This is a genomic window from Flavobacterium davisii (assembly GCF_042182265.1).
In the GTDB taxonomy this organism is placed as follows: Bacteria; Bacteroidota; Bacteroidia; order Flavobacteriales; family Flavobacteriaceae; genus Flavobacterium; species Flavobacterium davisii.
Map to the genome: position 1 here is coordinate 1,099,387 of NZ_CP097869.1, position 57,671 is coordinate 1,157,057.

The 57,671-nt window shown below is 31.1% G+C and carries 47 protein-coding genes and 1 riboswitch (2 of these 48 only partly in view); of the genes, 19 read left to right on the forward strand and 28 right to left on the reverse strand.

Annotated elements, in window-relative coordinates:
- The 3 genes from NAB20_RS04530 to NAB20_RS04540 form a co-directional block, all read left to right on the forward strand.
- Positions 1 to 80, forward strand: partial view of a hypothetical protein gene (locus NAB20_RS04530; protein WP_375605598.1) — the 3' portion only. 163 nt of this gene lie to the left of the window's left edge; only the last 80 of its 243 coding nucleotides appear in the window; the start codon falls outside the window, past its left edge; the stop codon is at positions 78 to 80.
- 455 nt (positions 81 to 535) lie between these two features.
- Complete coding sequence (locus NAB20_RS04535; protein WP_088393623.1) at positions 536 to 2,080, forward strand: glycine--tRNA ligase; 1,545 nt, start codon at positions 536 to 538, stop codon at positions 2,078 to 2,080.
- A 322-nt stretch (positions 2,081 to 2,402) separates the two neighbouring features.
- A complete protein-coding gene (locus NAB20_RS04540; RefSeq protein ID WP_105195940.1) occupies positions 2,403 to 3,515 on the forward strand; it encodes an acyltransferase in 1,113 nt (370 codons plus the stop codon).
- A gap of 251 nt (positions 3,516 to 3,766) precedes the next feature.
- On the opposite strand, the gene thiL is transcribed toward NAB20_RS04540, so the two are convergent.
- A complete protein-coding gene (gene thiL / locus NAB20_RS04545; protein WP_375605599.1) occupies positions 3,767 to 4,813 on the reverse strand; it encodes a thiamine-phosphate kinase in 1,047 nt (348 codons plus the stop codon).
- A 544-nt stretch (positions 4,814 to 5,357) separates the two neighbouring features.
- Here thiL and NAB20_RS04550 point away from each other — a divergent pair.
- Complete coding sequence (locus NAB20_RS04550; RefSeq protein WP_127823170.1) at positions 5,358 to 6,683, forward strand: IS110 family transposase; 1,326 nt, start codon at positions 5,358 to 5,360, stop codon at positions 6,681 to 6,683.
- Positions 6,684 to 6,982: 299 nt separating this feature from the next.
- Here NAB20_RS04550 and odhB read toward each other — a convergent pair whose 3' ends face one another.
- Both odhB and NAB20_RS04560 read right to left on the reverse strand, forming a co-directional pair.
- Positions 6,983 to 8,194: a 2-oxoglutarate dehydrogenase complex dihydrolipoyllysine-residue succinyltransferase gene (odhB, locus tag NAB20_RS04555; RefSeq protein WP_105195941.1), complete on the reverse strand. Its 1,212-nt coding sequence runs from the start codon at positions 8,192 to 8,194 to the stop codon at positions 6,983 to 6,985.
- Between the two features lie 57 nt (positions 8,195 to 8,251).
- Positions 8,252 to 11,011 (reverse strand): 2-oxoglutarate dehydrogenase E1 component, encoded by a 2,760-nt coding sequence (locus NAB20_RS04560; protein ID WP_375605774.1) that lies wholly within the window; start codon positions 11,009 to 11,011, stop codon positions 8,252 to 8,254.
- A 137-nt stretch (positions 11,012 to 11,148) separates the two neighbouring features.
- Between NAB20_RS04560 and NAB20_RS04565 the strand changes: the two genes are divergently transcribed.
- Positions 11,149 to 11,670 (forward strand): hypothetical protein, encoded by a 522-nt coding sequence (locus tag NAB20_RS04565; RefSeq protein ID WP_235819774.1) that lies wholly within the window; start codon positions 11,149 to 11,151, stop codon positions 11,668 to 11,670.
- A 683-nt stretch (positions 11,671 to 12,353) separates the two neighbouring features.
- On the opposite strand, the gene NAB20_RS04570 is transcribed toward NAB20_RS04565, so the two are convergent.
- Together NAB20_RS04570 and NAB20_RS04575 are read right to left on the reverse strand one after the other, a co-directional pair.
- Complete coding sequence (locus tag NAB20_RS04570) at positions 12,354 to 13,250, reverse strand: hypothetical protein (RefSeq protein ID WP_088393648.1); 897 nt, start codon at positions 13,248 to 13,250, stop codon at positions 12,354 to 12,356.
- Positions 13,247 to 14,488 (reverse strand): MDR family MFS transporter, encoded by a 1,242-nt coding sequence (locus NAB20_RS04575; protein WP_375605600.1) that lies wholly within the window; start codon positions 14,486 to 14,488, stop codon positions 13,247 to 13,249. The genes NAB20_RS04570 and NAB20_RS04575 overlap by 4 nt, the downstream gene beginning before the upstream one ends.
- 247 nt (positions 14,489 to 14,735) lie before the next feature.
- Here NAB20_RS04575 and NAB20_RS04580 point away from each other — a divergent pair, with 247 nt between their 5' ends.
- On the forward strand, positions 14,736 to 16,064 hold the full coding sequence (locus NAB20_RS04580) for an alkaline phosphatase (RefSeq protein WP_105195944.1): 1,329 nt from the start codon (positions 14,736 to 14,738) through the stop codon (positions 16,062 to 16,064).
- Here the strand turns inward: NAB20_RS04580 and NAB20_RS04585 are convergent.
- Both NAB20_RS04585 and NAB20_RS04590 read right to left on the reverse strand, forming a co-directional pair.
- Positions 16,061 to 16,417: a hypothetical protein gene (locus tag NAB20_RS04585; protein ID WP_088392985.1), complete on the reverse strand. Its 357-nt coding sequence runs from the start codon at positions 16,415 to 16,417 to the stop codon at positions 16,061 to 16,063. The two genes, NAB20_RS04580 and NAB20_RS04585, sit on opposite strands and share 4 nt — an antisense overlap.
- Before the next feature lie 221 nt (positions 16,418 to 16,638).
- Positions 16,639 to 17,613 carry a polyprenyl synthetase family protein gene (locus NAB20_RS04590; protein ID WP_105195945.1) on the reverse strand — a complete coding sequence of 325 codons (975 nt, stop codon included), beginning with the start codon at positions 17,611 to 17,613 and terminating at the stop codon, positions 16,639 to 16,641.
- A 189-nt stretch (positions 17,614 to 17,802) separates the two neighbouring features.
- Here NAB20_RS04590 and NAB20_RS04595 point away from each other — a divergent pair, with 189 nt between their 5' ends.
- The 7 genes from NAB20_RS04595 (at position 17,803) to NAB20_RS04625 (ending at position 27,842) form a co-directional block, all read left to right on the forward strand.
- Positions 17,803 to 18,582, forward strand: coding sequence for an SDR family oxidoreductase (locus NAB20_RS04595; protein ID WP_105195946.1), 780 nt, complete (start codon positions 17,803 to 17,805; stop codon positions 18,580 to 18,582).
- 97 nt (positions 18,583 to 18,679) lie between these two features.
- The gene (locus NAB20_RS04600; protein ID WP_088392991.1) at positions 18,680 to 19,276 is read left to right on the forward strand and encodes a TetR/AcrR family transcriptional regulator; all 597 of its coding nucleotides are present in this window, start codon (positions 18,680 to 18,682) and stop codon (positions 19,274 to 19,276) included.
- Entirely contained in the window at positions 19,277 to 20,599 is a 1,323-nt protein-coding gene (locus tag NAB20_RS04605; protein WP_105195947.1) for a TolC family protein, read from the forward strand.
- 18 nt (positions 20,600 to 20,617) lie between these two features.
- Positions 20,618 to 21,757: an efflux RND transporter periplasmic adaptor subunit gene (locus NAB20_RS04610; protein ID WP_088392995.1), complete on the forward strand. Its 1,140-nt coding sequence runs from the start codon at positions 20,618 to 20,620 to the stop codon at positions 21,755 to 21,757.
- A 97-nt stretch (positions 21,758 to 21,854) separates the two neighbouring features.
- A complete protein-coding gene (locus tag NAB20_RS04615; RefSeq protein ID WP_105195948.1) occupies positions 21,855 to 25,316 on the forward strand; it encodes an efflux RND transporter permease subunit in 3,462 nt (1,153 codons plus the stop codon).
- Positions 25,317 to 25,829: 513 nt separating this feature from the next.
- On the forward strand, positions 25,830 to 27,044 hold the full coding sequence (locus NAB20_RS04620) for a TCR/Tet family MFS transporter (protein WP_088392999.1): 1,215 nt from the start codon (positions 25,830 to 25,832) through the stop codon (positions 27,042 to 27,044).
- Positions 27,045 to 27,071: 27 nt separating this feature from the next.
- Positions 27,072 to 27,842: a UDP-2,3-diacylglucosamine diphosphatase gene (locus NAB20_RS04625; RefSeq protein WP_127823464.1), complete on the forward strand. Its 771-nt coding sequence runs from the start codon at positions 27,072 to 27,074 to the stop codon at positions 27,840 to 27,842.
- A 225-nt stretch (positions 27,843 to 28,067) separates the two neighbouring features.
- Here the strand turns inward: NAB20_RS04625 and NAB20_RS04630 are convergent, their stop codons facing one another.
- Positions 28,068 to 29,042, reverse strand: a complete 975-nt coding sequence (locus NAB20_RS04630) for a phosphatidylinositol-specific phospholipase C domain-containing protein (protein WP_375605601.1) — start codon at positions 29,040 to 29,042, stop codon at positions 28,068 to 28,070.
- Positions 29,043 to 29,201: 159 nt separating this feature from the next.
- A riboswitch (TPP riboswitch) is annotated at positions 29,202 to 29,306 on the forward strand.
- Between the two features lie 76 nt (positions 29,307 to 29,382).
- Here NAB20_RS04630 and NAB20_RS04635 point away from each other — a divergent pair.
- Entirely contained in the window at positions 29,383 to 31,662 is a 2,280-nt protein-coding gene (locus NAB20_RS04635; RefSeq protein WP_375605602.1) for a TonB-dependent receptor, read from the forward strand.
- A 220-nt stretch (positions 31,663 to 31,882) separates the two neighbouring features.
- Here NAB20_RS04635 and NAB20_RS04640 read toward each other — a convergent pair whose 3' ends face one another.
- From NAB20_RS04640 to hemA, 19 genes are all read right to left on the reverse strand, one after another.
- Positions 31,883 to 32,848 (reverse strand): 2-hydroxyacid dehydrogenase, encoded by a 966-nt coding sequence (locus NAB20_RS04640; protein WP_088393889.1) that lies wholly within the window; start codon positions 32,846 to 32,848, stop codon positions 31,883 to 31,885.
- Positions 32,849 to 32,878: 30 nt separating this feature from the next.
- Complete coding sequence (gene mgtE / locus NAB20_RS04645; protein ID WP_105195953.1) at positions 32,879 to 34,231, reverse strand: magnesium transporter; 1,353 nt, start codon at positions 34,229 to 34,231, stop codon at positions 32,879 to 32,881.
- Positions 34,221 to 35,000 (reverse strand): 16S rRNA (adenine(1518)-N(6)/adenine(1519)-N(6))-dimethyltransferase RsmA, encoded by a 780-nt coding sequence (rsmA, locus tag NAB20_RS04650; RefSeq protein ID WP_088393893.1) that lies wholly within the window; start codon positions 34,998 to 35,000, stop codon positions 34,221 to 34,223. Before rsmA ends, mgtE begins: the two co-directional genes overlap by 11 nt.
- A 372-nt stretch (positions 35,001 to 35,372) precedes the next feature.
- On the reverse strand, positions 35,373 to 35,684 hold the full coding sequence (locus NAB20_RS04655) for a DUF4286 family protein (protein WP_088393895.1): 312 nt from the start codon (positions 35,682 to 35,684) through the stop codon (positions 35,373 to 35,375).
- 90 nt (positions 35,685 to 35,774) lie between these two features.
- The gene (locus NAB20_RS04660) at positions 35,775 to 37,616 is read right to left on the reverse strand and encodes a tetratricopeptide repeat protein (protein WP_375605603.1); all 1,842 of its coding nucleotides are present in this window, start codon (positions 37,614 to 37,616) and stop codon (positions 35,775 to 35,777) included.
- Between the two features lie 76 nt (positions 37,617 to 37,692).
- Positions 37,693 to 38,964: a serine--tRNA ligase gene (serS, locus tag NAB20_RS04665; RefSeq protein WP_088393899.1), complete on the reverse strand. Its 1,272-nt coding sequence runs from the start codon at positions 38,962 to 38,964 to the stop codon at positions 37,693 to 37,695.
- Between the two features lie 546 nt (positions 38,965 to 39,510).
- Positions 39,511 to 40,950, reverse strand: coding sequence for a nucleoside recognition domain-containing protein (locus NAB20_RS04670; RefSeq protein ID WP_105195956.1), 1,440 nt, complete (start codon positions 40,948 to 40,950; stop codon positions 39,511 to 39,513).
- Positions 40,951 to 41,005: 55 nt separating this feature from the next.
- Entirely contained in the window at positions 41,006 to 41,614 is a 609-nt protein-coding gene (locus NAB20_RS04675) for a hypothetical protein (protein WP_105195957.1), read from the reverse strand.
- A 17-nt stretch (positions 41,615 to 41,631) separates the two neighbouring features.
- Positions 41,632 to 42,345, reverse strand: coding sequence for a 3'-5' exonuclease (locus tag NAB20_RS04680; protein ID WP_105195958.1), 714 nt, complete (start codon positions 42,343 to 42,345; stop codon positions 41,632 to 41,634).
- 66 nt (positions 42,346 to 42,411) lie between these two features.
- Entirely contained in the window at positions 42,412 to 42,882 is a 471-nt protein-coding gene (locus NAB20_RS04685) for a methylated-DNA--[protein]-cysteine S-methyltransferase (protein WP_088392319.1), read from the reverse strand.
- 165 nt (positions 42,883 to 43,047) lie between these two features.
- Positions 43,048 to 43,419, reverse strand: coding sequence for a c-type cytochrome (locus NAB20_RS04690; protein WP_088392344.1), 372 nt, complete (start codon positions 43,417 to 43,419; stop codon positions 43,048 to 43,050).
- A gap of 95 nt (positions 43,420 to 43,514) precedes the next feature.
- Positions 43,515 to 44,510: a porphobilinogen synthase gene (hemB, locus tag NAB20_RS04695; protein WP_105195959.1), complete on the reverse strand. Its 996-nt coding sequence runs from the start codon at positions 44,508 to 44,510 to the stop codon at positions 43,515 to 43,517.
- Between the two features lie 16 nt (positions 44,511 to 44,526).
- Entirely contained in the window at positions 44,527 to 45,561 is a 1,035-nt protein-coding gene (locus NAB20_RS04700) for a DUF4421 family protein (RefSeq protein WP_105195960.1), read from the reverse strand.
- Positions 45,562 to 45,563: 2 nt separating this feature from the next.
- Positions 45,564 to 46,469, reverse strand: coding sequence for an oxygen-dependent coproporphyrinogen oxidase (gene hemF, locus NAB20_RS04705; RefSeq protein ID WP_105195961.1), 906 nt, complete (start codon positions 46,467 to 46,469; stop codon positions 45,564 to 45,566).
- A gap of 66 nt (positions 46,470 to 46,535) precedes the next feature.
- Positions 46,536 to 47,120 (reverse strand): DUF3575 domain-containing protein, encoded by a 585-nt coding sequence (locus NAB20_RS04710; RefSeq protein WP_375605604.1) that lies wholly within the window; start codon positions 47,118 to 47,120, stop codon positions 46,536 to 46,538.
- Between the two features lie 284 nt (positions 47,121 to 47,404).
- Positions 47,405 to 48,466, reverse strand: coding sequence for a uroporphyrinogen decarboxylase (gene hemE, locus NAB20_RS04715; protein ID WP_375605605.1), 1,062 nt, complete (start codon positions 48,464 to 48,466; stop codon positions 47,405 to 47,407).
- Between the two features lie 42 nt (positions 48,467 to 48,508).
- Complete coding sequence (locus NAB20_RS04720; protein WP_375605606.1) at positions 48,509 to 49,207, reverse strand: uroporphyrinogen-III synthase; 699 nt, start codon at positions 49,205 to 49,207, stop codon at positions 48,509 to 48,511.
- Positions 49,208 to 49,294: 87 nt separating this feature from the next.
- A complete protein-coding gene (gene hemC, locus NAB20_RS04725) occupies positions 49,295 to 50,260 on the reverse strand; it encodes a hydroxymethylbilane synthase (protein WP_088392332.1) in 966 nt (321 codons plus the stop codon).
- 31 nt (positions 50,261 to 50,291) lie between these two features.
- The gene (hemA, locus tag NAB20_RS04730; RefSeq protein ID WP_088392334.1) at positions 50,292 to 51,602 is read right to left on the reverse strand and encodes a glutamyl-tRNA reductase; all 1,311 of its coding nucleotides are present in this window, start codon (positions 51,600 to 51,602) and stop codon (positions 50,292 to 50,294) included.
- Between the two features lie 231 nt (positions 51,603 to 51,833).
- Between hemA and NAB20_RS04735 the strand changes: the two genes are divergently transcribed.
- From NAB20_RS04735 to NAB20_RS04755, 5 genes are all read left to right on the forward strand, one after another.
- Positions 51,834 to 52,700: a helix-turn-helix transcriptional regulator gene (locus NAB20_RS04735; RefSeq protein WP_105195966.1), complete on the forward strand. Its 867-nt coding sequence runs from the start codon at positions 51,834 to 51,836 to the stop codon at positions 52,698 to 52,700.
- A gap of 89 nt (positions 52,701 to 52,789) precedes the next feature.
- Positions 52,790 to 53,800 carry a ferrochelatase gene (gene hemH, locus NAB20_RS04740; protein ID WP_105195967.1) on the forward strand — a complete coding sequence of 337 codons (1,011 nt, stop codon included), beginning with the start codon at positions 52,790 to 52,792 and terminating at the stop codon, positions 53,798 to 53,800.
- Positions 53,800 to 54,348 (forward strand): CopD family protein, encoded by a 549-nt coding sequence (locus NAB20_RS04745; RefSeq protein WP_088392346.1) that lies wholly within the window; start codon positions 53,800 to 53,802, stop codon positions 54,346 to 54,348. Before hemH ends, NAB20_RS04745 begins: the two co-directional genes overlap by 1 nt.
- A gap of 2 nt (positions 54,349 to 54,350) precedes the next feature.
- Positions 54,351 to 55,826 carry a HAMP domain-containing sensor histidine kinase gene (locus tag NAB20_RS04750; protein ID WP_105196002.1) on the forward strand — a complete coding sequence of 492 codons (1,476 nt, stop codon included), beginning with the start codon at positions 54,351 to 54,353 and terminating at the stop codon, positions 55,824 to 55,826.
- A gap of 4 nt (positions 55,827 to 55,830) precedes the next feature.
- On the forward strand, positions 55,831 to 56,613 hold the full coding sequence (locus tag NAB20_RS04755) for an enoyl-CoA hydratase/isomerase family protein (RefSeq protein ID WP_375605607.1): 783 nt from the start codon (positions 55,831 to 55,833) through the stop codon (positions 56,611 to 56,613).
- A 424-nt stretch (positions 56,614 to 57,037) separates the two neighbouring features.
- On the opposite strand, the gene NAB20_RS04760 is transcribed toward NAB20_RS04755, so the two are convergent.
- Positions 57,038 to 57,671: the 3' portion of an HD domain-containing protein gene (locus NAB20_RS04760; protein ID WP_375605608.1), read on the reverse strand. It continues 11 nt past the right edge of the window; the window shows 634 of its 645 coding nt (coding positions 12-645); the start codon falls outside the window, past its right edge — the gene reads right to left on this strand; the stop codon is at positions 57,038 to 57,040.

Consider the following 57,671-nt stretch of genomic DNA (forward strand, 5'->3'; position numbering starts at 1 on the left):
AAAATAAAGAATTAGTTGATAAGCAAACAGAGCTTCAAAATGAACTGGTGAAAATAAAAAAGAAATCATCTTCATTTTAATAATTACTAATTGTAAATCAATTATTTGATTGTATTTAAAGATGATTTTGTTCTAAAAAATCAGATGAAAGTGAGATTCGATTGTAATTGTGCTGAAAATGCGAAATTATTGACACAACTTCTTAGGAAAAGATATACATAAAAAGTAATGATGAGATAAAAATTGTCTAGTAGAAAATTTATAAGTTAAAGAAAAAGAAGGGTAAGTCTTTTTTTACTTTTTAAAAGCAAAAATGATTAAAAATATTTAGTTAGATAACTAAGTTAGATAGCAAAGGTTAGATAAGTTTATATCTCTAGTAGAACCGAGATAAATATTAATAATAGAATATTTCTTAAGATATTGATCTGATAGGGGATATAGGATTTATACTTAAATAACTTTTTTAAAATTGTTGATTATATAAGGGAAGAAAACGGATTTTTTAAATCCGTTTTTTTATTTTTGCAATACTATGGCAAAACAAGACGATTTATTTAAGAATGTTATTTCGCACGCAAAAGAATACGGATTTATATTTCCGTCAAGCGAAATTTATGATGGTTTGAGCGCTGTATACGATTATGCTCAAAACGGGGTAGAGTTAAAAAAGAATATTCGTGACTATTGGTGGAAATCAATGGTGCAAATGCACGAGAATATTGTAGGGATAGATGCGGCTATTTTTATGCATCCTACTACTTGGAAAGCTTCAGGTCACGTAGATGCTTTTAATGATCCATTAATAGATAATAAAGATTCTAAAAAAAGATATCGTGCAGATGTTTTAATTGAAGATTACTGTGAGAAATTAAATCAAAAAGCACAAAAAGAAATTGAAAAAGCCAAATCCCGTTTTGGAGAAACGTTTGATGAAGCCCAGTTTGTTGCTACTAACTCTAGAGTAATTGAATATTTGTCTAAGAAAAAAGAAATCTTAGAACGTATGGCTCGTGGTTTGGATACAGGTGATTTGGCAGATGTTAAAGCCTTGATAGAAGAATTAGGTATTGCATGTCCAGAGTCAGGCTCAAAGAATTGGACAGAAGTACGCCAGTTTAACTTGATGTTTGGCACTAAATTAGGAGCCTCTGCTGATACCGCTATGGATTTGTATTTACGTCCAGAAACAGCACAAGGTATATTTGTAAACTTTTTAAACGTTCAGAAAACAGGACGAATGAAAGTCCCTTTTGGTATTGCTCAAACAGGTAAAGCATTTCGTAATGAAATTGTAGCGCGCCAGTTTATTTTCCGTATGCGTGAATTTGAACAAATGGAAATGCAGTTTTTTGTAAAACCAGGTGAAGAAATGAAATGGTATGAATATTGGAAAGAAACCCGTTTAAGATGGCATAAATCACTTGGTTTAGGAGCCGAAAATTACCGTTTTCATGACCATGAAAAATTAGCACATTATGCTAATGCTGCTGCAGATATTGAATTTAATTTCCCGTTTGGATTTAAAGAGTTAGAAGGTATTCATTCTCGTACTGATTTTGATTTAAAAGCACACGAACAACATTCAGGAAAAAAATTACAGTATTTTGATAATGAAGAAAATGCAAGTTATGTACCTTATGTAGTAGAAACTTCTGTAGGTTTAGATAGAATGTTTTTAGCGGTCTTCTCAAAATCATTACAAGAAGAAACATTAGAGGATGGTTCTACTCGTACAGTTTTGCGTTTGCCAAGTGTTTTAGCACCTACAAAAGCTGCGGTGTTACCATTAGTTAAAAAAGATGGTTTACCCGAGTTAGCAAAAGAAATTATTGAAGACTTAAAATGGGATTTCAATGTAGCCTATGATGAAAAAGATGCTGTAGGTCGCCGTTATCGTCGTCAAGACGCATTAGGTACACCGTTTTGTATCACAGTAGATCATCAGACATTAGAAGATAAAACAGTTACAATACGTCATCGAGATTCTATGCAACAAGATCGTGTAGCTATTGCTGATTTAAGAAGTATTATTAGCCATGAAGTTTCAATGCGTAATTGGTTATTAAAAATGAAATAAATTTATTTTCAATAAATATTGGAATACCCTCAAAAGTTACATACTATGAGGGTATTTTGTTTTATAAGATTAATTTAATCGGATTATTCGTTAGACTTTACGATGAAGATAAAATGAGAAGAAACCCTTTTATAGAAGTAAGTTTTACTAGCTTTATAGTAAAAAATAATTTATTATTTAGATTCAGATCATCTATCCGTAATGAATTTGTATTGTCTATTGACTTCGGATGTAATCACTATTTAAGAGAAATGGAATAGTTAGTAATAAAGTTTATTCAACCAAAGTGTTAACAACCACCATATATTAAAACAACGAGAAATTGGGCAAAAATATTCAACCAAAATTATACGGACTAGACCATTTAAGAACTTTTGCTATTTTATTTGTTTTTCTTTTTCATTATTTCATATTAAGTGATGAGCAGCCCGAATGGTTATCTAGATTTGTAAAATTTGGTTGGACAGGAGTAGATTTGTTTTTTGTCTTGAGTGGCTTTTTGATTTCCTCTCAACTTTTTGCTCAAATTAAGCAAGAACAAAATATTTTATTTAAACAGTTTTTTCTAAAGCGATTTTTTAGAATTATTCCTGCTTTTTTAGTCACTGTTGGACTTTATTTTTGCTTTCCCTTTTTTCGTGAAAAAGAAAGGTTGCCTCCATTGTGGAAATTTCTCACTTTTACTCAAAATTTTGGATTAAACTTAAATGATTTTGGAACATTTTCGCATGCTTGGTCGCTTTGTGTGGAAGAACATTTTTATTTATTATTACCATTCGTCTTAATTTTACTACAAATTACCAATCTTATAAAGAAATCATATTGGTTGCTCATTATCTTTTTTCTATTGGGTTTTGCAATCAGAACATACAGTTTTAATCAACTATATCTTCCGAAAATTGAAGACGAAATAAATTTTATGTATTGGTACAAATATATTTACTACCCAACTTATAATCGTTTAGACGGATTTTTGATTGGTGTTTCAATAGCTGGAATTTATCAGTTTCTGACAATTTTTTGGAACAAAATATCAATATATGGAAATCTATTCGTCGGTTTAAGTTTGATTGTTTTGACAAGTGCTTATTTTTTGTGTGAAGACCAAATGACTTTTAATGCTTCAGTTTTCGGTTTTCCACTAATTGCAATTGGTTATGGATTGATGGTCATTGGAGCATTAAGTCCGACAAGTTTTTTATACAAATGGAAGTCAAAAATAACAACATTTATTGCAACACTTTCTTATGCAATATATTTGACACACAAAGGCGTAATTGTTATGACACATAAGGTTTTTGAGGACTTTAATATTGATAGAAATTGGATGCTTTTAATCTCTACGGTAGCGTGTATAAGTTTTGCTTATTTACTATATTTGATAATAGAAAAACCATTTATGAAATTACGAAACCGAATACTTGGACAGAAATAAAACCTATCGCTAAAAAGAGTTTTACTTCAGATGGGCTGAGGAGCTAAATTAACTAAAATTTTTTGAATTAAATTTTAGTATAAATTGGACTTCTGTGCTTCTATTTTCCACCTGAAAGCAAAGTCCCGAAGCGATAGATCTAGAACTATTAATGCAATCAGAATCTTCCTATTTTAGATAGTAAAAAGTACGCTGGATTAATTTTAAAAACATTAAAAAAGCAAAGGAATTTGTGTTTAAGCATTAAGGAATCATTCTGATAAGGCATTCCATCCTCTTGCTTTTAATTCAATTTTTGTATTAGCACGAGTAACTAAATGAATACCTTCTTCTGGAGGAGCTATATGTCCTATAACGGTAAAGTTCGGATTTCCTTTTAGTTTGTCATAATCATCCATTTTTATTGTAAACAATAATTCATAGTCTTCTCCTCCATTTAGTGCTATTGTGGTACTATCTAAATTAAATTCTTCACATACGTTAATAAATTGAGGATCTAATGGAAGTTTTTCTTCATATACATTACAACCAACTTGAGATTGTTTGCATAAATGTAAAATTTCAGAAGATAGGCCATCAGAAATATCAATCATAGAAGAAGGTTTTATGTTTAATGCTTTTAAGATTTCAGGTATATCTTTTCTAGCTTCTGGTTTTAGCTGACGTTCAATCAAATAAGAATACGCATCTAAATCAGGTTGGTTATTAGGGTTAACTAAAAAAACTTGTTTTTCTCTTTCTAATACTTGTAATCCCATATAAGCGGCTCCTAAATCACCTGATACGACAAGTAAGTCATTTGGTTTTGCACCATTCCTGTATGTAATCTCTTTTTCTTCTGCTTCACCTAAGGCTGTGATAGATATAATCATGCCTTTTTGAGAGGAAGTAGTATCGCCGCCTATTACATCTACTCCATATTGTTTAGCGGCTAAAGAAATGCCTGCATATAATGCTTCTAATGCTTCTAAACTGAAACGATTGGATACTGCAATAGATACCGTAATTTGAGTTGCCTTTGCATTCATAGCGTAGATGTCGGATAAATTAACTACTACGGATTTGTAGCCAAGATGTTTTAAAGGCATGTAGGCTAAGTCAAAATGAACACCCTCAATTAATAAATCAGTTGAAACTACTGTTTGTTTAGAACCAAAATTTAATACAGCAGCATCATCTCCGATTCCTTTTAGGGTAGACGCATTTGTAATGTTGAAATGTTTAGTTAAATGTTCTATTAAACCAAATTCTCCCAATTGACTAATGTTTGTCTTTTGAGACATTTTATCTTCAATCATAACTTTTTAATTTACGAAGCAAAGGTACAAACTAAAAGGGAATTCATAGGTAATAGATTGGAAGTAAAAAAAGTATTGTTTTTTTGATTGATTTTTTTTGCTATAAAAAGGGATTAGAGTGTTGTTTTTTTGTGAGAAGGTTCTAAAAAGGAAAGTAATATTTTAACTTCTTCAGTTGTCTTGTTTATGTGAAAAAAAGAAGAGTTTGAAGCAAGTAGATAGAATCAGAAAATTTGTAGTATTGATTATGAAACTCTGTTTACTATGGAAGTAAGAAAAGGGTTGTTTCTTTGTTTTTACAAGGTTTTAACCCAGATTTCAAGAAAGTATTGTTCTTTGACAAATGAGAGCTAACTTGCACTTGCGAGCAAAGCCTATGTATAAAATGGTGAATTTATCCCCTCCCAGATTTTGGCTGAAATGTAAAAAGGCTTCCATTTGGAAGCCCTTTGAGACAATCAATGATGAAACACCATGTTATCTCGTATAGAATAATTTAAGCAAAGATATTACATTTCCTCGCATTTTAATAAAAAGATATTTTATGAAAAGTTTCGAAAAAATGCAAATTGTAAATCCCAATGCTGCAGGAATTGATGTTGGGTCACGTTCTCATTTTGTAGCCATAGGACAGGATGAAAATCAAATTAGAGAATTTAATGTTTATCAATCAGGATTATGCGCTTTGGTAGCTTATCTTCAAGAGAACAAGATTCGTAGTGTTGCTTTGGAGTCCACAGGGAGTTATTGGCAATCATTGTTTATGATCTTGCAGGGAAATGGTTTTGAAGTTCTTTTGGTTCAAGGGACTCAAACAAAAAACCTTAAAGCAAAGACAGATGTGAAAGATGCACAATGGATACAGAAACTTCATTCTTTAGGGCTATTACGAGGTTCTTTTTTGCCCTCTGAAACCACTTTGCAGATAAGAACACTTCATAGACATCGTTCTAGTTTGATTGAACAAAGTTCAAGCTTTGTAAACAAAATGCAAAAAGCATTACGTTTAATGAACTTCAGACTCGACGTTGTGATAAGTGACATCACAGGAGTTTCTGGAATAAGAGTAATTGAGATGATACTATCAGGTGAAACTTCAGGTGAAAAATTAGCTGAATATTGCGACAAACGAGTTAAAAAAAGCAAAGAAGAAATAGCCGACGCTTTGCAAGGTAAAATAAACAATGAATACCTACATGAGCTTTCCGATTGTTATGATATTTACAGACTTATTCAAGATAAAATAAAAAACACCGATACTCGTATTGATCAAGTGCTGAAAAATCAAACCAGAGAAATTGTTTTATCAGAAGATATCGAATTGGTAAAGAAACAGAATAAAGGGAAAAACCAACCCAAATTTGATGTACAGAAATATAGTTTAAAACTTTTTGGAGTAGATCTCTTTGCTATAGAATCAGTTTGCTCAGGAACCGTTACTAGTTTTTTAGCCGAAATAGGCACCGATATATATAAATTCAAGACCTCCAAGCAATTTGTGAATTGGCTCAGGTTAGCTCCAAATAATAAAATTAGTGGAGGTAAGGTTTTGAGTAGCAGAACTCCAAAAGGGAAAAATAAATTTGCATTGACATTAAGAAATGCGGCAAATACAATTGAAAGAAAAAAAGAAGGTTACCTCGTTATGTTCTTTAAAAGGATTTCTTTTAAAAAAGGAAGAGGTGCTGCAATTACAGCAACAGCAAGAAAAATAGCAGTTATAATTTGGAATATGATAGTCAAAAAACAACATTATATACCAATAAATACAGACCAATATATTCAAGAAATGAAGAATAAAAAAACGATACAAATTAAAAAAATGATTAAAAAATACGGAATCGAAACTACTTCTTTATCAATTCCTTAAATTAAGTTAGATAGAATTACGCATTAGAAATCTATTCCACTTTATTTTTCTTCAAATTCAAGCACGTACTCAAATTTTAATTATCAAAATAGTTCACTATTTCTTCTTCTAAAATTTTCTGTGAGCACTTGAATTTATTGAAAAATTTTGTTTCACAACGAAGTCTAATGCGTAATCTGGGTTTAAGGTTTCTTGGTAGTACTTATGATTTGTGAGTTTTCTGTGTAATCAATCAAAAAATCCCAAACTCTTTTGAAGTTTGGGACTTGTATTTAAGATTGCTTTTTTTCAATCAATAATTATAATTCCAATGCTTTTCTTGGATTGCCTCCCATTAAAATTTCTGCTGGGTTTTCTAAAGCTTCTTTAACAGCACATAAGAAACCTACAGACTCACGTCCGTCGATGATACGGTGGTCGTAAGATAAAGCAACGAACATTACAGGAGCAATAACGATTTGTCCGTTTTTAACAATTGCTCTGTCTACTACATTGTGCATTCCTAAGATTCCTGATTGTGGAGGGTTGATGATAGGTGTAGACAACATAGAACCAAATACACCGCCATTAGAGATAGTAAATGTTCCTCCTGTCATTTCATCAACAGTGATTTGTCCATCACGTGCACGAATAGCTAAACGCTTGATTTCAGCTTCAACACCACGGAAAGTTAAGTTTTCAGCGTTACGAACTACAGGAACCATTAAACCTTTTGGTCCTGAAACGGCTACTGAAATATCACAAAAATCGAAAGACACTTTTTCTTGTCCGTCAATCATTGAGTTTACATCAGGGAATAGTTGTAATGCGCGAGTAACGGCTTTGGTAAAGAAAGACATAAAGCCTAATCCCATTTGGTGTTTTGCTTTGAATTCTTCCTTGTACTCATCGCGTAAGGCGTATATAGCACTCATATCTACTTCGTTGAAAGTAGTTAGCATAGCGGTTTCATTTTTGGCTGAAACCAAACGCTCTGCTACTTTACGACGTAACATAGATAATTTTGTTCTTTGAGAACCACGAGAGCCACCTGTAGGTGTACCCATAGAAGCTTTTGCGTTTAAAGCATCTTCGGTAGTTATACGACCTGCTTTACCAGTACCTGTAACTGTTGTAGGGTCAATATCTTTTTCTGCTAATATTTTTTTAGCTGCTGGCGAAGCTGAACCTGTTGCATACGTTGTTGTAGGTGCTGGAGCTGACTTTGGCGCTTCTGTTTTTGGCGCTTCTGCCTTTTTCTCAGCTATTGGAGCTGCACCACCTTCTGGTTTAGCTGCACTCGTATCAATTAAACATACTACTGCACCTACAGCTACTGTGTCACCTTCTTCAGCTTTAAGCGTGATGATTCCGCTCATTTCAGCCGGTAATTCTAATGTTGCCTTATCTGAATCAACCTCAGCAATCGCCTGGTCTTTTTCTACATAATCTCCGTCTTGTACTAACCAAGTAGCAATTTCCACTTCCTTGATTGATTCCCCTGGCGAAGGGACTTTCATTTCTAAAATCATCTTTTATAATTTTATAAAGTGTTGTTATCTATCTATTTATCAAAAATATATTTTTTATTATATTAAGGTTTTGTCGAAAACCATTGCTATAGCATCAGCATGACGTTTTTTAGAACGTGTATAACTTCCTGATGCAGGTGCACTGTACGCTTTAGGTGATGCTACACGGAATTTCACTTCGTTGAAATTCATTAACATAAATCCATAAGCTCCCATATTTCTTGGCTCTTCTTGTGCCCAAACATAATCCGTTGCATTAGGATACGAAGCAATAATCGCTTTTAACTGTTCCACTGGTAATGGGAATAATTGTTCGATTCTTATTAAAGCTACATCGTTTCTTCCTTGTGCTTCTCTTGCTGTTTTTAAGTCATAATAGAATTTACCCGTACAGAAAACTAATGTTTTTACATCAGCTGGATTTACATGTGTATCATTGATAACTTCTTGGAATGAACCTGTAGCGAATTCTTCAATTGAAGAAACTGCTTCAGGATGACGTAATAAGCTCTTAGGAGTAAAAACCATTAAGGGTTTACGGAAATCTGCCAACATTTGTCTTCTTAATAAGTGGAAGAAATTAGCTGGGGTAGTACAGTCGGCCACATACATATTTTGTTCTGAACAAAGTTGTAAGTAGCGTTCCATTCGTCCTGAAGAGTGTTCTGCTCCTTGGTTTTCATATCCGTGAGGCATTAAGATAACCAAACCGTTTTGGTTGTTCCATTTGTCCTCTGCAGCAGAGATATATTGGTCAATCATAATTTGAGCTCCGTTAGAGAAATCTCCAAATTGTGCTTCCCAAATAGTTAATGTTTTTGGCGATGCCATAGCATAACCATAATCAAAACCAACTACACCGTATTCAGATAATAAGGAATTGTAAGCATTAAAATACCCTTTTTTGTTAGGTACGTCGTTTAATAAGATTACTTCTTCCTCCGTATCTTCTGTTTTTACCACAGCGTGACGGTGAGAAAAGGTGCCTCGCTCCACATCCTGACCAGAAATACGAACGTTGTACCCTTCTGTTAATAATGAACCATAGGCTAACATTTCACCCATAGCCCAGTCTAACTGGTTTTTCTCAAAATACATCGCTTTTCTATCGTTGATAAGCTTTTGTATTTTGCTGATATATTTTTTACCTTCTGGTAACTCTGTTACAATCTTAGCAATACCATCTAAAGTGTCTTTAGCTACAGCCGTATTCACTTTTTCTAGCATTTTAGCTTGATTTGCTTTAGAGAAACCAATCCACTCGTCTTGCATAAACGGTTCGATTACAGTTAAGGTTTCTTCGCGAGATGCAGTTAAATTTTCGTCTAATCTAGCTTTGTAGGCATCTTCAATTTCTTTTATATAAGAAGCTGAAATAACACCTTGTTCAACCAATTTAGCACCATATAAATCTCTTACATTTTTATGTTTTGAAAGGGATTTATATAAAACAGGTTGTGTAAAACGAGGTTCATCACCTTCATTATGTCCGTATTTTCTGTAACCTAAAATATCGACATACACATCAGAGCCAAATTCCATACGATACTCTAGGGCAAAAAGCATTGCTTTTACTACCGCTTCTGCATCATCCGCATTTACGTGGATAACAGGAGATGAGGTTAATTTGGCAATGTCAGTACAGTAAGTAGTTGAGCGAGAATCGGTGTAGTTAGTGGTAAAGCCTACTTGGTTGTTGATAACCACATGAATAGTACCTTCGGTTTTGTAACCATCTAAGTGTACCATTTGGGCAACTTCATATACGATACCTTGACCTGAAACTGCCGCATCACCGTGTACAATGACAGGTAATACTTTACTAGGTTGTGTTGGGAAGAAACGGTCTTGTTTAGAACGTGTAATTCCTTCTACGACAGCCGCAACAGTTTCTAAGTGCGATGGGTTAGGTACTAAGTTGATGTTGATGCCTTTTCCTTTACGAGTTGTTTTGGGTGTAGTAATACCTAAGTGGTATTTTACGTCACCATCAAAATGATCTGCATCGGCATAATCTTTACCGTCAAATTCGCTAAAAATCTTTTTAGGCTCTTTGTCAAAAACATTCGTTAATACATTTAGACGACCACGATGTGCCATTCCTAAAACTAATTGTTCTACACCTAGTTCAGCTGCTTCTTCAATTAAGATGTCAAAAGCAGGAACAACGGCTTCGTTACCTTCTAAAGAGAAACGTTTTTGTCCCACATATTTAGTATGTAAGAAACTTTCAAAAGAAACGGCTTCGTTTAATTTTTCAATGATAATTTTTTTCTTATCTGTTGTTACATCGTTTGCCATAGCATTGATTTTTTGCTCAATCCATGCTTGTGTTTTTGGGTCACGAATGTATTTGTATTCGAATGCCATTGACTGGCAATATAATTTCTTCAATAAAGCGATTAAGTCCGCTAAGGTAGTGGGATTACCTGTTACGAAACTTGTGGCTTGAAAAACAGTTTGTAAATCAGAAGCGGATAAACCATAGTTTTCAATTTCTAGACTAGGACTGTGTACTCTTCTATCTCTTACAGGGTTTGTACTGGCAAATAGATGTCCATTTGTACGATAAGCTTCTATAAGCTGAAGTACTTTTATTTCTTTTTGAATTTTTTCAGTTAACTGAGCGTTGTTTATAGCTCCTTCTGAAATAGAAGCTTGACCTTCAAATCCATTTGGAAATTCATTGGCAAAATCAAATCCTTGAAAGAAAGCCCTCCAAGAAGGTTCAATACTGTCAGGATTTACTAAATATTGATCATATAAATCGGCAAAAAAAGCCGTATGTGCTGCGTTTAAAAAGGAAAACCTATCCATAATGCTGTCTAATGACAATTTTTGGTTAAAAAATTATTGCAAAAGTAAAAACTTTTAGACTAATATAGCCAATAAAACTGTATATTTATATGATTAATTTTTAATTCTTTAAAATATATATCCAAAATTAGAGTCTAATGATAAAAAATGTATTTTTTTTCAGTTTTTTTTTGTTTTCATCTATTAATCAAGCTCAAAATTTAGAAACAAATTCTTCTGTAAACCGCTTTTGGGATCGTGTTCGTTTTGGAGGAGGATTAGGTCTTTCTATAGGGAATAATTATACTAATGTTTCAGTTTCGCCTGTTATGTATTATAATTTTGATGATAAGACTGGTGTCGGAGTTGGACTGACTAGTAGTTATGTTAAAAATTCTGGAAATTTTACCTCCTTTATTTACGGAATAACAGGTAGTGTTTTGTATAGTCCAGCTGAATATCTGCAATTATCAGCCGATATAGAACAATTACGTGTGAATTTAGATTATACGACTGCTTTAAATCGTCGTTCAAATGATTTTTGGAATACGGCTTTGTTTTTAGGAGGAGGTTATAGGATGAATCATGTTACGATGGGTTTGCGTTATAATCTTCTTTTTAAAAATTCAAACGATCTGTATACATCCGCTTGGATGCCTTTTGTTAGAGTTGTATTTTAGACCAAGTTGTGGGATAAATTTATTTCAGATAAAATAGATTTAGCATCTAAAACAGTATTTTTTGGCCTCAATTAAATTGTTCTAAAAGGATGTAATCTTAATTTATTCAAAGGAAGACTTGAATGAAATGAATAAACGAAATGAATTGCATAATCTTGCTAATGCGACTACTTTGGTTTGTTTGAACAAAGTTTTCGGAGCTCCTTCCGAATTGAGGAACTATATGTTAAGTTATTTTTTTAGATATCCTTAATTTGAAGGCAAGATTTCGGTGTATTTTTATCTTCTTTGTTCTTTATTGTTTTCATTATAAAGTTTTTTGTGTAGTTGGTTCTAATGAAGGAAAAATGCGAAATTAATTGCATGGTCTTTTTCGGATATTTATGTGAAAAACATTAATACATAAATAATGAAATCCAAATTTAGGATTAGACTCGAAGTGAATTGGCAAAGCTTAAATTTATTTTGCCTTGTTCTTCTTCCAATTTGAGTATGTACTCCAAATTTTAATTATGAAAATAGTTGGCTATTTCTTCTTTTAAAATTTTCGTGAGTACTTGAATGTATTGAAAAATTTTGTTTCACAACGAAGGCTAGTCCGGAATTTGAGTTAAAAGCATATAGTGTATTAATGTTTTTTGAGTATTTACGGAGTAATTAGAAAATATTGTTGAGATTCTTTTTTAGTTGATTTCAAAGCTATTACTTAATATAAGATTAGCAGCATCATAAATTTTTAATTGATAGACACCTGGAATAGGGTTTTTTAAGGGAATTCCTTTTTCTATTTTCATGGCCTTATTTTGGTAATGAACGAATGACATAGTTGTGTAATCTTCTATTCTTTCTCCAGTTGTAGTCATTTCGTTATGTGTTATTAGTTCATTGTTGGGGTCAAATAGCTGAAAATAAAAAGTTTTGTTCTGAGGATTTACGAGTTCGTTTTCACTAATTAAGAAGCTAATTTTAATTAAGTTTGTTTTGTTGGCTTTATCTGTCTGAATGAGTTCTCCTGATGATTTTATTCTAAAAGCGGCTATTTCTAGATTAGAAAAACTAAGCTTAGAGGCTTTACTTAGTTTTTCATCTACTATTTGTAGTTTTTTATTTAGATTTAAGTTGTTTGTATTTAAATCTTCATTTGTTTTTTTAATGCTTTTCAGTTCTGTATTAGAAGCAATCAGTTCACTTTCCGTACTATCTATTCTTTTTTTGTATCGTTCTATTTGATTCATAAGATAGCCTATTCTCAATTCTAAATTTTTTGATTCAATTTGATATTTAGCCATTTGAGATGGAGTATAGTTTTCATTTTTGATTTTTGCTAAAAGGTCATTCACTTTTTTTCTTTCCTCTAATAATTCTTTACTTAAGTGTCCTTCTTTAGTAAGGGTGTTTTCTAGTGCTAATTTTACTTTTTCTAAATCATTAGTTAGTTCTGCTTTTTCGCTTCGTAATGATATGATAATACCTTTAGAATGAGCAGACATCTTATAGATGTAAACCAAACTACTCAGTAATAATAAGGATAATAAGGTAATAATAATTTTAAAACTTTTATTGTTTATAGAGGTTGTCATGATATTACAGTTTGGTTAAAAGGAGGAGTTTGATTTAAATTTTTGTCTAGTTTGAAATAAATATAAATTCCTAAAATACCAATAAGAACCATAAAAATCCAATTAGCATTAAAACTATAGTTTTCAATGATGCTGAAACTGAGTTTTGAGCTTAAGATTTGAGCAAAACTAAAACTCATAGAATATAGTGCCATGTATTTTCCTTCTTGACCAGGAGTGGCTTTGTTGAAAGCAAAAGAGTTAGCAAATGAAAATATTAGAATTTGTCCTAAGGTGATGAATGCAATACTCAGCATGAGTAAAAAAATCCAATTGGCAAAAATTAAAAAGAAAAATCCGAGAGTCATAAATAGACTTCCTATTTGAAAAATTTTTGTGTTTTTGATTTTGATTTTTTCAAGATATCCAATGATTGGCATTTCAAAAAGAAATATTAATAATCCATTTAACGATAATAATAATCCTATTTGCATTTCACTAAAGTTAAACTTTGAAGAATTATATACGGGCAATGTGGTGAAAAGCTGAAAGAACAATAAAGCAGTAATAAAAGAACCCAAAAGAAAAATGACAAAATTAGAATCACTAAATATAGAGTTTTTTGTATTTGTACTTTCTTTTAGTTGTTCTACTCTTTTGGCATAAATGTCTATTTTTGTTTCATCTATTAAATACAAAAATAGTATTACTGCTATAATACAACTTATACCATCTATCCAAAATAAAGGATCATAGTTGTTGTTAGCAATGAGTACACCTCCAATAATAGGGCCTGTAAACATACCCAAGTTAGTTGCTAATCTTATGAGGGTAAGCGAACGGGTTCTGTTAGAAAAATTGCTAAAACATCCAATGGCCACATAAACAGCTGGTTTGTACATATCGGCTATCGCTGTTAAAATAAATAGTCCAATGCTTATTTCTATAAAGTCATATAAAAACATTAATGAAATGAAACCAAAACCAACCAATAATAGACTAGAAAGAATAACGGTGTAAAAGCCTATTTTATCGGTTAATTTGCCTCCTATCCAGTTTCCTAAAAAAGAGCCTATGCCTATAGAACTCATAAGCCATCCCACTTCTTGAAGTGTAAAAGAAAATCCTTTGTGTAAATAGTTGCTAAGAAAAGGCATAACCATGGCGCCTGCCCTATTAATGTAGGTGATGAATGTAAGAATCCAAATTTCTTTGGAAAAACCTTTGAAGTTATCCAAATAGGTAGTTGTTTTTTTCATATAATGTAGATTTAGGGGAAATCTTGGGCTAAGTTAATTAAACCTATTTTTTTGGGTATTTTTTTCTTTTTGTTTTAACAAAATATACGGTAAAACCGTAATGAATTGTGTTGTATTTCTATAGTCAAATAATATTTGTTATTTTTGTAATAAACAATCTTCAATAGGCAAAATTTGATTTAATATTATTTTTCAAATTAAAAGAAATATTAATTAATAAATTGCCTTGTAGTTAAATTTATTTTAGATGAAAAAAATTTTTTCTTTTTTCTTTTTGATTCAAGTCTTTTCATTATTTGCTCAAAGAGAAATGTTACAATCAGGTCCTATGGTGGGCTATTGTGAAATGACAGAAGCTGTAATTTGGTTGCAAACAACAACTAGTGCGAATGTGAAATTAGAATATTTTGAATTAGCAAATCCTGCAAAAAAAATGTTTTCAGAAGTTTATAGTACAAAGAAAGAATCAGGATATACTTGTCACGTTCTTCTAGAAAAATTAGAACCAGGAAAAAAATATGGGTATCAAGTATATCTAGATAATAAGCTTATAAAATTACCATATCCAACTACCTTTGAATCTAAGAAATTATGGCAATGGCGTGAGAAAGCACCTGATTTTACAGTTGCTTTTGGTAGTTGTGTTTATATTAATCAACCAGAGGTTGATAGACCAGGAAAGCCTTATGGGAGTAATTATAATGTTTTTACGAGTATAGCTGCTAAAAAACCAGATATTATGCTGTGGGGAGGAGATAATATTTATTTAAGAGAAGTTGATGAAAGTTTATCAGGTCTTTATCTTCGTTATACGCATACTCGAAGTGTTAAAGAAATTCAGCCACTATTAGCGAGTACCCAAAATTATGCTATTTGGGATGATCATGATTTCGGTCCTAATGATGGAGATAGAAGTTTTAATTATAAAATACATACTCAAAAGGCATTCAAAGATTTTTGGGCTAATAAATCTTATGGTTTAGATGTTGCTCAAACACAAGGCATTTACTCTACCTTTAATTGGGGCGATGCACAGTTTTTTTTATTGGATAACCGCTTTTTTAAATCACCCAATGATCGCAAAACAGGAGAAAGAACTCTGCTGGGTAAAGAACAATTAGAATGGTTAATAGATGCGTTGTCTTCTTCTAAAGCTACTTTTAAAATTTTAGTTGTGGGAGGTCAAGTGCTGAATTCAGCTTCAAAATTTGAAAATTATGCAACCTATCCTCAAGAAAGAGAATATTTACTTAATGAAATTGCTAAGAATGAAATTAAAGGAGTTTTATTTTTAACAGGAGATCGTCATTTTGCAGAATTATCTATGTTAAAGAGAGGAAGTAATTATGCGCTGTATGATTGGACTGTTTCTCCACTAACTTCAAATCCTTCTAATTCAGGATTAAAAGAAGATAATAAAAATCGTGTGGAAGGTAGTGTATTTGTACAACATAATTTTGGATTGTTATCTTTTTCAGGTGATAAAGATGATAGACAAGTTAAGCTATCTTTGTTTGATCATGAAGGGAAAGAGTTGTGGAATAGGGTAATTACTAAAAAAGAATTAGGGTATTAGTATCGATTTCGATACCATACTTTTTGCCATTCTCTTTTTAGAATAAGATAACTTACTTGCTCGGCGAGTTCAGCTAGATTGAAACCGTCGAGTTTTTTTATCTCATCTTCTTTTACATCAATAATATATAAAAGGTTTAAATACTCGTTGAATTTATTTTGTACTAGTAGGTAAACCTTTTTATGTAACTGTATTTTTAACTCAATGGGAGTAATGGAATCTGCTATATCTAAATTTTCATTAGCTAATAAAAAATCTTTACGGAGTTGTTCAATAAGTTTATGGTATAATTCTTCTTTTTGAGCTTCTGAAATTATTAAATCAGTATTCTGAGGAGCGATAAACTTGTTCAATTTTAATCAGTATTACTTAAGCTAAGAGTTTATGTTAAAAAATGTTTTCACAAATATCTAAGATTTTTAATGGCAATTTTGGGTGTGAAATAAAATAAAAGTATTTATGATTTTTTCGTTTCAATCAAAAAACAAACCATTTCAATAAGAAATAAAGCAATATTAAAATGGTCTTAGATAAAAGCTTTTTACTTGTTTATTGGATTAAAGATAGTTATTGGTTAAACATTTCTATTCATTAAGTTTTCTCCAAATGTTTTTAGAATAACTTTTTTTTCTTCGCTAATGTTTATTTTTTCCAGTGTGGCAAAAGATTTGAGTGTATATTCTTTGATGGCTTCTAGTGTGGCTGTACTAGCACCTGTAGAATTAAATATTTTTTTGATCGTTTCAATTTTATCTGTATTATTTTCAGATTGTATAGAATACAACTGTTGTAATTGATTTTTTTCTTCTTTAGAAGCAAACTCTAACGCCTTTATATAAAGATATGTTTTTTTGTTTTCTATAATGTCACCTCCTATTTGTTTTCCAAAGGTTAAAGGATCCCCAAAAGCATCTAAATAGTCATCTTGAAGTTGAAAAGCAATTCCTAAGTTTAAACCAAATTCATAAATTAAGTGGGCATTTACAGAAGAAGTTTGGGCTACTATAGCACCCATTTTTAGAGCAGCTCCTACTAGTACAGCTGTTTTGTACTCAATCATTTTAAGATATTCTGTAACACTTACATTTTTTCTAGTTTCAAAATCTACATCATATTGTTGTCCTTCGCAGACTTCAAGTGCTGTTTTACTAAATAATTGAGCTAATTCTTTAAAGATGATAGGTTCATAATCTTCAAAGTATTGATAGGCTAATATAAGCATAGCATCACCAGAAAGTATTCCTGTATTAATATTCCACTTTTCATGAACTGTTTCGTGTCCTCTTCTTAAGGGAGCGTTATCCATTATATCGTCATGAACCAAAGAAAAATTATGAAAAACTTCTACCGCTGTAGCTGCGGAAAGTGCTTTTTTATAAGAACAATCGAAAATTTCAGTAGCCATTAGTGTCAATACAGGGCGTATTCTTTTTCCTCCTAGAGATAAGATGTATTGGATTGGATCGTATAAGTTTAAAGGGTCTTTTTTGATGGATAAGTCCTCAAAATGTTTTGTAATGATATCTTGGTAGGTAGTAATTGCCTGCATTTTATTTTTTTTGCTAAAATAATTTAAAAGTTGAGAACTGCCTGTTTAATTAAATGTTAAAAAAAATAAAAAATAAAGAAACTTTTTAAGTGTTTAAAGTTTCCTGTGTATATTTGCCTGACTTTTAAAAGTATAGATTTAATAATAAAATAGGATGATGATTTTTAGATTATTTGAAAAATAGAGGAGATGAAAAAAACGGTTTTAATTACAGGAGCTTCAAGTGGTATTGGATTAGAATTAGCTAAAATTCATGCCGAAAAAGGGAATGATTTAGTACTTGTAGCTAGAAATGGACAGAGATTAGATGATTTGAAGATAGAATTAAAAGCTAAAAATAACATTCGGGTTTACACTATTTCTGAAGACTTAGCAAAGAGAGGTGCTGCTTTAAATATTTATAATGAGGTTAAAAAATACGGTTTAACCATAGATTATTTGATTAATAATGCTGGTTTTGGAGATTTTGGTTTGTTTACAAAATCAGATTGGAATAAAATAGATCAAATGATTCAATTAAACATAACTGCTCTAACACAGTTTACACATATATTTTTAAAAGATATGGTCAAACGTAAGAGTGGTAAGATTATGAATGTGGCATCTACGGCAGCCTTCCAACCGGGTCCTTTAATGGCAGTATATTATGCAACAAAATCATACGTTTTACATTTTACAGAAGCTATAGCTAATGAGGTAGAAGGAACAGGTGTAACGATAACAGCGTTATGCCCTGGTGCAACAGAAAGTGGATTTCAGTCAATGGCAGATATGGAAGATAGTAAATTAGTCAAAAATAAAAAATTGCCTACATCACGAGAAGTTGCTTGCTATGGGTACAAAGCCATGTTAAGAGGAGATACCGTAGCAATACATGGAATAAAAAATACACTATTAGCAAATACCGTTCGGTTTACCCCTAGGAAATGGGTTACCAAAATTACACGATTTATTCAAGAAACAGCATAGTATAAGATTACTACTAACAGTGGGTTATTATAAATAAACACCCATTGATTAAAAAAGCGATACTATTTGTTACCGCTGAAAAATAAATTTTAAGTATATGAAAGATAAAATTATTTCTAAGGCAGCTGATATGTTTTTGAAATTAGGTTTCAAAAGTGTTACTATGGATGATATTGCCTCTGAAATGTGTATTTCTAAGAAAACAATTTATAAATTTTTTAGTAATAAAGAAACCTTAATAAGAGCATCTACTTTTGTTATTCATGAAAAAGTACACAGGGTGATAGATGAAATTGTAGCAAAAAACTATAATGCCATAGAAGAAAATTTTGAAATACGTAAGATCTTTAAAGAAATGTTCCAATCGTATGATAATTCACCTCTATATCAATTAAAAAAGCATTATCCTGAAATTTATAATCAATTAATTGAGACAGAAATAGAAGATTGTAATGAAATGTTTGGGCAAAATATTCAGAAAGGAATTAAAGAAGGACTCTACAGAAAAGAGGTGCATATACCTACATATATACAATTTTATTATACACTTATATTTAGTATCAATGGAAATACACAGTTTGAAAGTGATACATTAAAATTAGAATTAGAAGCCTTAGAATATCATACTAGAGCACTTGCTACATCTAAAGGCGTAAAAGAGTTAGAAAAACAATTACTGAAATATAATAATTAGATGAAAAATTGGCATAAACTTTTATTAACGGTGTTTTTTTTAGGGCAAACTTTTGCACAAGAAAAAATGAACTATTCATTTAGTTTAAATCAAGCTGTAGATCACGCGACAAAAAATAACTATAGCACGATCAATGCAGCTAGGGATATAGAAATAGCTCAAAAGAAGAAATGGGAAACAACAGCCATAGGGTTACCTCATGTTAGTGCTAATGTGGGATATCAAAATAGTTTTAAAATTGCTACCAGTGTAATTAATATCAATGGAATGCCTACTGCATTACAATTTGGTCAATATAATTCTATGGATGCGAAGTTGACATTGAGTCAATTAATTTTTGACGGCTCTTATTTAGTAGGTCTAGAGTCAGCTAAAACATACCTAAAAATTTCTCAATACGCTAAAATTAAGACAGAACAAGAAATAAGGGAAATAACCACTAAAGCTTATGGAGATGTTTTGTTAGCACAAGAAAGTATCATGATTGTAGAACGTAATAGACAGGTACTTGAAAAAACATTAAACGATACAAAACAGATATATAAAAATGGATTTGTTGAAGAGGAATCCGTAGAACGATTACAAATTACATTATCAGAAATTAATAGTGCATTAGATTATGCAAAACGAATGGAAGTAATAGCAACTAATATGCTTAAACTTTTGATGGGAATAGAAATTGATCAAACAATTCAACTGACAGAAAAATTAGATGTACTAGCATCACAAAATGTAGATTTAGCTGTTCTATCACAAAACTTTGATACTAAAAATACAGTAGATTATCAAATTAATAATAATTTAGTAGAAACGAATCGACTACTATTAAAATTAGAAAGAAGTAAAGCATTACCCTCTTTAGGTGCTCAAATAAATTTTGGAGCGAATACTTTTGATAGTCGTTTTACTATGTTTAATGCAAATCAAAAATGGTATGACTACTCTACGCTTTCGATTGGTTTAAATATCCCATTATTTACCTCTTTTGGAAGACAAGCAAAGACAGATCAGGCAAAAATTACATTTGAACAAGCAAAAACCAAATTAATTGAAACAGAGCAAAAGTTAAAGCTTCAATATCAGAAAGCAAAAAGTGATTTTGAATACAGTGTGGCACAATATGGTAATGCAAAAAATACCTTACGTTTATCGGAAAGAATTGAAAATAAACAAAATGTTAAGTTTAAAGAAGGTTTATCTACCAGTTTTGAATTTACAGAAGCGCAACGTCAATTATACGCCTCACAACAAGCTTATTTACAATCTATGGTAGAAGTTATTACCAAAAGAGCTGCTTTAGAAAAATTATTATTAAAGAACTAAAATTATATACTATCACAAATGAAAAAAATATTTATACTTACCCTGAATACCTTACTTTTAGTTTCTTGTGGAAGTAAAGAAAAATCTATCACAATTGATGCGTTAATAGAAAGTAAAAATTTAATAGAAATAAAAAATAAAAGAGCTAGTCTTCAGTCTGATTTAGCAAAATTAGATGAAGCTTTGGCAACTTTAGAAAAGAAAGAAGACGAAGCTTTAGTACAAACCATTACGGTAAAGGACACCGTTTTTAATCATTATGTTGAAATTCAAGGTAATGTAGATACACAAAAAAATGTACTAATCCAGCCTGAAATGCCAGGGACTTTAGTCAATCTAAACATAAAAGCAGGTCAGTCAGTTGCTAAAGGACAAATTTTGGGAAGAGTAGACGATGCTGGTATGAGTCAACAATTAGCAAATGTTCAAACACAATATGAGTTAGCGAAAACAACTTATGAACGTCAAAAACGTTTATGGGATCAAAAAATTGGTTCTGAAATACAATACTTACAAGCACAAACTCAAATGATAAGTTTATCAAAATCTATTAATCAAATAAAGGCACAAATTGCAAAAACCATTATCCGTGCACCTTTTAATGGTGTAATAGATGAGGTATTTGTAGAAAGAGGACAAGTAGTATCAGCTACACCACAAGGATTAATGCGTATTGTAAATTTGAGTCAAATGTATGTTAGAACAGAAGTACCAGAAATGTATTTGCCAAGAGTAAAAAAAGGAACTTCTGTAATTGTAAATATAGCCTCAATTAATAAGAATAGCGTAGGGAAAGTATGTCAAGTTGCAAAAACAATAAATCCCGCTAATAGAAGCTTTACAGTAAAAATAGATGTGTCTAATCCAGATGAATTATTAAGACCCAATCAAGTGGCTAAATTAAAAATTATGGATTATTCGAATCCTTCCGTAATATCAATACCAACAAACATAATCCAAAAAGATGGAAAAGGAAATAATTATGTTTATAAAGTTATAAATGGAAAAAAAGGAGAGAAAGTTGCTGAAAAAATTATTGTTAAAATAGGACAAACAGCTAATAATTACACCGAAATCCTTTCAGGTCTAAATCAAAAGGATGTAGTGGTTTCAGAAGGAGCAAATATGATTTCAGAAGGAATGAAACTAACTTTTTAATTCTTAAAATGAATTATATATAAAACAATTTAATATTAACTAATTTTCCTATTGACCCCTAATAGGAATTCCCCTTTTTTGGGGTTAGGGGGCTGATATGTCACACAAGCAAAAAGAATTCAGTATATCGAGTTGGGCAGTAGACAATCGAGTGACTGTTTATATATTTACCTTAATAATTGTCATGACGGGGATATATGCCTATATAACGATGCCTCGTGAAGATTTTCCAGAAGTTATAGAAAATAAGATTTATATATCTTCTATTTTTCCCGGAAATTCTGCAAAAGACGTTGAAAAATTGGTAATAAAACCATTAGAAGATGAAATAAAAAATATTAGTGGAGTTAATAAAGTAACTTCTGATTCGTATCAAGATTATGGTATCATTGTTGTTGAATTTGATGATAATATTACAACCGATCAAGGAAAAGCTTTAATTAAAGATAAAGTAGATGTTTCTAAAGCAAATATAAATTGGCCCGTATTAGATAATGGAGGGAAAGTAGAACCAAGTGTATTTAGTCTAAATATATCAGAAGAAATTCCTATTTTAAATATTAATCTTCGAGGAAATTATACAACCCAGCAATTAAAAAAATATGGGAAATATCTAGAAGAAGAAATAAAAAGAATTCCTGAAATAAAAAAAGTAGATATACTAGGCGTTGATACCAAAGAAGTGGAAATTGCAATAGATGTTTATAAAATGAATGCGGCTCAAGTAAGTTTTGATGATATAGCAAATGCCGTTCGATATGAAAATATGTCACTTTCAGGAGGAAATCTTGTTTCACAAGGCATCCGTAATAACATTCGAATTACAGGAGAAATAACCAACCCGTTAGAATTAGAAAATATTATTGTAAAAACACTAGGAGGATCGGTTTACCTAAAAGATATTGCTACTATTACTTTTAAAGAAAAAGAAAAAACCACTTTTGCACGAGAAAGAAGAGAAGAAGTTGTAATGCTGAATGTGAAGAAACGTTCTGGGCAAAATATGATTTCTGCTATAGAAAAAGTAAAAGAAGTTATTAATAAAGCAAAAGAAACCGTTTTGCCTAAAGATCTAGAAATTAGCCTAACAAATGATCAGTCCTCTAAAGTAGAACATAAAGTAGAAGAACTTTCTAATCATATTATTTTTGGGATAATATTGGTTATGGTTGTTTTAATGTTTACAATGGGTTTACGCAACTCATTATTTGTAGGTGCCGCTATCCCTTTGTCAATATTTATAGCCTTTACTATTCTTCAAGGAGTAGGAGTTACGATGAATACAATGGTTTTATTTGGTCTTGTAATGGGATTAGGAATGCTAGTTGATGATGGGATAGTAGTAGTAGATAACGTATTTGCCAATATGCAAAAAGGAATGCCAAGAGTACAAGCTTCTAAAATTGGTATTGGTGAAATTGCGTGGCCTGTTATTTCATCAACAGCTACTACATTAATGGCATTTTTACCCTTTGCCTTATGGCCAGGAACTATGGGGAAATTTATGATGTATTTTCCATTGACTTTGTCAGTAACATTAGGGGCATCATTATTTGTAGCTATGGTCACAAATGCAGCCATGACAGGTGGATCTATGGATATTGTAGATCGAAACATTTCTGTTCAATCACTAAAAAATAATACCAAATTATTTTTAATCCTAGGGATTGTTTTTGTAGTTATAGGGTATTGTTTTGATGTTAAAATAGCGCGAGCAATAGGTCATATTTCTTTAATTGCAATTGCATTAATGTGGTTGTATTTTAAAAAGTTATACCAATGGACTCAAGATTTTCAACATAACTTCTTTCCTCGTATGGAAGAGAAATACAAAGAAATGTTGGCAAAAATTTTAACTGGTAAAAAAGCATGGAGAGCATTCGGAATTATTGTAATAATGTTGTTTTTCTCTTTTATATTAGTAGGTATTTTTCCAAGAAAAGTTTTATTCTTTCCTAATAATATTCCAAACCAAGTAATAGCTTATATAGAATACCCACAAGGAACCTCTATAGATAAAACAAATAAAGCCACAGATTATGTTGAAAAACAAATAATATCTGTTTTAGATAAATACGTAGATCCTAGTACTAAAGAAAATTTTCTAGCTAATTCCATTATAGCTCAAGTAGGAGTAGGAGCCATTAATCCTCAAATAGATTTAGGAGTACAATCCGAAACACCTCATAAAGGAAAAGTAACAATTAATTTCTCTGAGTTTAAATTTAGAAGAGGTATTAATACTGCTGATATAATGGAAGAAATCAGATTAAAAATCAGAACAATTCCAGGAGCTTCTGTAACCGTTGAAAAAGATGCAGCAGGACCACCCGCAGGCTATCCTATTAGTATTGAATTAACAGGAACAGATTATGATTTGATGCTAAAAGAAGCAGACAAAATGATTGATTTTTTAAATACAAAAAATATACCCGGTGTTGAAAAATTAAAAGTAGATATAAACAAAGAAAGTCCAGAGTTATCTGTAAAAATAGATAGAGTAAATGCAGGTAGCTTAGGTGCTTCTACAGGAATGACAGGTTTTACATTACGTCGTGCCGTGTATGGACAAGAAATTTCTACATACAAAGAAGGAGATGATAAATATGATATTGTAATGCGCTTGCAGAATGAACAACGTAAAAATGAAAGCACGTTATTTAATCAACCCTTAACATATCGAAACTCGAATACAGGGCAGATAATGCAAGTGCCAATTGCTGCCATATCAAATGTTGAAAAAACAAAAACATATAACCAAATAAAGCGTAAAAATTATAGACGAATTATGACCGTTTACTCCAATATCCTAACGGGTTACAACGGGAATGAAATTACTAAAATTATAGCCAATGAGTTAAAAAACTATAAATTACCAAGTGATATTACTTATGGGTTTTCAGGAGTACAAGAAGAACAAGGAAAAAATCAAAGTTTTCTATTCTTTGCCTTATTCCTAGCATTAGCAGGTATTACAACTATTATTGTTTTACAATTTAATTCTATTTCCAAAACTTTAGTAATCATGTTTACCGTATTATTAAGTTTTAGCGGTGTTTTTTATGGTTATGTGATAGCTGGAATGGATTTTGTTGTTCTAATGACTATGATGGGAATTATTTCATTAGCAGGTATTGTGGTTAAAAATGGTATCGTTTTAATGGACTTTTTTGTTTTGCTTATGGATAAAAAAGTAACAGATAACGGATTACAAAGTCATGATGACTTAACATTGGAACAAATAAAAGAAGTGATTATTGAATCAGGAAAATCTCGTTTACGACCTGTATTACTAACCGCATTAACTGCCGTATTAGGATTAATTCCATTAGCAATTGGATTAAATTTTGATTTCTTTGGATTGATTACAGATCTTAACCCACATTTGTATATGGGAGGGGATAATGTTATTTTTTGGGGACCTTTAGCTTGGACTATTATTTTTGGTCTTACCTATGCAACTGTTTTAACATTGGTTATGGTACCCGTAATGTTTTATTTAGTTAAACGCATTAAATATCGTTTAAGAGATAGAAAATTAAGAAAGGAATTAAATTAATGAATTAGGACTGTCCGAAAGTAATTGTGTAATACTAATTTTATGATTTCAATAAATAAAGCAAGTTATGTAATATGTTATTTCCATTTTAACTATTTACTCCTTTTGCTTTTTTGGGTAAACTCAAATGAAATAATAAAACAAAGCAAATACAATTTACTTTTGAACAGTCTCTTTTTTTATTCGTATAACTAATAGATAATTGTAGAGGAAGGATTAATAAAATGAAACTCTAATACCATTTTAGTTTTGAAATTACCTAAACCAAAACGCACTACAGAATACACGAATCAAGAGATATTACGCAATATTATTAGAGTAAATTTAAACCTTAAATGGTATAAGATAAAAGAGAAGTGGTAAATTTTCCATTTTTTGATTAATAAAAACATGTTCTTTTAAATAACAAGAAAAGAAATTCTACATTTATTTTGCATTATATCAATTAATTTATAATGATAAGGACAATTTCGAATATAAAAAGAATTTGAGAAAATTTTGTTAATTTGTCCTATGAAAGAAAACAAAAAACAAGCAGCTATTAGTTTTATTTTTATTACACTATTAATAGATGTAATAGGATTAGGTATTATAATTCCTGTAGTTCCAAAATTAATTCAAGAACTCATTAAAGGATCGGTTAGCGAAGCTGCAAAGTATGGAGGATGGTTAACCTTTTCTTATGCTTTAACACAGTTTTTATTTGCCCCATTAATAGGCGGGTTAAGTGATAAATATGGAAGAAGACCCGTTTTGCTCCTTTCATTACTAGCTTTTTCATTGGATTATTTATTATTAGCTTTTGCACCAAGTATTACCTGGTTATTCATAGGAAGAATAATCGCTGGTATTACAGGAGCAAGCATAACCACCGCATCAGCTTATATAGCAGACATAAGTACTATTGAAAACCGTGCTAAAAATTTTGGAATGATAGGAGCTGCTTTTGGATTAGGTTTTATTATTGGTCCTGTTATTGGAGGAATGCTAGGATATTATGGGGCTCGAATCCCTTTTTATGCAGCAGCTATACTTTGTTTAATTAATTTTTTGTACGGTTATTTTATTTTACCCGAATCATTAGAAAAATCGAATAGAAGAGCATTTGAATTAAAAAGAGCCAATCCTATAGGTATTTTTCTAAATTTAAAAAAGTATCCAAAACTTATTGGACTTATACTTGCTGTTTTTTTATTGCATACAGCTTCACATGCTATACAAAGTAATTGGAGCTATTTTGCTATGTACCAGTTAAATTGGAATGAGAAAATGGTAGGGATTTCATTGGGCGTAATTGGATTACTTGTAGCACTTGTGCAAGGAGGATTAATTCGTTGGGTAAATCCTAAATTAGGCAATGAAAAAAGTATTTATGTAGGGATGGCATTATATACATTTGGAATGTTTTTATTTGCTTTTGCCACAGAAACATGGATGATGTTTGCTTTTTTAATTCCCTATTGTTTAGGAGGTATTGCAGGTCCCGCTTTACAAGCCATTATATCAGAACAAGTACCAGCATCTGAACAAGGTGAAATTCAAGGAACTCTAACAAGTTTAATAAGTGCCTCATCTATTATAGGACCTCCCATTATGTCTAGTGTTTTTTACTATTTCACCCAACAGCAAGCTCCCTTTATTTTTGCTGGAGCACCATTTGTTTTAGGAGGTATAGGAATGCTATTAAGTACAGTTATAGCTTATTTTTCTATAAAAAAGTATCATTAAGTACTATTTTTACACAAAATTAAAATCATGTTTATTCATAAATCTAACAAAAAAATATATTTTGCCAGCGATCAGCACCTTGGAGCACCCACACCTGAAATGAGTTTTCCTCGTGAACAAAAATTTGTACAATGGTTGGATATAATCAAACAAGATGCAGCAGCTATTTTCCTATTGGGTGATTTATTTGATTTTTGGTTTGAATATAAAACCGTTGTCCCTAAGGGATTTGTACGTGTTTTGGGTAAATTAGCAGAAATTCGAGATAGTGGTATTCCTATTTATTTTTTTGTAGGGAATCATGACTTGTGGATGAATGACTATTTTGAAAAAGAGTTAAATATTCCAGTATACCACACAACTAAAGAGTTTACTTTCAATAATAAAATTTTTTTGATAGGACATGGAGATGGTTTAGGTCCTGGTGATAAAGGATACAAACGCATGAAAAAAGTGTTTACCAATCCATTTTCAAAATGGCTGTTTCGTTGGTTGCATCCTGATATAGGAGTAAAATTAGCACAGTATCTATCCGTAAAAAATAAAATGATTTCAGGAGCGGAAGATGTGAAGTTTTTAGGAGAAGATAAGGAATGGTTAATTCAGTATGCTAAGCGAAAATTAACAGCTAAACACTATGATTACTTTGTTTTTGGTCATCGTCATTTACCAATGGAAATTGCTTTAGGTAATAACTCTCAATATATTAATTTAGGAGATTGGATCGGGTATTTTACTTATGGAGTCTTTGACGGAACTAATTTTGAATTAAAAAAATATGAACTGTCTGAAAAGTAACAAATGAAGATCTAGTTTGTTACTTCGACGATAGGAGAACTCACATGATCAGTATTATGTGATTTCTCCTACTGGTCGAAATGATAGGATTGCGTCTTCTTCAGACACTCTCTTTTTTATTCCTAAATTCCGGATTAGAGTTCGTTGAAGAATGAAGTAAAATAGATTTAGCTTCGATAATTCACCTCAAGTCTAATGCGAAAAGGAGGTTTTATTCACACCTTATTAATTAGAAAAGTTGTTTATAGAAACGCCTATACAATTTTCAGATAATCTATTCCCTTTTTCTGAATTAATAAAATCCATTAAAATCCATCCACATGATTTTAACTTATTACCTTTGATATAATCCGCTACTTTGGGATTAATTCGATCGGCTACAGCTACTGGATAAGCAAAAGCACTAGCTCCAGAACAATAAGTTAAGTACGTATTGATAGAATTAGAATCAGAATTTGAACGATTGATATTATCAACAATACGATCGTATTTGTAATTAATCGACGCTGGTAATATTGTATTAACCGTATAAAAATCAGAAATTTTAAAAGGATTGTAGTGATCGTCGCTTATTAGAGTTCCGTTAGAAAAATTAGGATCTCCAGACCAACCTTGTACAAAAGTTGAATTTGTATACGTTTCTCTGGATAGAGGTAAAACTTTACCTCTACAATCTCCTAATAAAGTATTTGTATTCCAATTTTTCTTTACTAAGCCTTTGGATTCATATTCACTCATTTTAGTATTAAAATAATTAACCCAAATAGATTTGTCACCCCCATTCTCTTTTTTAAAAATAGTAATAATTACTTCCTTAGGATGTACTTTTAGAAAATCATTAAAATGAGACATTATTTGATCTAATGTTATATTAAGTTTTATGATTCCGTGATATCCCATAAATTGACCGTTTTCATAATTAAAACGTAAATCAAAAATCCTGGCGCCAGCCTCTAATTGATCTTTAATACTTCCGTATTGATTACTGCTAAATGCCCAATTGTTGATAGACATTGAATCATGTGTTCCAGGAATAGATAATTTAGATAAAGGAATGTTAGATCTAATGGCTGACATCCAATTATCTTTAGTTACATTAGTAGACACCCTGTCTTTTGAAAATGTTCTTTCTGTACTTTCATTAAACGTTGGAGTTAAAGAATCTGAAGTACAAGATTGTAAAATGGCTAACAAAGCCATACCAAGTATTGTTTTTTTTCATAAATAAGTTAAATTTTTTACTAATATAATGTTATATATAACAACAGGTTGTTATTTTTTAGTTAAAGTTATTATAAGGCTTTATAAACCTTAGATTTGCCCTCTTTGAATTTTTTAAATATTCAAGTATCTTTACACAGTCTCAAAAAGGGGTGCTTTGTTTTAAAAAAATGAACAAGGCTGAGATTATACCCAATGAACCTAGACAGGTAATGCTGTCAAGGGAAGGTCAAAAATCAACTTGTATTTTATTATAAGTTGGATTATTTATAAATACTAATGAATAATGGCCCCTTTTATTCGTAACAATTTGTAACGAATGAAAAATTCCAATCACAAGCAATTTCAACAACTGCTTTCCAATGCTGTTCTAATTACATTTACTCTAATAAGTATTACGGCATCAGGACAAGAAAAAAAAGTAGCCGATTCTACTAGGATGAATACCTTAGAAGAAGTTAAAGTTGCTTCTACTCGTTTAACTAAAAAATCACCATTTGCATTTACAGATGTTAAAAAGGAAACATTAGAACGAAATAATTTAGGGCAAGATCTTCCTATTTTATTAGATCAAATGCCTTCTGTAGTAACCACTTCAGATGCAGGAGCAGGCATAGGCTATACGGGATTAAGAATCAGAGGTAGTGATGCTACTCGTATAAATGTAACGATTAACGGAATTCCTTATAATGATGCTGAAAGTCAAGGTACCTTTTGGGTTAATATGCCTGATTTTACAACTTCTGTAGAAAATATTCAATTACAAAGAGGAGTGGGGACTTCTACTAATGGAGCAGGAGCATTTGGAGCTAGTTTAAATTTACGTACACTCACACCTTCTATAAAGGGATATGCTACCACTTCACATAGTATTGGATCGTTTAATACTCGAAAACATAATATTACTTTTGGTTCTGGGATCAAAAATGGTTTTTATGCTGAAGGACGTCTTTCTAAAATAGCGAGTAATGGTTACATAGATCGTGCATCGTCTGATTTAAAATCTTTTTACGCAGAAGCTGGGTTTGTTGATAAACAAACGGCCATAAAAGCTTTAGTATTTGGAGGAAAAGAAATTACTTACCAATCTTGGTTTGGCACTCCAGAAGCAGTAGTTAATGGTGATATAACGGCCCTACAAGCTTATATTAATCGTAATTATCCAAGCCCACAAGAAGTAGATAATTTGTTAAATTCAGGAAGAACATATAATTATTATACATACGAAAATCAAACAGATAATTATGAGCAAATTCATTATCAACTACATTTAACACATCAATTTACAGATCGTTTATCAGGTTCTTTATCTGGAAATTATACAAAAGGAAAAGGATATTATGAAGAATTTAAAGCAGATCAAAAGCTTAAAAAATATTTTCCGGATTATCCTAACGGAAGTTCTAAATCCGATGTAGTACGTAGAAAATGGTTAGATAATGACTCTTATACACTTATTTATACATTAAATTACAACGCGAAAAATTTTAATACTAGTTTAGGTGGCGGATATAATCTATATGATGGAAGTCATTTTGGAGAATTGACTAAGCATAAGTACCTAAATCTTCCAGTTACAAATATGAATTATTATAAGTCATTAAGTAAAAAAGAGGATTATTCTGTATACGCTAAAGCAGATTATACTTTTTTTTATAAACTACAATTGTTTTTTGATATTCAAGCGCGTCGTGTAGATTACACAACAAATGGGGTAAGCAGTGATTTAAAATGGTTAAATGTAAAGAAAACCTATGATTTTTTTAATCCCAAAGCCGGTGTGAATTTTGTTATTCACAAAAATCATACTATATATGGATCTTTTGCTCTAGCGAATAAAGAACCCAATCGTAACGATTTAACCAAAAACCCTATTGAGCCTCAGCCAGAACAATTATTAGATTACGAAGTAGGTTATCGATTTAAAAATAAAATAGCACAAGTTAATTTAAATGGATATTATATGCACTACAATAATCAATTAGTACTCACAGGAGCGTTAGATGAGGTGGGAGATCCAATTCGTGAAAATGTGAATAAAAGTCGCCGCATAGGAATTGAGGTAGAAACGAGTATTCAGCCTACTAAGTTCTTTAAATTAGATTTTAATATAACAAAAAGTGTAAACAAAATCAAGTCATTTGATTATTTAGTTGCTGTAACAGAATACGATGTAAATGGTAATGAAAGTTATTCAACAAATAGTACAAGATATGATGATACAGATATATCTTTTTCACCTAATTTAATAGGAGGAGCAACCGCCACTTTTTATCCTATTAAAAATTTAAGTATTGCTTATATCCAAAAATACGTGGGAAAACAATACTTAGATAATACCTCTTCAGAAGATAAAAAAATAAATAGCTACCACCATGGTAATTTAAGTATTCAATATCTTTTAAAACCTAAAAATTTTGCCGAAATTAACCTTCATTTGTTGATTAATAATGTATACAACAAACTATATGAATCAAACGGTTATACGTATAGTTACTATAATCGCCCCCTAGGTTCTAATCATTCTGCGATAACTGAAAATTTTTATTATCCACAAGCTGGAAGAAATTTTTTAACAGGAATAACACTCAAATTTTAAACCTATATTCCGCATCTGCGAGATAAAATTTCCGTTTATTTTATTTCTCTATCTTTCATCTTCATCACGAAGTTTAATGTGAAATTTGGGCTAAAGTAAAATCCTATTTGTTAGATTTTTCACCTAACAAATAGGATTTATTCATGATAATCAGCTTAAGCAGAAATTATGAATCAAAACGGTATACTAAATGCCTTATAAAATAAGAAAAACAGCTATATTATTCCAGTTTATTAATTTGATATAATGTTTTAATCTTATTGACAATAGTTTGTGCCAGTTTTTCTTTACTTTCAAAAGTCCAACCTGCAATATGAGGAGTTAGTAAAACATTAGAGGCATTCAGTAAGTATTCAAATGCAGGTGATCTTTGTTCTTCAAAGAGCGTTTCGAAAGAGAGTTTTTCATATTCTAATACATCCAATCCTGCTCCCAAAATTTTCTTTTCTTTAAGAGCATCAACTAAATCTGTAGTTACAACACTTTTACCTCTAGCGGTATTAATTAGCCAAAAAGGTTTTCTAAACCCATTAATAAAAGAGGCGTTAACCATTTTATCTGTTTCAGGAGTCCAAGGCGTATGTAAACTTAATACGTCGGCTTTGTTTTGAAGTTCTTGTAGATTAACTTGCCTTGCATTTTCATTACCTACATTAGGAAGAATATCATAACAAATTACTTCTACATCAAAACCACTTAGTTTTTTTGCAAAAGATTTTCCCATATTACCATAACCTATGATTCCAACGATTTTACCATCTAGTTCATGTCCGCGATTGGCTTCTCGGTTCCATAATCCAGATTTAACTTCTGTATCAGCTTTATTTAAATTATTAAAAAGAGAAAGGAGCATTCCTAAAGCTTGTTCTCCCACTGCATTTTGATTTCCTTCGGGAGCAGCTATTAAGTGAATACCTTTAGTTTGTGCGTAATTACAATCTATACTTTCAAGTCCAGCTCCTACACGTGCAATAAATTGTAATTGAGATGCTTTATCTAGAAATGTTTTGTCAATTTTAAATCGACTACGAATTATAATACCGTGGTATTCATGAATTTTTTTTTCAATCTCTTCTTTTGAAGAAGTAAAATCATCCTGATTTTGAAAACCAGCTATTTCTAGTTGTTTTTTTAATAGAGGGTGATTACTATCTATATGTAGTATTTTAATATTATGAGGTTCCAATGTTATAAGTTTTCTTCAAATATAAGAAGTTTAAAAACCTAAAATAAGTCGAGCAATAGTAAAATAGATTAAAATGCCTAAAATATCATTACTTGTTGTGATAAATGGGCCTGTAGCAAGGGCTGGATCAATACCATTTTTATTTAAAATAATAGGAATGAAAGTTCCTATTAATGAGGCAATTACAATAACGGATAATAAAGCTGTAGTAACCGTTAATCCGATATGAATTTCAAAACCTAATAAATAGTAACTTCCTAATAATAAGATGATAGAAAGTATTAAACCATTTAATAAACTTAGGGATAGTTCTTTTAATAAACGTTGTAAAACAGTTCCACTAATAGAATTGTTAGCTAAACCTTGTACAATGATAGCAGACGATTGTACCCCTACATTACCTCCCATAGCAGCAATTAAAGGAGTAAAAAAGAATAATTGAGGGTGTTCTTTCATAGCAGGTTCAAATAAGCCTAAAACACGAACACTTACAAAACCTCCTAAAAGTGCTAAAACTAACCAAGGTAAACGAGCTCTTGTAAGCTCTAAAATACTATCATCTGCCTCAACATCTTGTGAAATACCTGCCGCCATCTGATAATCTTTATCAGCCTCTTCTTTAATTACGTCTACTATATCATCAATAGTAATACGTCCTACTAAACGCCCCATTTCATCTACAACGGGTATAGCCTCTAAATCATATTTTTGCATGATACGTGCTACTTCAGTATCCATTGTATCTACTTTTACATAATCTACTTTTTTGATATATACTTCGCTAATAGGTGTTTTGGTAGATGTGGTTAGTAAGTCTTTTAGAGAAAGTCTCCCTTTTAAACGATCTTCATCATCTACAACATAAATGGAGTGTACTCGTGTAACATGTTCTGCTTGCATACGCATTTCTTTTACACAAGTTAGTACATTCCAATTTTCATTTACCTTTACTAATTCTTTACCCATTAAACCACCTGCGGTGTCTTCGTCGTAACGGAGTAATTCTACTATATCTTTAGCGTGTTCAACATCTTCTAATTTTAAAATTACCTCTTCTTTTTTAGACTGTGGTAATTCGGCAATGATATCAGCAGCATCATCTGTATCTAATTCGTCTATTTCTTCCGCAATTTCTTTAGCAGAAAGATTTTTAAGAATTTTTATACGTACTTCGTCATCTAGCTCTAAAAGAGCATCCGCTGTTTTTTCAGAATCTAATATTTTAAAAACATAATTAGCCCCATATTCATCTAATTCATCTAAAATTTCAGCAATATCTGCAAAGTGGATATCCTGCAACAAGTTTTCTAATTCCTGTGCACGGTTTTCATTTACTAAATGCTCTATTTGAGCGATGAATTCTGGGGTAATTTTAAACTCCATCTGCTTCAATTTTTTGAGTGAGTTCTATGAATTGCTCTACTGATATTTGTTCTGGGCGAAGGTCAAAGATACTATCTTCTCTTAAATTATCCGAAAGATTAAAGCTTTTTAAACTATTTCGTAATGTTTTTCTTCTTTGATTAAAAGCTGTCTTTACCACATTAAAGAATAATTTTTCATTACAAGGTAACGGAGCATTTTCTTTACGGCGCATACGCATAACACCTGACTTTACTTTAGGAGGAGGTGTAAAAACAAATTCTGAAACAGTAAATAGGTATTCTGTTTCATAAAAGGCTTGTGTTAATACAGAAAGAATACCGTAAGCTTTACTTCCTTTTTTTTCACAAATACGTTCTGCTACTTCCTTTTGAAACATGCCCGCAAATTCAGGTATTTGATTGCGCATTTCTAATACCTTAAAAACAATTTGGGAAGAAATATTATAAGGGAAATTACCAATTACAGCAAAAGAATCATTCCCGAAAATTTTGGTTAAATCAAACTTTAAGAAATCTTCGGAAAGAATTCTATTAGATAGTTTTAAATAATGTGTTTGAAGATATTCTACTGATTCTGTATCTATTTCGATTACATAAGTATCAATGGGTTTTTCTAGAAGATACTTGGTTAAAACTCCCATTCCTGGGCCTATTTCTAATACTTTATTATAGCCCTGTAAGCGGAGTGCATCAGCTATTTTTCCAGCAATATTTTCATCATTTAAAAAATGCTGACCTAGGTGTTTTTTTGCTCTTACTTTATCCATTGTTTTTTATTTCAAGTTTTACGTTTTTTAACACGTAAAACATTTCAGATTGAGATTAGACTTGTTAATTTACCATTCTTAAATTTTGCTTTGTATTTAATCCAAAATCAACTGCTGAATGTCTTCTAAAAGTTTAAAGCTCTTCTTATCATTAGCTTTCTTGCTCTATAGTTATTACTATTGAGTTGAGCGAATTATAAAATTTTCGTATTTCAATTTTCTATCATTTTCAGTTTTATATTTTACAAGAAATATATTTACCTGTTTTTGATATTTGATATGCACAAAGACGTATTTAATTCTTGATTGTTTTAAAAACGTTTTGCATAGTTATTTGTTCTTTTTTTTATTAGTAAAAAAATATAGCAACTTTTAATGTTCTGAAATGATTTCTAATTCAGTTCTAAATGCTAACATTTTATCGCCAAAAAGCTGTAATCCTTCTTCACGTAAACGAGGTGCATCTTCATCATAGTAACGTTGTAAAGTTTCTTTACTGTCTGTAAAATATTGAATGGCGTATGTTATTCCGCCCATTTCTTCTTCTACTAAAACTTTTACCATTTTAGCGGATGTAAATTTACCCGTTCCAATTACTTCTGCAATATGTTTCGTTTGCATCCAATTTAACCATTGGTCATGAATACTTTCATGAATATTTACAGTAACATTATATATGATCATTTTAAAAAAAATTATGAGGTTATATGTTTAGAAATCTAGAAGTTTACTTATGCAAAGATAATCAAAACGGATGAAGGCTTATACACTCTTTTATAAATTACTATCACCTCTTAGTTTCCTATAATTTAGTTGCGCTTCTACAAAGTAGATGCTATCGGGATGGTTTAGAATAATTTTTTCATATAATTCTTTGGCTTTATCGGGTTGTTGGAGGTGTTTTCTAAAAATTTCGGCACTAAAAAACAACGCTTCGTCTATATAAATTTCTTCTGAATGCTTTTCAATAATTTGTTGATAGTTGTTTAATGCTTCAGTATATTCTTGCCTGTTGGTGTACAATGCTCCTATTTTTAATAACACATCATCTTCAATACTTTCTCCTTTATGTTCTATTAAAATCTTTTTAAAAGCTTCCAAAGCTTCGGTTTGTTTGTTTTGGTAAGTTAAATAATCAGCTCTTGAAAATTTTTTTAAAGCTATTTGGGTTGAGTCTTCTACCGTGTTATCAGATATAAGTAAAAAAAGTTGCATAGCATCATTTGCAATAAGTTGAGAAGTAGATGATTTTAATACTTCAAATTGCTTTTTAGCCCATTCAAAGTCGCCTTTATAGTAACTTGCTTTTGCCATTTTTAAAAGAGCATCATGTGCTATTTCATTATTTTCTAATTCAGTTTCAACTTGTGCATAATAAATAATAGCTTGATTAAATTTTTCATCTAGAAGTAATATATCGGCCAATTCTAATTTAACGTCGGCTAAAGCATATTGATTTAAAGGTAACTGTAGCGATTTGAATAATAAAGTTTTAGCGTTTTCGAATTGTTTTAAGTAAAAAGCTTCAAAATGTGCTTTTAAAATTTGAATTTTAACGGTATTAGAACCTGTTCCAAAGTCAACTAAAAGTTTATTGAGTTTGTCTAAAATTAAAGGATATTCTTCTTTTTTAGCACGATCAATATCTATTTTTAATAAGTTGTAATTAACCTCTAGTTGAATATCGGGTTGAGTAGTGTATTCGAGTATAAAATTTAAGATTTCGCGTTCCGTATCTGTTTCTTTTTCTTGTGAAGCTAATCGTGCTAGATGAAATAGATTGTTAAAGCTTTCAGGATTACGACGATAAATTGCTTTTTCTTGTATAAAGGCTTTGTTGTATTCTTTTTGGTTGATAAAAAACCAACTCATGAACTCATTCCAAAATAGATCTTGATTTTTTTGAGTACGTAACAATAATGATTTTCGTAAAGTGTCTGCAAAGGTTTTGCTATGATCCTCTGTTAAAAAACGATTAAGCTGATTTTGTACTAATACGAGATTGTTAGGAAATTTGTAGGCATAATCTATTAATGATTCAATCATGGAGTCAATATTGCCTAATTGTCCCTGTAATAGGGCTATTTGATAATTAAAATTAGCTTCGGGATTTAGTTTTTGCGCTAATGTATAGGCTTCTACAGCTTGTGTAAGCAGTACTTTTTGTTCTAGCTCCCGTGCAATGCTGTATACATTGTTAGGGTTTTCATTTATTTTACTGATTGCTATTTTGTAATTTTTTTCGGCTAAATCTTGTTGTTTCTGGAGTTGATAATTATATCCTAACTCTACATATAAATTGGGGTATTTTGTTCTTTTTAGTTTTTCTTGTATTAACACATTTGATTTTTCAAATTGTTTTAATTGTTGATAGCACGCAACTAATTTTTGAAAAAAAGGATAATTATTAGGTTGTTTTTTGAGTAATTCTTCATAAATAAGAACCGCTTTATCAAACTCGCCACGGTCAAAATAATTTTGAGCCAAGTATTCATTGGGATTATTATTTTGAGGTACATTGACTTGCGGCGTTCCTCCAGGTGGTGGTGTTACCGTGTATACTTGGCCTACAACTAATAAAGGCCAAAATAATAGTATTTGGATTATTTTCTTCATTTAATCTAAAAAAACAATGTACTAAAGTTACAATAATTTAGTCACTTTAGTACATTATAATAAATTACTATATAGTTTAGTCTATAATATCAAAACCAGTATATTTTCTTAATACTTCTGGAATTATGATTCCTTCTGGTGTTTGATAGTTTTCTAAAATTCCAGCTAATACACGAGGTAGAGCTAATGAGCTACCATTTAGAGTATGGGCTAATTGCGTTTTTCCATCTTTCCCTTTAAAGCGTAATTTTAAGCGGTTCGATTGAAAGGTTTCAAAGTTAGATACTGAAGATATTTCTAACCAACGGTCTTGTGCTGTTGAAAATACTTCAAAATCATAGGTTAATGCTGAGGCAAAACTCATATCACCTCCACACAAACGTAAAATACGATATGGTAATTTTAACTCTCGTAAAATTTCTTTTACGTGTTCCACCATTCCATCTAAAGCTTGGTAAGAATTATCGGGATGTTCAATACGAACAATTTCTACTTTATCAAATTGGTGCAAACGATTTAAGCCGCGAACATGTGCGCCATAAGAACCAGCTTCGCGACGGAAACAAGGTGTATATCCTGTTACCATTACAGGCATTTCGGTTTCTTGTAAAATAACATCGCGGTATAAGTTGGTTACAGGAACTTCCGCAGTTGGAATTAAATATAAATCATCAATTCCTACATGGTACATTTGTCCTTCTTTATCAGGTAACTGTCCTGTTCCGTAGCCTGATGCTTCATTAATTAGATGAGGTACTTGTACTTCGTTATATCCGGCTTCTGTATTTTTATCAATGAAGTAATTGATTAAAGCACGTTGTAATTTAGCTCCTTTTCCTTTATAAACAGGAAAACCAGCACCTGTGATTTTAGTCCCTAACTCAAAATCAATAATATCATATTTTTTAGCTAATTCCCAATGCGGTAAAGCGCCTTCATGTAAGCTAGGAATTTCACCTTCTTGAAAAACATTTAAGTTATCGTCTGCTGTTTTTCCTTCAGGAACAATTTCAGCGGGAGTATTAGGTAACAGATATAGCTGTTGGGTTAGCTCTTCCGTAATACTATTTAACGTTTCTGTTAGTTCTTTACTTTCATCACGTAATTGAGTCGTTTTTTCCTTAATGATTTCTGCTTTGGCTTTTTCACCTGCTTTCATCATAGCTCCGATCTCTTTGGACAATTTATTAGATTCCGCCAATACATTATCTAACTCTACTTGAGTAGCACGACGTTTTTCGTCAAGAGCTACCACATTTTCTATCACGGCTGCGGCATCTATATTTTTTTTTGCCAAAGCGTTGATTACGGCTGCTTGGTTTTCTCTAATAACTGCTATTTGTAACATACTAATAAATTTTAACAATCGCAAATTTAAAAATTCTATTATAGCTTTCCTTAATCTAAAACATTTATTTTTTAGAAATTAATATAGAATAAAAAATATCTTAGTTTTTTTTAAATCCAAATTATACCTTTAGAAATTTATTTCAAATAAACATGCTTTGATTCTAAAAAGCCCTTTTTTGCCTTAATGTATTAAATCCAGATTACGCATTATAAAAAATAAATTTTATAACTTACTGAAATAGAAGGTTTGTTTGTTTGATAATTCTAGTTCGTAATTTTATATAGTACTAATAATCAGTAAAATATGTTTTTTTAAAATCTCTAAGGCGTAATCAGGGTTAAAATTAGTATTATACTAAAAAACCATGTATTTTGTCTTCATCATAAAGCTTATCCTGTAATCTGGGTGTAAAAAAGAGATAAGATAAAGAAAGTGTGGTAAAATAGAAGGAAAATGTAAAATGGTTAAAAATAGACGAAACCATGAGGCTATCCTAAAAAAAATAAATAGCCTCATGGTTTGTTTTAGTAACTTTATAGTAGATTAAAAAAACCAGGTTGCAACAATAATAGCTGCTAGTACGCAGATAAAATCAACTAAAAGCATTGTTCCTAAAGTATAGCGTGTATTTTTAATATTAACAGAACCAAAATATACGGCTATTACATAAAATGTGGTTTCGGCACTACATTGAAAAATACAAACTAATCGCCCTGTAAAAGAATCTACGCCTGAGTTTCGCATGGCATCTATCATAAAACCACGTGAACCTCCAGAGCTAAATGGTCGTAATAGAGCAACGGGAAGTCCGTCTGTAATTTCTTTACTGACTCCTATTTGACCAAATAAAAATCGAATGCCATTACTTACTATTTCAAATAATCCACTATTTCTAAAAAAAGATATGGCAACTAGCATTCCCATAACATAAGGAAATATTTTTACTCCCGTATTTAATCCGTTACGTGCGCCATCAACAAAAGTGTCAAAAATGGTCGTATTAGCCAAAGTAAATTTCTTTTCATGAATAAAAGAAAATATGAGGGTAAATCCTATAATGATTATGAGCATTAATCCAGATAAATTACCAGTAAAAGCGTTTTTTTCTATTAAATCCAGTGTATTGATGTAAAATAATAACCCTATAATGGCTCCTATGGTTCCCATTAAAGCGGCTAGTAAACTTATACTTTTAAAATTGATGCGTTGACGAATGCCAACTATCAGTAAAGCAGCTATTGTACCAATGAATGATGTAATGATACAAGGAAGCATGACATCTGCGGCATTTGCTGCATTTTCGGCTGCTCTGTATCCAATAATGGAAGTAGGAATAAGGGTAAGACCTGCTGCATGTAGACACATAAACATAATTTGGGCATCACTGGCCTTATCTTTATTAGGATTTAGTGTTTGTAAACTTTCCATTGCTTTAAGACCAAAAGGAGTAGCAGCGGAATCTAAACCTAAAAAATTAGCAGCAAAATTTAGTGTCATATATGATATAGATTCATGATTTTTGGGAACTGAAGGGAATACTTGTGCAAAAAAAGGACTTAGTTTTTGAGCTAATTTTTCAGAAGCACCAGAAATAATTAATAATTCCATTAATCCACAAAAGAAGGCTAGGTAGGCAATTAACGGAATAATGAGATCTAGTAAACTATTTTTGCAAGTGGGAAGTAATCCGTCTGCTTTTTGGATGCCGCTATATAACTTAACGGTTTTGTTTTTATAAATGTAAGTAGTGTCTGAGTCAAGAGTGTCTCTGTTGATAACGACTGTTTTTTCAGGATTTTTTTTAATACTATCTGCTATAAATTTAGGGATTTGCTCTAAATATTTTTCAGATAGTAAGATAGGATCGTCTTTTTTTCCATTTAAAATATAATCTGTACTATAACTACCTCCATTAAAAAGATTTATAACGATAAAAAATATAGACGATATAAAAATTGCTAACCAAAATCTGCTTAAAACCATAGCTCTTTTTTAAAAATAAGTAAAATAACTTTATGAAGGGTGTAAAAGTAATAAATCAAAAAATATTTTCGGGATAAAGTATTATTTTTCCAATATAAATGGGAGCGTCAAAAGTGGTCTTTAAAGCAGCTTTTGAGTTTAAAATATTTCGATATCCGATACCAGCTCCTAATCCTATCCATTTTAAAATTTTATAATTTGCTTGTCCAGAAATTTCATTTACGTATAAAGAAATATTAGTATTCCGAACAATATCATCGTTTATTTCTCGAACAAAACTAGGTTTTCCAAAGCCTATTTGTTCTGTTAGAAAGCATTCCCATTTGGGATTTTTGTAAAATATCCAATCAGTAAACAGGCTTCCATACCAAAGACTTACTTTATTGTCATTAATTAGTTGGGTTCTTTTATTAATGTAAGTGATTTTTACGGGGGATAAAATAAAGGATGTGCCTACTCCAAATCGAAATTTGTTTTTATATTGAAAACCTATTTTTGCGCCTAAAATAGAAATTTGGTTGTCTCTTAAGCTAGAAAGACGATTATCCATCTGAAAAATAAATCGGTATTTTTTATCAGAGTTAGGGATGATGGGATCCTGTGCATTACAATAATGACTCAGGAAAGAAAGGAATATTATAAATAGGATTCTTTTGTAAAGCATATAGAATTATGAGGGTATTATACAACAAAAATTTCGTCATCTATTAGTAAATCTTCTCCTCGTAATCGAAGGATGATTTGAGCAACTGCTATTACATCTTTTTCGCAATAGGATATAATTCTGTCTATATCTTGATCTTGGTAATATACTTTAGCAACATCACTACCTTCTATATCTCCTTTTGGGGAAGGAATGCCTAAGACGGTGGTTAATAATTTTAGTGATGTATAATGCTTGTAATCACCAAACTTCCATAATTCTAAAGTGTCCAAATGAGGGACTTCCCAAGGTTTTTTGCCAAAAAGATTTAATTTTTGAGGAATAGGAACTTTATTAATAATCATTCGTCTTGCTATATAAGGAAAATCAAACTCTTTTGCATTATGTCCACAAAGTAAATGTTGTGTGTGGCTATAATGATTATTTAATAAATTTGAAAAATCATTTAAAATGCTTATCTCATCACCCCAAAAACTGGTGACTCTAAATTGACGTATATCTTTCTTTAAAGAAAAATAGCCGACTGAAATACATATAATCTTACCAAATTCAGCCCAAATGCCTGCTCGATCGTAAAATTCTTCTACGGTAAAATCATCTTTTCGTTGATATTGTGTTTTAAGAGCATATAATTCTTGGCGTGCGGGGTCTAAAGAAGAAAAGTTTTCATGTTCAGGTACCGTTTCTATATCCAAAAATAAAATATTCTCAATTTGAAGTTTGTCTAGCATATTAAACCATTTTGACCGTATATACGAAAGTAAAGATTTACGATTAAAAAAGAAAAAAAATGAGGATTAAAATAATGTTTGTTGCTTTAAAGAATTTTCATGATCTAACAACCATTTTTTACGCCATAATCCACCTGCGTAGCCTGTAAGAGAACCATCGGTACCGATTACTCGATGGCAAGGAACCACGATCCAAATAGGATTTTTAGCATTGGCTGATGCAACAGCTCGAATAGCCTTGACATTACCTAGCTTTTTGGCTAAATCTAGATAAGAAATAGTTTTACCAAAAGGAATTTGACGTAATTCATGCCATACTTTTTTTTGAAAATCAGTGCCTTTTAGATTTAAGGTAAATGAAAAACTTGTTCTATTTCCTTTAAAATATTCCTGTAGTTGATTCACGGCTTCTAGAAGTTCTTCGGGGATTTGTTCAGACAAATAAGTTTCTGTTATTATTGAAATACCAACAATACCCTCTTGGTCTCCTGTTATTTTAGTAATTCCTAACGGTGAGTGAATAAATGCTGTTTTCATACGATCAAAAATTTATCTTTCAGCAATATAGAGTAACCTCTTTTTGTTAAGGATGTTTGTTTTTGTGTCTTATGTGGCGATAAAATAACTTTTGGTTGTTTTAAACAAAGTGAAGGAGTCGGATGTTAGTGGCTTCTTCACTTTGATTATGAGACGGTTATTTTATTAAAAACTTAAAATGTAAGCTTCTATTGCTTTTAACTCTTCCTCAGGAAGATTTTTGGTAATAGCAAAATTAGCTTTCATAGTATTATATTGACTTGGATCTACAATGGGTTGGTTTTTTTCTTGAAGAAAGGCAACTATGTTTCCGTTTTTTTCCTTGTATAACTTGGCGATTTCTTTTAAAGAGGGACCAACTGTTTTTATATCGGGTTTATGACAGGTATAACAAACGCCTTTGCCTTCAAAAATTTCTTTACCTAAATCAACAGGTTTTTGTGTAACCATTTGGGATGTTGATGTGCCAAAATTTTCTTGATTTTCTTTTTTACACGAAAGGAAAATTATAATAAATGGTACTAATAGTTTTTTCATATTTCGTTTTAGATTTGTCATGTTAAATTAAGTAAAAGTAGGCTAAAAAAATAAGAGATACGATTTCTTAATTCATTTGGAAGCAGCAAATTAGATTATTTGTTTAATAGTATGGCTGCTTCTTTAGCAAAATAAGTAGAAATTAAAGTAGCACCAGCACGTTTGATACACATTAATTGTTCCATCATGATTTTATCATGATCTAGCCATCCTTTTTCAGATGCCGCTTTTATCATGGCATATTCTCCTGAAACATGAAATACTGAAACGGGTACATTGACAGCATTTTTTACTTCGCGAACAATATCTAAATAAGCAATACCTGGTTTTACCATAACCATATCAGCTCCTTCTTCTACATCCCACAAAGCTTCTTTTACTGCTTCTATACGATTTGCATAGTCCATTTGGTAGGTTTTTTTATCTTTTGGGACCACTATATCGGCTTCTTTAGGTGCGCTATCTAATGCGTCACGAAAAGGACCATAAAAAGCAGACGCGTATTTAGCAGAATAGCTCATAATACCTACATTGTGATAACCAGCGGAATCTAAACCTTGACGTAAACGTAATACACGTCCGTCCATCATATCGCTTGGAGCAACAAAGTCAGCGCCTGCTTCTGCATGTGAAATAGCCATTTTAACTAAAGCATCGTTGGTTGCATCGTTTGTTACATCTCCTTTTTCTATAATCCCGTCATGTCCATAGATAGAATAAGGATCTAATGCCACATCAGGCATTACAATCATTTCAGGACATGTTTTTTTAATGGCACGAATAGCATTTTGCATTAAGCCATTAGGATTCCAAGCTTCTTTACCTGTATTGTCTTTTAAATTATCATTTACTTTTACATAAATATTTAAGGCTCTAATTCCTAATGCGTATAATTCTTTTACCTCTTCTAGCGTTAAATCTAGTGTGCGACGGTAAATGCCTGGCATAGAAGGAATTTCTGTTTTAGTGTTTTCTCCTTCCATTATAAACATAGGGAACATGAAATCAGCAGGGCTTAAGCTGGTTTCTCTTACGATATTTCGTATGGCTTCGTTTACTCTTAATCTTCTACCTCTGTGTATAGGAAACATATTTTCTATTTTTTTATTATATACCTAATTTATTTTCTATTTTTTCAAATACTCTTTTAACTTTTTTGACTTCATTAAAGCGATAACCAATAAAAAAAACAGCATTTATTTTTGAATTCATTATATCAGCAGCCTCTTTACTGTCATATTGATAGTTTTTGTAATTAACTCGAATGCCTGAAAAAAAATTTTCTTGATTATAACCTAATGAAAAATTTAAATCTAAATTGTAGTTCCATTTGATTTTGTTATCAATAATAATGGATTCGTTATTATTCATATAATAGTTTTTAGAATCATGAATCCCAATACCTGGATGTAATCCTCCAGTAGCAAACCAAGTTTTATTAATTACATAATTATACATATAACCTAATTGGAGGATAAAATCGACTGATTTTATTCGCTCTAAGTTTTGTTCAAAAGAATTGGGGTTATTAGTGTATAAATTATTTATGAAATAGGTGAGTGAGGGGATAAAACTTCCTGCACTTTTTATTTGTCTTTCTGTTTGAGATTCGTAAGCTCTGTATGAAAAATTATTATTGGTTATGTAAAAGGTTTTTCCTCCTATAGTATTGATTTCTAGGTCGTCAAAAACCTCAATTGGATTTTGATTATCGGGATTTCGTAAAGTGAATCCTTTTACTTTTTTGTATATTACTTCTTGTCTTAAACGATCAGAATAAAAAAATTTAAAACTTAAATCTAGCGTTTTTGTATTGGCTCTTTGATTGTTTAATTCAGGAATAAAATCAGGTGAAAAAGAATAACTAATTCCTAAAAATTTATAATCAAAAGAAAAACGAAGTTTTAGTTTTTCGTCGGGAGAAAAAATGCTTTTTTTGTTATTCGTATAGTTTAATTTAGGAATGTAGAAGTTGTCTACATCGGAATTAATATCTACTTTTAGAATCATTTTATCAAAATAATTCAAGCGGTAGTCTCGATTATATTTATGCCATAGGGCATGCTCAATTTCTCCTTTTTTTTCTTGAGCAAGAGAAACAGGATAGTATATTAATATTAAGAATTTTAACCAATTACGCATATTTATTTTAACCAATCTAGTGGTTTTGACAAAATTTTTATCAATTTTTCTTCTGGGCTATTTTCTTTTGGATGGTGATCGTATATCCATTGTACTTGAGGAGGTAAACTCATTAATATACTTTCAATTCTACCATTTGTTTTTAGTCCAAATAAAGTGCCTTTATCATGAACAAGATTAAACTCTACATAGCGTCCTCTACGAATTTCTTGCCAAGTACGGTTAGCTTCTGTATAAGGTAAATCTTTTCTTTTTTGTACAATTGGTAAATACGCATCTAAAAAACTGTTGCCTACTTCTGTAACAAAGTTGTACCAGTTTTCCATAGACATAGTGTCAGTTGTTTTTAAATAATCAAAAAACAAACCACCTATACCACGCGCCTCATTTCTGTGGCTATTCCAGAAATATTCGTCGCATTTCTTTTTATAATGAGCGTAAAATTCTGAATTGTGTTTATCACAAGCTGCTTTGCATGTTTTATGAAAATGAATTGCATCTTCTTCAAACAAATAATATGGTGTTAAGTCTTGTCCTCCACCAAACCATTGATTGATAATATTTCCGTTTTCATCATACATTTCAAAATAGCGCCAGTTTGCATGAACAGTTGGAACCATTGGGTTTTTAGGATGAATTACTAGACTTAGTCCACAGGCAAAAAAATCAGCTTCTCCAACGCCAAACATTTTTTGCATAGTATCGGGTAATGTTCCATGAACGGCGGAAATATTTACTCCTCCTTTTTCAAAAACAGCTCCGTTTTCAATTACACGAGTGCGTCCCCCACCTCCTTCGGGTCTATCCCATAAATCTTGACGAAATTTGGCTTTTCCGTCTATATCCTCTAAACCTTTGCAAATATGATCTTGCAGGTTTTGTATATAAGTATAGAATTTATTTTTCATTAATTTTTTTATTTTAAGATATATGATTTAGGTGTCTTGTATTCTATTTAGGATTAGGGGTTAGGATTAATTTTTACCCAATTTATAACAAATCATAACGCCTCCTCTATAAGGTAGCCATTCGCCACTTTTGTTGAAATTACTGGCTGTTTCGTAACGTTCTCCAGTTTCTAAAAAATAGCCTTTATAAAATCCTTGTTGAGAGCCACCGCCCATAAAAATATCTATTGAAAAAGCATTGTTTACAGGTACTTTAAAACCAACAGTCATCCCAAATAATAAGCTATATCCTTCTTGGTATCTGCCTGAATTAAGGTAGTTCCACTTTTGCATTTTATAGCTAGAACCGCCAATGTGTCCTCCTAAATAAAATCCTTTTTCAAGAGTATTAAAGTGGTATCTTACTTCTGGTATTACGATTACAAATTTCTGAGGAGCATTATTAACGGATTCCCATAATGAAGCCATTACATCTGCTTGAAAGGTTAACTTGTTGCCTATTTTTGTTTCTATTCCTATTTGAGGTAATCCTAAAATTGTTGTGATATTTCCTTTAACAGAAGTTTGAGAATAGCTATTTATGACAAAAAAGAATGTAAGGTATTTTATGAATATATTAAATCTGTTATTTAATTGAAATCGTGTTTGCATATTTTTAAATGGGTCTTGTAAAATATTTTAGGAAGTATTTTATAATTAATATTTAGGAAAAGATTCTAATGGGTTTGTAAATAATTTTCAAAAATAAACTAATAATACGGAATTATTAATAAAAGCAATAAAGCTAAAATAATTCTAAATAATTTAAAAGCTTAATTCTTTTTGTTTTGCTACCATTATCCTCTCTTTTATGTGATAATAGTGTGGGAAAATAAAAATTAAAACAATGTGTAAATTATTTGTATTATGCTAGCTTTATTTATAACCTTGTATTATTATTTTTGATATTCTTTTACGGCATCTATAAATGCTTTAGCATGATCTACAGGGATATTAGGTAAAATACCATGTCCTAAATTTACAATATATTTGTCCTTTCCAAATTCGTTAATCATTTCATGTACCATCTTTTTGATAGTGGGTATTGGTGATAATAGACGAGAAGGATCAAAATTTCCTTGTAATGTAATGTTTCCTCCTGTTAAGTAACGTGCATGTGTAGGAGAACAAGTCCAATCTACACCTAGAGCTGATGCTTTAGATTTTGCCATTTGGTTTAATGCAAACCAACAGCCTTTTCCAAAAACAATTACTTCTGTTATAGGGGCTAATGCTTCTACAATTTGATTGATATATTGCCAAGAAAATTCTTGATAATCTGTTGGTGATAGCATTCCTCCCCAAGAATCAAAAACTTGGATTGCATTACAACCATTTGCGACCTTTTCTTTTAAATATAAAATAGTGGTATCTGTTATTTTTTGTAATAATGCGTGTGCCGCTTCAGGTTGTGAGAAACAAAATCCTTTAGCAGTATCATAACTTTTGGAACCTTTCCCTTCTACGGCATAACAAAAAATAGTCCAAGGAGAACCAGCAAAACCAATTAATGGAACTTCATTATTTAGCATTTCTTTGGTTAATTTGATTGCCTCCATTACATAGTCTAAGGAATCTTTTATTTCTGGAATGTATACTTGATTTACTTGTTCTATCGAGCGAATAGGATTGGGTATAATAGGACCTATATTGTCTTTTAGTTCGACCTCTATCCCCATAGCTCTTGGAACAACTAAAATGTCTGAGAACAAAATGGCAGCATCAGGTTTTACTATGCGAATAGGTTGTACTGTTATTTCAGCGGCTAATTCAGGTGTTTCGCAACGAGTAAAAAAATCATACTTATCTCGTAAGGCTCGGAATTCTGGTAAATATCTTCCTGCTTGACGCATCATCCATACAGGTGGACGTTCAACTGTTTCTCCTTTTAATGCTCTTAAGAATAGATCATTTTTAAGTCCCTTAGCCCCCAAAGGAGTAATATTTGAATCGCTCATTTTATATCTTTTTTAAAATAATTAATTTTTATATACTAAACATTATGTAATTTCATTGCTTTCTTGTGTGGAGCAAGTCAATTTATAATAATTTAAACACTGAATAATTACATTTTCAATAGATGGTTGATTTGTAACTATAATATTTTTTGTTATGTTTTTTAGTGCTTTTGCGGTAGTAGTACCAATACAAAAGCATATTTCATCTGTAATCTTATTGTTTTTTAAATAACTTTTAACTCCTGATGGGCTATAAAATAAGATACCATCAAGTTTAGTGCTAATTTTTTGAGGTGCTAAAATAGTTTCATATATTTCTATTTCGTTGAAAATAATTCCAAAATCTTTTAATTTTTTAGGCAGTATATCTTGTCTTAAATTACCACTAAAAAAGGTATAATTCAAATAGGGGTAGTTTAACGAGATGATGTCTGCTAATTCTTCTGCATAATTAGTGTGAATTTCAACAACAAAATGGTTTTCTTCTAATAGTTTTTTTGTTTTTATTCCCACACAAAAAATCTTTTTGTTTCTTAGATCTTTTATATTTTCAGAATTTAAAATGGCAAGAACAGCATTTTGACTTGTAAAAATAAGAGCCTCTCCTAATTCTTTTATCGGAACCTTTTTTGTTTTAATTTCAATAAAATCAGCTTCAATGATAGAAAAATTTGAGCTTAACAAAAGATGCTTCTGATTAGGAGGTAATTTTTTAGTAGATAAGAGCTGTATTATTTTCATTTTTATACTAAAAAAGGTCTATATAAAATACAAAAAGCATTTGTTGAGTTACTATATTTTTATCATGTAAATTTAAAGGTAGAAGACTTATTTTTTTAATTGTTTTTTTATGGTATACATTAATTCACTACCTCCATTCTCTAAGATTTCTTTGGCGCAATTCAGCCCTAATTTTTTCCATTCTGAAATATCAAAAGAGCGTTTGATAGCTATTTTTTCTTGACCATCAATTGAAAATAGACCACCATTGAAATCTATTTGATCTGTTTTTTCGTTATAAGTTGCTAAAGCACCAATAGGAGCTGTACAACCGCCTTCTAAAGTGCGCAAAAATTGACGTTCTATATAGGTACAAATTTCTGTTTCGATATGATTTAATTCAGATAGGGCTTCTATTGCAAAGGTGTCTTCGGCCATTGCTACTACCATCATAGCTCCTTGTGCAGGTGCTGGAATCATCCAGTCTAGAGAAATGGTTGTTTCGGGTTTTAGATTTAAACGTTCTAAGCCAGCAGATGCAAAAATAGCACCTCCCCAATCATTATCTTTTAATTTTTGAAGACGAGTGTTTACATTTCCTCTTAAATCAACGGTTTTGTGTTGTGGATATTTATGTAGCCATTGCGCTTGACGGCGTAGACTTCCTGTGGCAATTAAGGTGTCAGTATTGAAAAAATCAGTATTCCCTTTGTGTACTAAAATATCAACAGTATTGGCTCTTTCTAAAACGGCAGCCTGTACGATACCTTGTGGTAAAGCAGTAGGTACATCTTTCATAGAATGTACAGCAATATCTACTTGACCAGATAGCATGGCAACGTCTAGTGTTTTAGTAAAAATTCCTGTAATTCCCAATTCGTATAAAGGTTTGTCTAGTATAATATCACCTTGTGATTTTACAGCTATAATTTCGGTTTTGTGGCCTAAATCATTTAGTTGTTTTTCTACAGTGTGTGCTTGCCAAAGAGCTAATTCACTATCACGAGTTCCGATTTTTATTACCCTATCTTTATCCTCCGAAGAGGGGATTTTTTTGTCTTTGTTTTTTTTCATGAAGAATTTTAATTTTGAGCCATCTAGGTGTTTATAAAGATTGTAAATCCTCTGTATGAACAGTTTCTGTTTTAGAAATATTTCCTTTTGGGATTGGTGGGCTCAATTGAAAAACGCGTTGTATCCAATCAACACTTTCATCAACCAAAGTGTTTTCATCTTTTAAATGATTAGCAAAATGATTGGTTATTTTTTGTATAATTCGATTGCTTATAATTTCTGCTTGTTCTTCATCAAAATTAGACATTTTTTTGCGTTGATATGCCATTTCTAATTCTTTGATAGATTGTAGTTTAGCTTTTAAGGCATGTATAGTGGGGGCATATTTTCGACCTTTTGTCCACGTAATAAATTCATCTTGAATTTCTTCAATGATGGCTTCTGCTTGTGGGATGAATTTTTTGCGGTTCTCTAATGTTTCATCTGTAATTTGAGACAAATGATCCATGTGAATTAGAGTCACCTCTGGGATATCCTGAACGTTTTCGTTTACGTTTTTAGGAATAGATAGGTCTAAAATTAATAATGGTTTTTTTAGATTTAAGATGGTTTTATCAACTGTTGGATTTTGTGCTCCTGTAGCAACAACTAAAACGTCTGCTTTGTGAATTTCTTCTTGTAAGTCAGCGTAATCTTTTACTATTAGATCTAATTTTTTAGCTAATTTTTCTGCTTTGTCTTTTGTGCGGTTAATTAATGTAATATGGTCATGTTTGCTGTGCTTTACCAAGTTTTCGCAAGTATTACGACCAATTTTACCTGTGCCAAAAAGTAAAATATTTTTATCAGAAATGTCGGGAACGGTTTTAAAAATATATTGAACGGATGCAAAAGAAACAGAAGTTGCACCTGATGATATTTCGGTTTCGTTTTTTACACGTTTACTTGCTTGAATAACAGAATTTACTAAACGCTCCATATAAGCATTAGCCATTTCGTGTTCTTTTGATAAAACAAAAGCATTTTTAATTTGTGAAATAATTTCAAAATCACCCAAAATTTGACTGTCTAATCCAGTTCCTACCCGAAACAAATGATTTATAGCCTCTTTGTTCTTATAAACGTAAGCTACTTTTTGGAAGTCCTCAACAGTACCTTGGCTATTTTCACAAAGTAATCTAATTAATTGAAAGGGGTGTTGTGCAAACCCATATATCTCTGTTCGGTTACAAGTAGAAGTAACGATTAAACTTTCTAAGCCATCTCCTTTGGCTTGTTGAATTAATTTGGATTTAGCTTGTTCATCCAAACTAAACTTTCCTCGCATTTCAGCATCCGCTTTCAGATAGCTTAAACCAATTGCGTAAAAAGTGGCAGATTTTGAGGGAATATTCTGTGTCATTAAAATCCTAATCAAATTTTCTACAAACAAAAGTATTTAGTTTTGTTTTTCCAAAATAACGCTATAAGTACTTTTTGTATCGCTATAAGTTATTTTGATAGTTGATTGGAGTTTTTAGCGATATTTATACTACTTTTGTTGTAAAATAGGCTGTTTAGAAGTTTGTTATATAGAATAATTCTAAATAATAAAACGAGTTTAAGAAAATTTCCTGTGTAAAAAAATGTCGCTATGGGTGCTACTGAAGAGATAAAAATGGATGATGAATTTGTTTTGTTAAGATTTCAAAATGACACAGAGGAAGTTGTTAAGTATGAACGTCCAGTAAAGACTGGATTAATTCAATTTCATTTTGGTTTAAAAGGAAAAGGCAAATTTATTTTTAATAATGGAAGTTATACTATAGGGTTAGAAGGTGAAAAATCACTTCTATTTTATAATCCAGAAAAAGAATTACCACTGCATATAGATATTGCACCCAAAACATGGATCATATCGATATTAATTTCTATTAAAAAATTTCATGGTTTGTTTACTAATGATGCTGATCATATTCCTTTTTTAAGTGAAGAAAATCGCGACAGAAAGTATTATGGAGAAGAAAATATTACACCTTCTATGGCTATTGTTTTAAATCAAATGTTTCATTATAATTTAAATCCAACTATTAAAAATTTATATTATAAAGGAAAAGGTTATGAATTATTAAGTTTATTTTTTAATAAAAACGAAGATCCAGATATTGAACAATGTCCGTTTTTGATAGATGAAGAAAATGTAAAAAAACTTAAAAAAGCAAAGGAAATTATTATTGCCAACATGTCAGAGCCACCAGGTCTAGAAGAATTGGCAGATCAAGTAGGTTTAAACCTAAAAAAGCTAAAGACAGGTTTCAAGCAAATTTATGGAGAAACAGTTTATGGTTTCTTATTTGATTATAAAATGGAATATGCCCGAAATTTATTAGACAGTGGGTCGTATAATGTAAATGAAGTAGGATTAAAAATTGGTTATAGTACTGCTAGTCATTTTATTGCAGCATTTAAAAAAAAATTTGGCACTACGCCTAAAAAATATTTATTAGAAAAAGTAAATTAAAAATAGATCAAAAGATTAAACATAATAAGATATAAATGGTTTTAAGTTTTATCTAATTTTCAATTTGAAGTCTCAAAATAAAAACAAAAATGAAAGGAGTATTATTAGTTAATTTAGGTTCACCCGACAGTACCGAAGTAAAAGATGTCAAGAAGTATTTAGATCAATTTTTAATGGACGAAAGAGTAATTGATCTCCCTTATTTATTAAGAGCTTTTTTAGTAAAAGGGATCATATTAAATACACGACCTAAAAAATCAGCAGCAGCTTATAAAAAAATTTGGTGGGAAGAGGGTTCTCCTTTAATTGTTTTAACTCAGCGTTTGCAAAAAAAAGTACAAGAATTAGTTGATTATCCAGTAGAAATAGCTATGCGTTATGGAAATCCTAGTATAGAATTTGGGTTGCAACAATTGCAGGACAAAGGAGTAACAGAAGTGCTACTTTTACCTTTATATCCTCAATTTGCTATGGCAACAACAGAAACTATTTTAGTTTTAGCAGAAGAAATTCGCGAAAGGAAATACCCTTCAATGACTTTTAAAACGATACCTGCTTTTTATAAAAGAGAAAGCTATATTGCTAATTTAGGAACTTCTATTCAAGAAGCTTTAACAGGTTTTGAGACAAATCATATTTTGTTTTCTTATCATGGGGTACCAGAGCGACATATAAAGAAATCAGATGTGACAAAATCACATTGTGCAATTGATGGAAAATGTTGTGTTACCCCTTCGGCTGCACATGAATTTTGTTACCGCCATCAATGTTATGAAACAACCAGACAAGTAGCGGAATTATTACAGTTAGAAGAAGGAAGTTACAGTACCTCTTTTCAATCTCGTTTAGGACGAGATCCTTGGTTACAACCTTATACAGACGCTACAATTGACGGATTGGCTCAAAAAGGGATTAAAAATTTAGCCGTTGTAACACCTGCTTTTGTTTCGGATTGTTTAGAAACTTTAGAAGAAATAGGGATGGAGGCTGCTCATAGTTTTAAAGAAAATGGTGGGGAAAATTTTTTAACAGTGGCTTGTTTAAATGATCGTGATGATTGGGCACAAACTGTAGCAAGTTGGATAAAGAACTGGAATTAATGGAATTGTATAACTACATAAAATCATTGCACCTTATTTTTGTAATTACGTGGTTTGCGGGATTATTTTATATTGTGCGACTTTTTGTATATCATGCCGAGGCTAAGGAAAAACCAGAGCCAGAACAAAGTATTTTAATTAAGCAATATCAATTAATGGAATATCGCCTATGGTATATCATTACCTGGCCAAGTGCTATATTAGCCAGTATTTTTGCCTTTTGGATGTTGCTTTTTACACAGGCTGGTAATGTATGGCTTACCCAAGCATGGATGCATGTTAAATTAACTTTTGTTTTTATTTTGTATGTATATCATTTAAAATGCCATCAGATTTTTACTCAATTACAAAAAAATAAAATAAAGAAAAGTGCTACCTTTTTTAGATTGTGGAATGAAGGAGCAACTATTATTTTATTTGCAGTCGTTTTTTTAGTAATTTTAAAAAATGCTATAAATTGGATATTTGGCGTGGTAGGTATCATCCTTTTTTCTATACTTTTAATGTTAGGTTATAAGTTTTATAAAAATATACGAGAAAAAAAATAATGATGAATGTATTCCTTCGGGGTAAAAATCTTTCCTTAAGAGCCAGAATTTTTCTTGCTTTGATATTTATAACATTAATATCTTCAGTACTGATTGCATTAGTATCAATACTTCATTTTCAATATGAAAGTCAGGAATACCATAAAGAACGTTTACTAAGAAAAGAAGAACAGATTAAGCAACATATAGAATACGTTTTAGAAACAACTCCTCATCCTTTAATAACAGCCAATTTAGCTTCTATTTTTAAAGAAAAAATATTTGAAATAGCAGATATTCATAATTTAGAAATTGATATTTATGATTTACAAGGACGCATGCTTATTAATTCAAGAGCTCCCATGATAGAAGGACAGATTACAATTAATATTTCAGATAATTTGTTGGATAAAATTAAGCATGCTGACAAAAATAGATTTATAGGAGAAGGAGAGGCAAGAGGAGATGTGTATAACTTTTCTTATAGCTATTTGATGGATCATATAGAAAAGAAACCTATTGGCATTATACGACTCCCCTACAAACAAGATGATAGTTATTATAAACAAGAAATAGAAAATTTTTTAGCCATATTTGGAAGCGTATATTTAGGAATGTTTTCATTAGCCATTTGGTTGGCTTTTTACCTATCGAGATATATTACCAAATCGTTAGAAACTATTTCGCGTAGACTTACAGAAACTAGCCTTACAGAAAAGAACAAAAAAATAGATTTAGTAACACATAGTTCCGAAATAGATAAACTTATTAAATCGTATAATAAAATGATTGATGAGTTGGAGGAAAGTGCTAATAAATTGGCACAAAGTGAACGAGAAGGCGCATGGAGAGAAATGGCTAAACAGGTAGCACATGAAATAAAAAATCCTTTAACTCCTATGCGATTAACAGTTCAGAGTTTTGAAATGCGGTTTAATCCTCAAGATCCGAATATTAAACAAAAAGTAGTTGATTTTTCTAAAACACTTATCCAACAAATTGATACTATGAGCGCTGTTGCTAATGCTTTTTCAAATTTTGCATCTATGCCAGCACAACAAAACGAAACACTAAATGTAGTCGATGTAGTAAGTATGGCATTGGATATTTTTAATGAAGATTACATAGAATATAATCCTTGTACAAAAGAAATTATTACCAAAATAGATAGAACCCAACTTATCCGTATTATTACCAATTTAGTAAAAAATGCCATACAAGCTATACCAGAAGGGCAAATAAATAAAAAAGTTTCAGTATCCGTAAAAAAAGAACAAAATAATACGATTATTAGTGTGTGTGATAATGGAAAGGGAATAGCGGTTGAAGATTTTGAACGAATATTTGAACCTAAATTTACAACAAAAACAAGTGGTATGGGATTAGGCTTAGCTATAATTAAAAATATAATTGAAAATTACCAAGGAAAGATTACTTTTGAGTCAGAATTAAATAAAGGAACTACTTTTAAAGTAACATTACCTATCATAAACAAATAAAAAGATGCAATTAAAAAATATTTTAGTAGAACACGAGAAATTTACAGCTACAGTAACAATTAATCGACCAGAAAAATTAAACGCATTAAATTCTGAAACGATTAAAGAACTTCACTATTGGTTAAAAGAATTAGAAGCAAATGAAAATATAAGAACAATTATCCTGACAGGGAGTGGCGAAAAAGCATTTGTAGCAGGTGCAGATATATCTGAGTTTGCTCATTTTTCTGAGGCAGAAGGAGCTGAATTGGCTAAAAAAGGACAAGAGATACTTTTCGATTTTATTCAAAATATGAAAACTCCAGTAATTGCTGCTATTAATGGATTTGCTTTAGGAGGTGGTTTAGAACTTGCAATGTCTTGCCATTTCCGAATTGCTTCTGAAAATGCTAAAATGGGATTACCTGAAACCTCATTAGGTGTGGTTCCAGGTTATGGAGGAACCCAACGTTTGGCACAGTTAGTTGGTAAAGGACGTGCTATGGAAATGATCATGACAGCAGGTATGATAGATGCTAAAACAGCCCAAGTGTTTGGCTTAGTAAATCATGTAGTGCCTCAAGAAGAGTTGTTTGCTACTTACATGGCAATAGTTGATAAAATTCAACGTAATTCTCCTGTTGCTATAGGTAAAGCCATTGAGGCGGTAAATGCAAATTATAATGAAGCGGTAAATGGTTTTGAAGTTGAAATTAAGAAGTTTGGAGAATGTTTTGCTACTGCTGATTTTAAAGAAGGAACTACTGCATTTTTAGAAAAACGTAAACCTGCTTTTGAAGGGAAATAATAAGTATAATGGAAGGTTTTAAAACAGTTTGTTTTAACCTAAATCAACATTAGAAATCTATTCCACTTTATTTTTCTTCAAATTCAAGCACGTATTCCAATTTTATTCATCGAAATAGTTGACTATTTTGTCTTCTAAAATTCTCCGTGAACACTTGAATTTATTGAAAAATTTTGTTTTACAACGAAATTTGGGATTAAGAAATCTACTTCATAAATAAAATTTTAATATTTTGATTTAACCCCGTTTTTTAATAAAAAACTTTAAAAAACGGGGGTTTTAAGGTGTGTTTGTATATTTAAAGTCCTTATTTATCCGTAATAAATTTCTAAACCCTAATGAAGAATAAGATAGGTTGTGAATGATAATTTTTAAAACGAATGATTTTTCCTTGATTTTTAAATAGTCACAAAAGGAGGTATTTTTATTTCATTCCTTTCCATTCATCGTAAAACTGTTCTAAAAATTGCTCCATGAACAAATGGCGTTGTGAGGCAATTCTTTTTCCCGTTATAGTATTCATTTTATCCTTTAAAAGAAGTAATTTTTCATAAAAATGATTAATAGTAGGTGATGTTGTATTTTTATATTCTTCCTTACTCATGGTTAAATTAGGTCTAATATTAGGATCGTATAGCTTCCTGTTTTTAAATCCACCATAATTAAATGTTCGAGCAATTCCGATGGCACCAATAGCATCTAAACGATCGGCATCTTGAACAATAGCAAGCTCCTTAGAATGAAAGGGAGAGGTGAAATTTCCTCCTTTAAAAGAAATATTTTCTATGATTTTTACCACATGGTCAATAATATCCTGATCGACATTTTGTGATCTAAGAAAATCACCAGCTATTTTAGGACCAATGGTTTCATTACCGTTATGAAATTTACTATCGGCTATATCGTGTAATAAAGCGGCTAGATAAACAACAGTTTCATTACATTCTTCTTCTTTTGTTATTAACTTGGTGTTTTTATATACGCGTTCTATATGAAACCAATCGTGTCCGCCTTCTGCTTCTGCTAATTGCTGTTTTACAAAATCAATTGTTTTTTCT

Excerpts from the sequence above, each read along its gene's own strand:
- NAB20_RS04535 (WP_088393623.1), top strand. The coding sequence starts at position 536 with ATGGCAAAACAAGACGATTTATTTAAGAATGTTATTTCGCACGCAAAA.
- thiL (WP_375605599.1), bottom strand. The coding sequence starts at position 4,813 with ATGATTGAAGATAAAATGTCTCAAAAGACAAACATTAGTCAATTGGGA.
- NAB20_RS04550 (WP_127823170.1), top strand. The coding sequence starts at position 5,358 with ATGAAAAGTTTCGAAAAAATGCAAATTGTAAATCCCAATGCTGCAGGA.
- odhB (WP_105195941.1), bottom strand. The coding sequence starts at position 8,194 with ATGATTTTAGAAATGAAAGTCCCTTCGCCAGGGGAATCAATCAAGGAA.
- NAB20_RS04560 (WP_375605774.1), bottom strand. The coding sequence starts at position 11,011 with ATGGATAGGTTTTCCTTTTTAAACGCAGCACATACGGCTTTTTTTGCC.
- NAB20_RS04565 (WP_235819774.1), top strand. The coding sequence starts at position 11,149 with ATGATAAAAAATGTATTTTTTTTCAGTTTTTTTTTGTTTTCATCTATT.
- NAB20_RS04570 (WP_088393648.1), bottom strand. The coding sequence starts at position 13,250 with ATGACAACCTCTATAAACAATAAAAGTTTTAAAATTATTATTACCTTA.
- NAB20_RS04575 (WP_375605600.1), bottom strand. The coding sequence starts at position 14,488 with ATGAAAAAAACAACTACCTATTTGGATAACTTCAAAGGTTTTTCCAAA.
- NAB20_RS04580 (WP_105195944.1), top strand. The coding sequence starts at position 14,736 with ATGAAAAAAATTTTTTCTTTTTTCTTTTTGATTCAAGTCTTTTCATTA.
- NAB20_RS04590 (WP_105195945.1), bottom strand. The coding sequence starts at position 17,613 with ATGCAGGCAATTACTACCTACCAAGATATCATTACAAAACATTTTGAG.
- NAB20_RS04595 (WP_105195946.1), top strand. The coding sequence starts at position 17,803 with ATGAAAAAAACGGTTTTAATTACAGGAGCTTCAAGTGGTATTGGATTA.
- NAB20_RS04600 (WP_088392991.1), top strand. The coding sequence starts at position 18,680 with ATGAAAGATAAAATTATTTCTAAGGCAGCTGATATGTTTTTGAAATTA.
- NAB20_RS04605 (WP_105195947.1), top strand. The coding sequence starts at position 19,277 with ATGAAAAATTGGCATAAACTTTTATTAACGGTGTTTTTTTTAGGGCAA.
- NAB20_RS04610 (WP_088392995.1), top strand. The coding sequence starts at position 20,618 with ATGAAAAAAATATTTATACTTACCCTGAATACCTTACTTTTAGTTTCT.
- NAB20_RS04615 (WP_105195948.1), top strand. The coding sequence starts at position 21,855 with ATGTCACACAAGCAAAAAGAATTCAGTATATCGAGTTGGGCAGTAGAC.
- NAB20_RS04620 (WP_088392999.1), top strand. The coding sequence starts at position 25,830 with ATGAAAGAAAACAAAAAACAAGCAGCTATTAGTTTTATTTTTATTACA.
- NAB20_RS04625 (WP_127823464.1), top strand. The coding sequence starts at position 27,072 with ATGTTTATTCATAAATCTAACAAAAAAATATATTTTGCCAGCGATCAG.
- NAB20_RS04630 (WP_375605601.1), bottom strand. The coding sequence starts at position 29,042 with ATGGCTTTGTTAGCCATTTTACAATCTTGTACTTCAGATTCTTTAACT.
- NAB20_RS04635 (WP_375605602.1), top strand. The coding sequence starts at position 29,383 with ATGAAAAATTCCAATCACAAGCAATTTCAACAACTGCTTTCCAATGCT.
- mgtE (WP_105195953.1), bottom strand. The coding sequence starts at position 34,231 with ATGGAGTTTAAAATTACCCCAGAATTCATCGCTCAAATAGAGCATTTA.
- rsmA (WP_088393893.1), bottom strand. The coding sequence starts at position 35,000 with ATGGATAAAGTAAGAGCAAAAAAACACCTAGGTCAGCATTTTTTAAAT.
- NAB20_RS04655 (WP_088393895.1), bottom strand. The coding sequence starts at position 35,684 with ATGATCATATATAATGTTACTGTAAATATTCATGAAAGTATTCATGAC.
- NAB20_RS04660 (WP_375605603.1), bottom strand. The coding sequence starts at position 37,616 with ATGAAGAAAATAATCCAAATACTATTATTTTGGCCTTTATTAGTTGTA.
- serS (WP_088393899.1), bottom strand. The coding sequence starts at position 38,964 with ATGTTACAAATAGCAGTTATTAGAGAAAACCAAGCAGCCGTAATCAAC.
- NAB20_RS04670 (WP_105195956.1), bottom strand. The coding sequence starts at position 40,950 with ATGGTTTTAAGCAGATTTTGGTTAGCAATTTTTATATCGTCTATATTT.
- NAB20_RS04675 (WP_105195957.1), bottom strand. The coding sequence starts at position 41,614 with ATGCTTTACAAAAGAATCCTATTTATAATATTCCTTTCTTTCCTGAGT.
- NAB20_RS04680 (WP_105195958.1), bottom strand. The coding sequence starts at position 42,345 with ATGCTAGACAAACTTCAAATTGAGAATATTTTATTTTTGGATATAGAA.
- NAB20_RS04685 (WP_088392319.1), bottom strand. The coding sequence starts at position 42,882 with ATGAAAACAGCATTTATTCACTCACCGTTAGGAATTACTAAAATAACA.
- NAB20_RS04690 (WP_088392344.1), bottom strand. The coding sequence starts at position 43,419 with ATGAAAAAACTATTAGTACCATTTATTATAATTTTCCTTTCGTGTAAA.
- hemB (WP_105195959.1), bottom strand. The coding sequence starts at position 44,510 with ATGTTTCCTATACACAGAGGTAGAAGATTAAGAGTAAACGAAGCCATA.
- NAB20_RS04700 (WP_105195960.1), bottom strand. The coding sequence starts at position 45,561 with ATGCGTAATTGGTTAAAATTCTTAATATTAATATACTATCCTGTTTCT.
- hemF (WP_105195961.1), bottom strand. The coding sequence starts at position 46,469 with ATGAAAAATAAATTCTATACTTATATACAAAACCTGCAAGATCATATT.
- NAB20_RS04710 (WP_375605604.1), bottom strand. The coding sequence starts at position 47,120 with ATGCAAACACGATTTCAATTAAATAACAGATTTAATATATTCATAAAA.
- hemE (WP_375605605.1), bottom strand. The coding sequence starts at position 48,466 with ATGAGCGATTCAAATATTACTCCTTTGGGGGCTAAGGGACTTAAAAAT.
- NAB20_RS04720 (WP_375605606.1), bottom strand. The coding sequence starts at position 49,207 with ATGAAAATAATACAGCTCTTATCTACTAAAAAATTACCTCCTAATCAG.
- hemC (WP_088392332.1), bottom strand. The coding sequence starts at position 50,260 with ATGAAAAAAAACAAAGACAAAAAAATCCCCTCTTCGGAGGATAAAGAT.
- hemA (WP_088392334.1), bottom strand. The coding sequence starts at position 51,602 with ATGACACAGAATATTCCCTCAAAATCTGCCACTTTTTACGCAATTGGT.
- NAB20_RS04735 (WP_105195966.1), top strand. The coding sequence starts at position 51,834 with ATGGGTGCTACTGAAGAGATAAAAATGGATGATGAATTTGTTTTGTTA.
- hemH (WP_105195967.1), top strand. The coding sequence starts at position 52,790 with ATGAAAGGAGTATTATTAGTTAATTTAGGTTCACCCGACAGTACCGAA.
- NAB20_RS04745 (WP_088392346.1), top strand. The coding sequence starts at position 53,800 with ATGGAATTGTATAACTACATAAAATCATTGCACCTTATTTTTGTAATT.
- NAB20_RS04750 (WP_105196002.1), top strand. The coding sequence starts at position 54,351 with ATGAATGTATTCCTTCGGGGTAAAAATCTTTCCTTAAGAGCCAGAATT.
- NAB20_RS04755 (WP_375605607.1), top strand. The coding sequence starts at position 55,831 with ATGCAATTAAAAAATATTTTAGTAGAACACGAGAAATTTACAGCTACA.